This is a genomic window from Candidatus Pantoea gossypiicola, from assembly GCF_008632075.1.
GTDB classification, from domain to species: domain Bacteria; phylum Pseudomonadota; class Gammaproteobacteria; order Enterobacterales; family Enterobacteriaceae; genus Pantoea; species Pantoea gossypiicola.
This window is the reverse complement of sequence record NZ_VWVM01000023.1, coordinates 1-52177: the sequence shown is the minus strand read 5'-3', so window position 1 is coordinate 52177 and position 52177 is coordinate 1. Positions and strand designations below refer to the sequence as shown.

Genomic DNA, 52177 nt, shown 5'->3' with positions numbered 1-52177 from the left:
ACCGCATTCATCGCTGAATTATCAGACGCCGTCAGAGTTTGCAGCACGGTGGCGGAATGGAAAATGTGAGGGTAAACAAACCGACGTTACTAACTGAAGGTTGTATCTAATACTGGGGGCAGGTCAGCGGATTTTAATTTATTTTACTTAATCAGAAATTGCGTACGCAAACGATCTTGTTTTCATGATATGGAAAAATAAAGTTATGTGTATGCCAGTTCTAACGGGCCTTGCTCTTATCAAGTCAATCAAAAAAAATCCATTTACGATTTATTTTAACTTTCTTTTGATAATGATAATTGACATTCAGGGCAGCTACAACCTCAGTACTTCTTGCTAAAATCCCCCTGCATTACCAGTTAAATTATACAGACATAAAAGGATGTTAAAATGCGTGAATTGAATATGTCAGAAGTGATTACCGTAAGTGGTGCCGACATCGGTTACTCGAAACTTCTTAGCTTGTGGAATGATGCGGGTCTGAACTCGCAGGGCTATTTTAACTATGACCGTGCCGCTAAAAGTATCAATGCATTGGGTTTTGCCAGCGCAACAGAGAATAAAGACTGGAATAACTCATCCATTGGTGAGGCTGGCTGGATACTTAATAGCGCGGGCGAAAAAGTAACATGGTTCAACAACGGCGTCTTTATGGCTTTCCAGATTGGCTGATTTGAGGCGGCTGACACGGTTTACTTAGCCAGACGTAACTGTGATCGATAAAAGGTTTCTGAAACTATCCTGATTCAGAAACCTTTTTTATCTTTAATACTCACCTGTGAGGGACTATCAGACCAGCTGGTTGTCATGTAAAACATGTCTCAGTTTACAGACCGGCCTCAGAGTTAAGGTATTACAAAGCCGTCATAACGATATTGTGCACAATAGCCGTACCTGCCTGAGCGAAAACCGGATAGAAAGTATCTGCCTCTCATTTCTTTAAGACGCTACGGTCCCCCATCTTTAAATTCCGAAAAGAAGATAACAGCAGAAATTTAGTTACATCATTCATTTTTTACTGTAAAGAACAACCACGGCCCTTCGGGCCGTCCGGGGCGGCTTGTCAATGAGCACTCGAATTTTCAGGACGGCTCGGTTAGATTTAGCCAAAAGCATGCACATTTCATAGGAGGATCTCCTGTCCAGCTACACGCACTTTAGTGTGTTGTAACTAATCTATATCTGTTCCAGGATTGATTCAGCACCATCTTTTTAAGTTGTGAATGGGGTCTGACGCTCAGTGGAACGAAAACTCACGTTCAGCATTGTTTTCCTCCTTCGACGCTTCTTTTAATGGTCGCAGATGCCCTTTCGTCACCAGTTCCGCCAGCGTGAAGGAATAATGTCCGAGCATATTGATATGTCCGTGGCAAAGCGGTGAGAGTCGTGCAATATCTTCATCATTCAGGTTTTCCCCCTGTGCCCGGAGATGATCCAGTGCTGCCTGCATATAAATAGTGTTCCATAACACGACGGCGTTAGTGACCAGCCCCAGTGCACCCAGTTGATCTTCCTGACCATCGGTATATCGCTTTCTTATCTCACCTTTCTGACCGTGACAGATTGCTCTGGCAACGGCATGGCGGCTTTCTCCCCGGTTAAGTTGGGTTAGGATGCGCCTGCGGTAATCTTCATCAATATAATTAAGCAGATATAGCGTTTTGTTAATGCGCCCCACTTCATTGATTGCCTGAGTCAGTCCGGAGGGGCGTTCACTTTTCAGTAATGAACGGACCAGCACCGAAGCCTGCACTTTGCCCAGCTTCAGAGAATCTGCGGCCCGGATCATTTCATCCCACTGAAGGACTATTTTTCGGGGATCTGACTGCCCTCTGGCAATATCATTCAGCACGCCATAATCGGCGTCATTGTCCATATGCCAGAAAACAGAAGCACCGGCATCAGCAAGACGCGGAGAAAACAAGTATCCCAGCAGCCAGAAAAGGCCAAAGACAAGATCGCTGGCCCCGGCGGTATCGGTCATAATTTCTGTGGGATTTAGCCCGGTTTCCTGTTCCAGAAGTCCTTCCATTACAAAAAATGAGTCCCTGAGAGTTCCCGGTATAACAATGCCATGAAAGCCGGAATACTGATAGGACATAAAATAAGACAGCTCAGCCAGGCTGATGGCGGCATTAAATTTTGGTTAAGTGTCTCATCTGGTTACTATAGATACTTAACCCACAGGGAAAAGAGGGATTTGATATGGAACAGCAATATACCAACGAACTGACTCCGGAATTAGCCGCCTCACTGGCACGTCCGCCCTTCCCGGCGGAGAAAAAGGCCGGGATGTCTGACGGTGCCCGTCAGACTGTCGAAGAGCAGGAGGCTTTCATGCTTGAACATCCGGTGGTGGCGATCTACCGGATCGCGGTTGACGGGGCGCTGACCCAGCGCGGCGGTGTTGTTCGGGCTGTGTGGAATGGCGCTGAAATCGAGCCTGATGGCGGACAGAAGGTTAATATTGCGCTGGTCGGGGATGAGGAGGTTTACCCTGACGGAACCACTGCCCGTATTGTTACCGGCAGCGGGTCGAAATTTCAGAAAAGTGGACAGAGTATAGCGCTGGTTGGCAGCAGACTGAGCAACGGTGATGTAATTATCAACACCCCACAGGCGGGATGTCCGCTGAATGAGCTGAAAGGTTTGCCGATGGATGCTGATTTTTTACCGGCAGAGGGTTAAGTTATGTCGGTCAACAGAGGCTGTACCGTTCACGGTAAAAACGTCGGATTACATGGAGATAAAACCTCATCAGGGGCACAGTGCATTGCCGCCCGCCCCGGTATGTCGGTTATGGGGCTCCTGAAGCTCTATATCGGTGACAAAACTACCCCCTGCCCGAAGTGCGGGGAAGTGGGAGTCATTGTAGACGGCGATCACCGGTGCTCAAACAGTGCCGCTGTTGCGGTGGACGGTGCGGAGATCCGTTGCGGGTGCCCGCAGGGGACCAATTTTCTGATTGCCCCGGGTACGATCCCACAGCTTTCAGAGGCAAAAACCAGGATGGCCCCGGTAGTCTCTCCGGAGCCGGAACAACATGCGCAGACGGCGAAGAAAAGAAACGGGAAATAACGCTGACGATAGGGGTGTTCTTCGACGGTACCGGCAACAATGCCGTTAACACGCAGAATATGCTGAAGGCATATACCGCCGGTCATTACAACCTGAATGACCCGGAAACCGAGTCCATTCTGGCAAAATGCGCCCGTGACGATTTTGGTGTATCGGGCAGTGGTGCAATCAGCTATACCGGGTACTACACCAATATCCACTGGCTGAGTACGCTCTACAGCCGTCGCTTTAATGAAGACAACCCCAATGTACAGCGGGCTGTCTATATTGACGGTATTGGTACTGACGCGGAAAAACCTGACAGCAAGCTGGGGCAGGGATTTGGTATCTCTGATACCGGTGTCGTTGCCAAAACGGATAAAGCGGTTTCCATGCTGGCTGACAGTATCCAGGCTGCGCTGGACGCGGTCAGTAATAAACAGACTGACGGCACGTTCATCATCAGGTCACTGCAGTTCGATATTTTTGGCTTCAGTCGGGGCGCTGCTGCAGCCCGGCATTTTGCCAACCGGATCCAGTCAGAAGACCCGGCCATTATCAGCGCCATCCGGCAGGGCGTGACGGGTACTGCATTTAATGGTTCCCCTTCCGGTAAAACCCGTTTCATCGGTATTTTCGATACCGTTGCTGCCATAGGTACGCCGGTTAACGGTCTGAATCCGCACAGTGCGGATACCGGGGACGTGAAGCTCACCCTGCGCCCCGGCGTGGCGGAAAAGGTCTTTCACATCACCGCCGCGAACGAGTGTCGCTTTAACTTTGCGCTGAACAGCGTGAAACCGGCCTGGCCTGAACTGGCGCTACCCGGCGCACATTCCGATGTCGGCGGCGGATACCTGCCGGTCACTAAAGAACATCTTTTTCTGACACGGCCTGCAACGGAGACGGTCCCTTACAGTCAGCCAGGTGAAAAGACGCAGACGTACCGGCAGGCCGTGGCGCAGCTGCAGACGCTGGATAAATCGCCCTGCCTGGCCCCCCTGTTACGGACAAACGACATTTCGGCAGAAACCTGGCATGACGACAGGCTTTCTCCGGACCGGTACGGCCAGATGCAGAAACGCAGCTTTGCGGCACTGACCCTGCGGGAGCGGACCGTCAGAAATGACTGGTCCCGCGTGGTGCTGAGGGTAATGCTTGAGGCTGCACAGGAGGCCGGAGTGGTGTTTGACCCCATTCAGAGTAAAGATAAGGAACTCTCTATTCCGGATGAGTTGGCACCTCTCTGGGATAAAGCGCTGGCGATGGGTAAGGCAGTCCGAAGCGGTCAGACGCCACCGGCGTTCAGTCAGGATGAGCTGGACGTGATTGCGGAGAAGTATATTCACTGTTCGGCCAACTGGAATGCCATCGTGGTCAATAGGGACGGCTTCATTCACGGGGGCGCATCGCCCTCAGAGCTGATTGGCTTTATAAACCGGCCGGATGAGCAGTGCAAACGCTCTGTCTACAGTATGGACGGGAAAAAGGTATGAAGCTGAAAGCCCTTTTTCCCCTGCTGATGCTGGTCATGGTCAGCGGCTGCCGGGCAGGCGAAGCGCAGACGCCGGAAGACACCGGAGAAATGCCTTACGGGAAGGTTGGTTTTGCATTTTTTACCCCTCAGGCATTACCGGCGGTGGTGACGAAAGCGCTGATTATCGACAACGAAAAGGTGGTCTCCACCTTCCGAACGCTGGATAGTACGCAGAGTGATCCCGATGTAGTAGGTACCTGGAACAGCAGAACGGATGACGGGGGGATCCAGTTCAACAAGGTCCGGCATCCACCGGCACAGATGCTGTTCTGCTGGGATTCAGTTATTGATAAAAAGACCTACGAGACGCGCATCACCTTCTCACCGGCCCTTCGGGAAAAAATGTCAGTACCAACCGGCAGGGACAGAAGAGGTAACACTGCCTGGTATAAAACATTGCTGTTTGGTCTGGCTCCTGAAGGCAAAGTGCGCATCTGGCTTCAGAACAGCGCGGGAGGCGACAACCTGCCGGTAGAACCGGTAAAAATCATCACGCTGTCCGGGGATAAACTGGATGCCTGTAAGTTCGTACCTTCGCGGATTGATTTCAACTACAGCATTCCCGATGGGTATGACCAGGACATAAAAGATTTTATCAAAGGGAAAGCCTATCCCTATGGTAGCTGGTAGTAGCGCCTGAAAAGGATTCCTTGTGGATCCTTTTTAACAATTACCTCACCAAAAGCCCTTAACGTGAGTTTTCGTTCCATTGAGCATCAGACCCCTGAATGCACTGCCTCATTCGAGGTTAAGCCTGGAAGTTTTAGTCATCGCTATCTTGCCGGACATGCTCCGAATAGTTATTGCTTAACCTGGAATACTCAACCGGCAACGCGCATATAAAAAATGGCAGTGGCCCGGCTTCAGGTCACTGCCATATCAGTGGTAAATACAGGTTACTTCAGAACGCGGACAGTTTTCACGTCAATTTCAACGCTGTTCCAGTCTTTATCAATCTCTCCTTCAATACGGACTTTATCCGCAGGTGAAAGGGTTTGCCCCATCCAGCGTTTGTCGTCAATATCGACATAAATGCTACCGGTGGTATCTTTGAACTCGTAAAGTTCATGTCCAACCTGTCTGATAATATTGCCTTCCAGAACAACCCAGGCATCATCCCGTAGTGTTTTAGCCTGAGCGACTGAAACAGCACCGGGTGTCGGACCTTTAAATCCGCCCTGCGAATAGCCCTGCCCTTCTGCCGAAACAAAACCTTCCTGCGCTGAAACACCAAAAGTCATACCTGTAAACAACGCCGCTAAAATAATCTTTTTCATATTTTTATCTCCGTTAAACTGTCAGATTAATTTACAGCGTGGATCTTAACGAAATCTTAAGAAAGATTATTAGCTGCACGTGTTTTCAAAATTCAATCAGCAAAATGCGATTGAAAACCCAACTCATAATAAAAATCAAAGTTAATAAGATGTTATTGTAACAAAGTAAAATACACACCAATACATATTTCGACGTCAAATTTTTAACGTCGACTATAAAATGACAACTTCTGCAATCAAATCTTTTGCCTTTTCGCAAAAATTATATAGTTTTCTACGGTGCCAAAAGCTATCATTCCCCTGCATAGATATATCCCAGTATTAATTTATTCTGTATCGCAGCTTTGCTCATGAACAACCTTGTATTATTTATAACCACTCGAATGAGTGGTTTTTTTTATGCCTTGTTTCAGATTGTCACGTGAATCGTTAACGGTGAATATTCATTTTATCTGCAATATTTTAAGCAGCAATATCGTTCTGGTAGAGTACAGGAGTGGCGATGTTTTATGGTGCTATCTGCCAGTGTATAAGCAGACCAAGAAAGGTAATTGATGTTCTACAAGCCTGTGCTGTTTTCTTAATCAGAAGGCGAATAATCTGCCTTACCTAAACTGACCACAAAGAGCGGTGGATGGCGAAATTCGAAGGCTTATGCTGGTAAGCCCTCGAATAAATAATGTTAATTCAGTCTATGAGCATCATCCTGTGCTTCTTGCAAGTCTAATTTTGCAGATTCAAGCTTCAGTTTCTTTTCTTCTATCTTATTGATTTTATTTTTTATTCTGTCGGTGCGACCTTCTGCTTTTGCTTCAGCCAAATCCTGCTCAGCTTCCTGAAGCTCAAGCTCTGCTTTTTTAACCTTGATTTCTCGTTTTCTGACGTCATGAGAGGCACGCGTTGCCTGACGCTCATCAGTACAATAAGTTTCAATTTTGTCACGAGCAATATTGAGTCGGGCAATTTCTGCGCTATTTCCATGAATTTTAGCCATTTCTCTTTTAGCTGAAATATCGGCCAGTTGATCTTTGCAGGAATCAGTTGCAGCGAACACGGTTAAAGGTGAAGCAACAAAAATCAAAGCGATAATTGTTTTTTTCATAGCTATATTAACTCCTTGTTAAATCACACTAATCATAATGATATTGCCGGCTCACTATAGCGAAAAGAAAAAGAGCCACAACGTAAAATTTGAAACATCAAATTATCCTGTCATTAAGGAGCTATTGTTAAATTCCTGCCTTGCACTTAACAACACCTTTCATGCATATCACTTCTGAAAAAAGAAAAGTGCAATGAGGTTATTTAAATACCTTAGCTTTCAAACAATGCGTAATTCTTAACCCTCTTCTGAACAACCTGTGAAATGATCCAGATCATTTTTTTATGCATTCGTAGCCGTACTCCCAGATTGTTATCATGTCGTTTAACAAACACAGCTAATAATGCCGCATCTTCTTAAAGAACAACGAGTGGAAAGTAAAATGACATCTTTCAATCATGGCAGAAAATTCGCCTTCGCTTTCGTGATGATGGTTTCAGTTATGTCCATTTCCGCCTGCTCAGGCAATTATGTCATCTCCACCAATGACGGCCACATGATAACCACGCAGGGTAAACCCGTCAGAGATAAAGAAACGGGCATGCTCTCCTATAAAGATGCGGACGGAAACATGCATCAGTTGCAACAGCATGATGTTAAAGAAATGATCCAAAAGTAGATCGTTTTAAACCACGATATTGATTAATTCCCTGAAAACTCCTGATGTGGAAGAAATGAGCAATGAAAATCTCCTTAATTAGCCTTGGCTTACTGCTGTGTGTCTCTTCATCTGCAATGGCCATTGGCCTGAATGCTGAACAAGGTAAAAACACCTCTGCGCTGGATGCTGAAATTGGCCGTTCTTCCGGCGGACTCTATCTGGACAGCCAGTGGATCAAAAATACGGCAGATGGTGTGCAGATTGGTCAGGCAGGTACCGGCTATAACCTCGAAATTGGTCCGGTGATGCTGACGGCTGGCGCTAAAGCTACGTATATCGGTGGCAAAAAAGGGGATAACGGCGTCGCATTTCCTGTCGGCGGCGGTGTGAAAATCAATCTGCCTGCCGATTTTGCGATTTATGGTGAGGGGTATTCCGCGCCGGAACAGCTGACTAACAGCGTTAAGAATTTTGTGGAAGCAAACGCCGGCGTCAGCTGGTCACCTCTAGGCCCACTGGTCTTAAAAGTGGGCTATCGCTATGCAGGTGTCGATGGCAAAGATGGGCGTCCAGGTCATACGCTGATAGACGGACCCTACATTGGTGGCGGTCTGACATTTTAATGTTGGCTGAAAGTTTATTTTTGCAGGAGAGGAAGCCCATTCAGTTGACCAGACTGGCTTCCTTACTGAATAACTCGCCTCAAGGCTGGCGGGGGTCGCTGAGGAACAGATGATGAAACCGATAATGCTGATGTTGTTCACTCTTTGTCTGACCGGATGCGTGCAATATAAATGGGTCAAACCCGATGCATCTGAGCAGCAGGAAACCATAGCAGAAACAGCCTGTCAGGCTCAGGCGCTGCGGGATTTACCTCCTGATAATATCGTCAGTGGTAAATACACCTCGAAAGACAGTAAATATAAAACGACTGATACCGACTACTCCACCAGTGACGCCAATGAAAGTCAGCGCGAGATACTGGTAAAAGATTGCATGTTTAAAAAAGGCTGGCAACAGATTGAGGTTCAGCAATAGCAATCTGTGAGGCCAGGTCAATACCTGGCCTGTTCCTGTAAGTTTCACTGGTTCCGCTCAGCGTTCTGCGCATCATCTTTATGCTGCGCAGAACGCTGACGCCGGCAACGCTCTGAGCAATACAAAACCTCATTCCAGCACTTCTCCCATTTTTTACGCCATGACATTGGTTTGTTACAGGTTTTACAGTAACGAACCGGTAATGATTTTTTATTGCCTTTAAACACTTCAGACCTCTGCAGAAGTAATCATCGCGCTGACGTTAACGCATCAGTTGTTCAGTGTAGCTTAGCCTGAGGTTATTCCTCCCCATGCTTGCATTAGCGACGTGTACATTGTGTTCAGGTGACGCTGATGCATGATTATGCTCACCCAATCCTGCACTGATTTATAGTGCGCATCTATCCCTCGCAACTATTCAAACTTGTTCCTCTCTTCTGTAACCTGAGAAAGAACACGGCATAAGTGAGAAACCACAGAGTTAATTGCACCATGAAACAGTCCAGCGCCGTTCACAACTGGACTCACCAGGCCGGTAACTCATTACTCTACTGCTGAACGTTATGCCGTGGACTGAAGGCCAGAAGAAGTTGTGAAATCACTTATCAAACCTGGTCGAAGTTATGCAACTAAGTGCTGGGTTTAATGCGCCTTAAGCAATAATCCTGGATAAAAATGGCACCAGGCTTGTAGCCACACCATGTCATGGGCTTATTAGTTGGAAGCTCTGATTGAACTAAGGGTAATTATTACCGTAAATAATCAGTTTAATGGCAGCAGCCAGGCGATGATTTTGCTTAACCCCTATCCAGTTGTCTGAGTACACTGCACAATGTACCCATATTTAAACCAACCGGCAGACAATTTTGCAGCGCTGTTATGCGCTATGTTATGTTCATGAAAATAGAAGATTTTGTGGATAAATTAAATTGTTTTCATGAACTTATGACTAAGATGCTGCTTCAACCTTACTCAGAATAAATTAGCTAAATAATTCATATCGGGATCTTTACTGAGAAATTACACTCAATATCATTGCACTGTGCGCTAACTGCATGTGAGCTTTGCAGTTAACGTAATCCTCTTTCTCAGGAGGAGCATGCGAATAGCGAAGCGACTCCGCTAACAATGCAGAAAAATCAGCACGATTAATCCATAGCCCACTAAATTATCGTGCTTCTCAGGTGATACAGGTTTTAGCCACTTTGATTGAAGTGAGTAAGAAAATAGCATAAATTTACTTTTGTTTAACGAGCATGCGTTAAATAGAGTTTCAACTCTCTCAGAAACAGATTAATATGTTAAGGTTGAACTATTGGTTCTGTATTATGATTCTTCGAAGGCAAGCATTTTAAAAAAGCAGGTCTGACGAAAAGCATCAGCGTGAACCCGCTCTGTATTTTTATTATCTGAACATGACTATGGTGACTTTGATGAGTGACACTCTCAACAGCTTGAATAATATCCGTACCCTCCGCGCAAATGCTCGCGAGCTTGACCTTGCTGCCCTGGAAGAAATGCTGGAAAAACTGTCTGTTGTGGTTAGTGAGCGACGTGAAGAAGCTCAGGCTTCTGAAGCGGCTAATCGTGAAAAAGCTGAAAAACTGGCAAAATATCGCGAATTACTGTTGCAGGAAGGTATCGATCCTAACGAACTGTTAAATGGTATGCCAACTGCGCCCGCTGAGAAGAAAAAACGTGCGCCTCGTCCGGCTAAATATCAGTATACCGACGAGAATGGTGACGTTAAGCAGTGGACAGGTCAGGGCCGTACCCCATCGGCTATTAAATCAGCCATCGATGCAGGTAAATCGCTGGACGATTTTCTGATCTAATTCAGAATGCCTGGATGATAACCGCCTGGCGTTGCTCAGGCGGTTTTTTATCAGCAACAGACAGAAACATATCAATCACCGACTCATACTTCTCCTGCCTGTTTACGCGCTGCTTACCCTGCTTCATGCTCAATCATGCACAGACGCTATCCTGGGTGAAATAACCGAAATGCTCTGCGCAATCGCGTTGCAGATAAAAGCTTTCATTTACTTAGCTGAGCCGTTTTATCTATTCAAAACAGACCCGGACTTACGGGACGTGATGATTTCCAACCCGACCTGCTGGCCAAATGAAAGTTCAGGCGTATTACCATCAGAGTCGGCCAAAAATGCCCAGTAGCCTACTGGTGCACCAGATTGCTGCGCATCGCGTCGCAATACACCTTCACGCCATGCAATCGCCACTTTTGCCTCTCTCCGCGACTGCCGCAGGCTACGCCAATATGACCAAAAGGCCCCAGTGGCGTATCGTTACTGTTATCAAATTGCACCAGCACCAGAGCAACAGGTCGGGTCAGGTCTGACAGCCATGCAACTTTCTGCGCTTTTGCAATGGCCGGTTCTCGCTGATCTATTACCTGCATACCGGCATAACGACGATAAAACTACGCTTTTTCTAAATCACGTACCTGTAAAGCAGGATGAGTGAAACCGGTATCGTTTGACATGCTCGCTCCCTGGTGAGGTTGAGCGATCACCGTGCTACGGGTGCAGTTCAGAATTTGCTCACGCGTGCTTAGCCGGACGCTCTTCACACATTACCTGGTTGCGCCCTGCCCGTTTCGCACGATACAAGGCCTCATCCGCGCGCGCTATCAGCGCCTGTTTTCCCTGCTGTGAATCAGTAGCAAGATACATGGCACAGCCTGCACTCAGGGTTACGTGCCCTTGCGGCAGCTCCGTAGTCATATGCGGAATAGCGAGCCGATTAACGGCTGCGATGATGGACTCCGCCAGTTCCAGCGCAGCGGACAGCGGTTGTTCAGACAGAATGATGGCAAATTCTTCACCGCCATAGCGCGCGGTGAGTTCGTTTTTTCGCCGGGCGGCGTGCTTCAGAACGGCGGCCACTTTTTTCAGACAGTCATCACCGGCTACATGGCCGTAAGTGTCGTTGTAACGTTTAAAATAGTCGATATCAAACAGAATCAGTGACACGGGCAGACCACTGAGCTCCGCATTCAGCAGGCTTTCTGTCAGCATGTGGTCGAAATGGCGACGGTTAGCAACCCCTGTCAGCCCGTCACTCTGTGCCTGATTTTCCAGAGAGCGATTCGCTGCAGTCAGCTCATCGCGTAGTCGTGTCAGTTCACGCTGATAACGCAGCGTATCGCGCGCCTGACGCAGCACAAACGCACCCAGTAAAAGAATAACCAGTAGCAGAGCCAGACTCAGAATCAGATCCTGTACCCGGCTCTTAAGCCAGTGGTTAAATAGGGCATGCTTGTCGTAGCCCGCGGCTACCACCAGCGGATATCGCTGTGAGCGGACAAAGCCGAAGATGCGTCTTTTACCATCAAGTGCAGCCGTCCACTGACCGCTGCCTCTATCCGAATTGGCCAGGATCTTCAGGAACAGCGGACTCACTGAAAGATTTTTGCCGATGTAGCTATCGGGCATCGGTCGGGCGTAAAGCACCGTACTGTCTGCCAGCATCAGCACCAGCACATCGCCATCACTGAGTTCGTAGTAGCTGTAGAAACGGCGAAAGTAGTCCACTTTAATGGTGGCGAGCAATACACCCTTAAAACCCTTGTAAGCATCGTTGACGCGCAGGGTAACCGGAATCACCAGTTCGTGCGTGGTGCGGCTGCGAATGACCGGGCCGATATGCAGGTTATTGCGCGGACTGGCGCGATGATAATCAAAATACTCACGATCGGAATTATCAACGTCCGACGGTATCCGGCTCATCGAGGTCGCTATCCACCGGCCCCGCTCATCATAGTAGAACAGACCGTGAAGTTGCGGCAGACGGCTCTGCAACAGATGCATCGTCTGACTCAGCGCCTTACCCTCTGCGCCGGTAGTGGCGAGCTGCCTTTCAAGCTCACGTTGTACTTCGCGCAATGAAAGTTCGGTTTGCAGAAACGTATCGTCAGCCTGCCGCGCCTGCGACAGTGAGAGATTCACAGCCGTATCTTCAGCTTTAAGGACGGTTTCATTCCAGTCTTCCCGCAGCGTCCACACATTTAATCCAATGACCGCCACGGTGAGCAGTGCGCCTGAGAGCATAATGCTTCTCAGCAACGGCGAAATTGCTGGCGCAGGATCATCATTTTTACGGCGAAACTTCATGCCTGTCCTTAATAAACCCGGTTGACTGATTTAAGCACAGTTAATCAAAAGCAAAAATGTAAATCCCGCAATCCTGCTTCGATAATGACACTCAGCATTAAACCAGCACAATTCGCTTAAATCCTCTCCTTGACTGGCTCAATCAGTGTTCATAGCGGAGCACTACTAGCGAATAACACCACATTTAAGCTTCATTTCTCAGGCACGTAAATGTTACCCTTGCCGGCTGAATAATTTGCACTTTATTGATTAACTTGAATATTTGAGGAATTTTATGACTAAGAACCTGAGCAGCCTGAATAATATCCGCACACTTCGTGCAGAGGCGCGCAATATGGCTCTGGATATGCTCGAAGAGTTGCGCCAGAAATTAGAGACCGTGGTAAATGAGCGTCGTGATGAGGAAAACGCGCGGGCAGCAGAAGCCCGTGAAAAAGCGGAGAAACTGGCGTTTTACAAAGAGCTGTTGCTGGAAGAAGGCATTAACCCAGCGGAGCTGGTAAACAGCACATCTCCTTCCGCAACCGGTACAAAGAAACGCGCGAAACGTCCGGCCAAATACCGTTACACCGATGAAAATGGCCAGGTCCGTTACTGGACCGGTCAGGGGCGAACGCCCTCTGTCATTAAATCGGCGATTGAAAATGGCCAGTCGCTGGATGATTTCCTGCTTTAATCGCAACGTTCCTGTCGGAATAGTGATCGCTACTGTGTGGCACTGTTCCGGCATTGCAATTCCGGAATGCCGATAGCCATCCCGACTTGATCATACGTTATCTTTTGCCACTTTCTCTTCGTTCACCATCTTCTGTGGACCACGAAATGTCCGGCGCCACTCGCTGGGAGAGACGCCAAACCGGGATTTGAAACGCTGCCGGAACGAGACAGGTGAATCAAAGCCTGCCTTTGCTGCTACACATTCAATGCTGATGCCGGTGGTTTCCAGTAACTGCTGGCTACGTTGCAGACGCTCGGCCGTAAGCCACTCGCCCAGTGACATCCCCGTCGCCTTATGAAAATGCCGCGTCAGCGTTCGCCGGCTCATGCTGAGTGTGCGCGCAAGTGAGTCCAGATCCTGCGGCTGATGCAGATTCTCTCGCAGGGATGACAGCAGTGCATTGATCTTACCGTCTCGCGTGGATTCCGGAACCGGCCGCTCAATAAACTGCGCCTGTCCGCCCTCTCGGTAAGGCGGCACCACCATACGTCTGGCCACCCGATTCGCCACGGCGCTGCCATAGTGCCGACGGATGATGTCCAGACAGCAGTCGATACCCGCTGCGGTGCCGGCAGAGGTGATAAGACGATCGTCCCCGGTATAAAGGGCGTTGCTGTCGAGCAGAACCTGCGGAAAGCGTTCGCTGAAGTCACGCTCAAATTCCCAGTGGGTAGCAGCACGATGCTGATCAAGCAGGCCTGCATAAGCCAGTACGTAAGTCCCCAGACAAAGTCCGACGATCTCCGCGCCACGCTACCAGGCCGCCACCAGCTTATCAAGCAGCGCCTGTGACGGTTTTTCTTCCGGATTGTGCCAGTATGGCACGATAACGATATCTGCCCGATCAAGCAGGGTCAGCCCATGCGTCACCATGATTGACAGTCCCATCTCTGAGATCACCGGGCCTGATTTTTCTGCGCAGATATCAATATGAAACAGATCCTGCTGCGGCAGAGCAGAGCCGAACAGAATGCAGGGAACTGAAAAATGAAATGGACTAAAACCGGCCGTTGCCAGCACAGCAACGCTCAGAGCAGCCATCTTTCCCCCCTTATTGTATGAAAATGTATGATTAAGAATGAAACGCGCAATTGGCCGGTTTAATGCCACGACGCTCAGAACGTCATCGTTTCACCCTCTTCCGGGATCACCACCTGGTCAGCAATATCCTGTTCCTGGGTGTAAGCACGCAGTTCAGCGCGTGTCAGAAGACAATGGTTGATCGCCTCCATGTGCGAAGTCACCAGCGTCGCTTCAGGCAGAATATTGAGCGTACGCAGCGTATCCTCTTTTCCCATGATAATCGGGCCATAGAGATCGTTTGTCGCATTACCGGCATTGATTACCACGACCTGCGGCTGAAAACGTTGCAGTGTTCTGACATAAGGCTTAACCCAGACGGTATCCCCGGCAATGTAGAGCGTTTTTTCTGACGGATGGGTAAATACCAGACCACAGGCATCACCCAGAATATCGCCCATTGTTTTGTCGGCATACAACGCATTGCTGCCATGCTGGCCCTCTGTTTTGTGAATTGTCAGGCCGTCGACAAACGAATTTTCATCCCGCAGCACCCTAACGTGTGCAAAACCCTGCGAACGAATCAGCGCTGCATCACGTTCATTCTGGCTATAGATCACCATCGTCTTCGGTATCAGCTGCTGCGCGGCCTCGTCCCAATGGTCCATATGTGTATGGGTGACAATCACTGCATCTACCGCCAGCAGCGCCTCAACCGGGAGAGGCAGTTCAACCATAGGATTTCGCAGATGGGGACGGGCATTACCGGCAAAGCCTGGCCACGCTTCTTTATCAGCCAGCATCGGATCGATCAGGAATTTATTGCCTGCATACTCCAGCAGCAGTGTGGCATTACGAATCTGGGTCAGCTTCATTTTGTGCTCCGCAAACGATCTTTTTTGATATCAGCCAGGCTTACAGGCTGCGATAAGTTCACTTTACCGCACGCTCTGACCTGCACGTGACAGGCTCACAGGACAGTCTTCGATGGATTCGGGCCAGTTTTTGAAGGTAGCGCTGACTGGGGACGGAGCCTGATGGAAGAAAGGGCATGACCTGAGTGTGAAACGAATTATCAGGATCAGAGCTGACAACATGAGGACAAAAAAATGCCGCAGCAGGCTGCGGCATATTCATTTCAGATTCGCATCAGAAATCGGCTTTCAGAACCACACGGTAATTGGCTTTACCGGCGCGGACGTGATCCAGCGCTTTATTGATGTCTGACATCGGGAAGAACTCAACCTGTGGCGCAATATCCGCACGCGAAGCGAGTCGCAGCAGTGATCGCAGCTGGCCTGGTGAGCCGGTTGATGAACCGGTTACCGCTTTGTCGCCCAAGATCAGATCAAAAGCACTGACTTCAATCGGCTTCATCACGGCACCCACGGTGTGGAATTTACCCTGAGGTGCCAGCGCAGCGAAATAAGGTTTCCAGTCCAGGTCGACTGCTACGGTGCTCAGGATCAGATCAAAACGACCCGCCTGCTTTTTCAGGGCTTCAGGATCACGGCTGTTAACCACTTCATCCGCACCCATATCCAGAATCGACTGCTTCTTATCCGGCGTTGAGCTGAATGCCACGACTTCGGCACCCATCGCGTGCAGGAGTTTGATAGCAATATGGCCCAGACCGCCGATACCGATCACGCCAACACGGCTGGTGGCAGTGATGTTGCTCATCAGCAGGGGTTTAAATACGGTAATACCGCCGCACAGCAGCGGACCGGCGCTGGCCGCATCCAGTTTTTCCGGCAGCGGGATAACCCATTGCCAGTCGGCGCGCAGCTTCTCGGCAAACCCTCCCTTATTCATGATGGTCGGGATGCTGCCCTGTTGACAGTTAACCTGCTCGCCGTTGATACAGGCATCGCAGTGCTGACAGCTTTTGGCTGTCCAGCCAATTCCTACACGCTGGCCGATTGAGAGACCTTTGCTTTTAGCCGCTTCGCCCAGGGCTGAAACCCGGCCAATCACTTCATGTCCTGCAATCACCGGGAACTGAGAGATGCCCCACTCGTTATCGATCATCGACAGATCTGAGTGGCAGACGCCACAATATTCGACCTGGACTTCGACTTCTTCGGCTGCCAGTTCGGCGGCATCGTACTCATAGAGTTCAAGGGCCTGGCCAGCCTGCATGGCTGCATAACTTTTGATTTTCATTAGTACCTCTGCGTGGTTAATCACCGACAAGTGTAACAACTGAGAGCCTGCCTTGCCTGGCCGTTACGCTTACACCGCACTTTTTTGTCTTTTATGCTGATAAATCAGCCTTTAACCTGTGCCCCGGAAAGCGTTTGTAACACTTTGAGCTGCGCGACGGCTTCCTGCATCGCGTCCATTCCCTGCGTCAGTTCACGCAGGCTGCCGAGATGCTTCGCAATGTCGGCGCGCTCATGTCGGGTCTGCTGATTCATGGCCGCCAGCGTATCGGCCGCGCTGATGCTGCGCTCCGCCATCTGTGCAGCCGTCTGCGCCGAGTCACTGGCTACCAGCCGGATCCGTGAGATGGTGGTAACCGCCTCGCCGATGTTATTCGCCGTGGCTTCAGCCTGCTCTTTCGACGAATGGGCCAGACGACGAACTTCGCCTGCTACCACGGCAAAGCCGCGGCCAGCCTCGCCTGCACGAGCTGCTTCTACGGCAGCATTCAGCGCCAGGATATTGGTCTGGAAGGCTATGTTGCTGATACCATGCGTAATCTCATTGATGCCATTCGAGATTTTTTCCAGATCGTCCAGCCCTTCATCCAGCCGCCCCTGCGCCTGCTGACTCTCAGTGGCGATGTTGCTGATATTACGGATACTGCTTTCTGCCAGACTCAGCGTTTCACCCTGGCTCTGAGTCGCCGTTTCCAGCACCGGCAGCGCCTCCATCAGCGGCGTCAGCGCCTGCTGATAGTTGATCACCCGATCCAGCACCCGTGTCTGAATGCTGTTCAGCGCTTCCCAGCGGCGCAAGGCGCGCTGCGCGTAATGTGCGGCGTAACCAGCATATTCCACCGGAAACTGGCTCATCGCTTTGACGTCATGATTGAAAAACACCAGCGCCGAAAGCGTCTGATTGATTGGCACGCCCAGAATTTCGCCAAAGCTTGAGAAACCAGCGGCAGCAATGCCTTTGAAGAAGTGGGCATTGTGCAGTTTATCGGCATTACCGACACGACGTAGAATACAGTCGTTCATGAGTATTGCGGCCGGTTTGCCATGCCGGGCAGTAAAAGCCTGCCACTCCTGCTGTGTCGCCTGTTTAAAGTCTTTTTCTTCCATCAGGAACAGTCGATCGCCAAACTCAAGGTCACAGAAAAAGTGCACGCCACCCGATTCAATTTTGGCGATTGAGCGAATAAAGTATTCGCCGCCGACTTTGACACCGAAGGTCAGCCCCTTTAGCCGCTCGTTCAACTGCGCTTCGGTGCAGCTCAGATGTTCACACAGCGACGCGACAAACGGCTGTTGCTGACCCTGACGGTTAAATACAGAAGTGACGGTGCGCGCAATCGGATCGGCTTCAGCAATCAGCCAGCTCTGCTCGCGTGGCGTGAAGTTCTGGCTTTTAAAAGGCGCAAAGGATTTCCCAGCAGCCATCTGGCAGAACACAATGACGGCTTTGCCCTGCAATACCCTGCCACCCGCACCAATCCAGGTGCCATCAAAGGTAATTTTGCCACCCGCTGAACCGCCAATCGCCAGGCAGGGAAAACGCCCGCTGTTATACCAGGCCTGCATCAGAAAGCCTTCTGACGCAGACAAGCCGTCACAGTAAATCATCGCAAAAGTCCGATCGGCCGAGAGGGGCATCCGTACCTGCAACCGCATCAGCTCCTGCTGAATGGCGGTAATACGCTGACTGGCGGTCTGCGTATCGGCAACATGCAGATCGACAATGTGCGTTTCATGGCTGGCGATCAGCGTGTCGGGCAGCCAGAGATAACTTCCTTCCGGGCCGTTGCCATCACAGTAGGTACTTTGCGATCGGCTGCTGCTCAGCGCACCGTTGGAAGAGAGCGTCAGCACCGTCAGATCGGGGGTGTTAAAGCGCTGCCAGGCCTGACTGACCCGCTGAAAATCGGCTTCAGGCGGAACAAACGTCATCAGAATCCCGCCCGCGCGCGAGCTTAAACCAATGGAAGAGAGTGAATCTGGCAACGCACGACAATCCCAGGTGCCATTCGCTGGCTGGCTGCTACGCCTGAGACGGGCAACAGGCAGGCGTCTTTTGATCGTCTTAATGATCGACATATTATTATTTTCGCTTTTATTTGAATAAATTGCGCTTAATTCGCATTGTCTGGTGTGTATTAAAAGGAGGGCTAAATGCAGGTCCGTTCGCGTTCAGAACTCGTCGCTGAGTGCCGGGTTCATCATTGACTGGCGCGCTCAACGCCATTGGGTTATCGCCACCAGCGGGAAAACCTTTAGCAATTGCTGCAGTTGGTTTAATGGATGAGTTTGTTACAAAATCGTAGCATAAAATAACCCAGGACGGGAGTCTGGCGGGCGGATGTAAAGCTGTGCTGGTGACTGATGTCTACTGTTTGCGATGCAGACTCACCCGTTTTTAATGAGCTGGGTCTTTTTTATTGTGGCGGTCGGTAAAAGAGAGCGCTCAGAGGGTTATTCTGCCGCCTCCAGGCGTCTCTCTTAATCGGGCGACTTCACCGCTAAAATGAGCAGCGCTTTACTCATTATGCACTCTGCTCCTGCCAGTGCCGTTCGCAACGCTCCCGAGCTTCGGCAGGCAGATCGCGTAAATCGGGCAGCGTATCGCCGGAACCGTAGCCCATTGATCCCATCGCTTCCTGCTGTTCATCCTGCGCGGCAAAGGTGATTTTCTCCTCCAGTTTCTGCCAGCTATCACCCTGTTGCCGGGAGATAACAGCAAAAGTGGGCGTTTGTGCATCGTCGCCATAGATTTCATATTTCTGCTTATGCTCGTCAGAACCAAACTCAAGCGTGTCGATTAATGTCGCGTCGCTCATAATATTCTCCTTTTCGTCAGACCTTTAAGCGTAGTTCATCGGTCATTTCCCTGCTGTGGCAAACCGGTAGAAGAAATTTAATCTCCGCCTTATCAAAACCTTGACGCTGTGCATTTGCATAAACGAAGCGGGCGGCTATGCTTCCTGGTGTGACTAGCTAGTCCTTTTTATCTCACGGAACATTGATATGAGGTCTTCCTATGACACAACAGAAATACAGAGGTGGTGCCGGTAATTTTGCCAACGATCCGGAACGTGCGAGTGAAGCTGGCAGTGCAGGAGGCAAGGTCAGTGGGGGCAATTTCAAAAACGATCATGAAAAAGCCAGGGAAGCCGGTCGGAAAGGAGGCAAGATTAGTCGCCGTCCTTCTAAGTAATTCTGAATAAAGCGCTTTAGGACGTTTTACGCCATGGAGTGGCATCTCTCGTGAGTGAAACCACGACAATGTCCGTCCCTCATCTGGCTCTGCCATAAAATACTTTTACGCTATTCCACCGCTCTGGTATTCGCAACCCGGATAGCAGGTCTGACGGCACGCTTTATTTTCAGTCGCATGAGCCGTGATTTCAGCCCGCCTGTCCTGTCGGACAGACGAGCTGACTGCGTTATTTAACGTCACGATGCCGGGTCAGATAGTGCTTCACCAGCACAAAGAACAGCGGAACGAAGAATAATGCCAGCACGGTACCTGCCAGCGTGCCGCCAATGATACCGGTGCCGATGGCGATGCGGCTGTTAGCACCGGCACCGGTCGCCACCGCCAGCGGGATCACCCCGGCGATAAAGGCCAGTGAGGTCATCATAATCGGTCGCAGGCGGGTTCGTGCCGCCAGTAACGCCGCAGCACTCAGCGAACTGCCCCGACGCACCGCATCCTCGGCAAATTCGATAATCAGTATCGCGTTCTTGGAAGTCAGCCCGACCGTGGTCAGTAACGCCACCTGGAAGTAGATATCGTTGCTTAATCCGCGCAACGCCACGGCCAGCACCGTACCCAGTACACCGAGTGGCACCGCTAACAGCACGGAGAAGGGCACTGACCAGCTCTCATACAGCGCAGCCAGACAGAGGAAAACCACCAGAATCGAGATCGCATAGAGCGTGGTCGATTGCCCACCCGCCTGCTTCTCCTGCAGCGAGAGTCCGCTCCACGCGCCCGTCGTGCCTGCCGGTAGTTCATTGGCCAGCCGCTCAAGGGTGTTCATGGCATCACCGGAGCTGAACCCTTCGGCGTTCTGACCCTGAATTTCATAGGAGGCAGAACCATTGTAGCGGTTAAGACTTTCCGGTCCCATAGTCCAGCGGGTCGAGGCAAACGCCGAGAACGGTGTCATGGTGCCTTCACTGTTACGGATGTACCACTTATCCAGATCCGACGGTGCGGAGCGATACTGACCATCGCCCTGCAGATAAACGCGCTTCACCCGGCCACGATCAATAAAGTCATTGATGTAGGCTCCGCCCCAGGCGCTGGTCAGCGTGTCGGTCACATCGTCCAGCTGGAGGCCCAGCACCACCGCTTTGCTGGTATCAATATCAATCTGCAGCTGCGGAGTCTGTGGCAGGATATTCGCCCGCACGCCGCTCAGATCCGGGCTTTGCGCGGCGCTCTGTAACAGCTGATCGCGAAGGTTACTGAGTTGCTCACGCGTGGTGCCACCGCTGGCCAGCAGCTCATAGGTGAAGCCATTATTCTGTCCCAGCCCCGGCACCGACGGCGGCGTCAGCGCAAAGATCTGCGCATCCCGAATCGACGCAAGCGCATAAGTGGCGCGTCCGGCAATCGCTTCGGCAGAGTTCTCACTACCGGGTCGCTGGTCCCAGTTTTTAAGCTTGATAAACGCCATACCGGCATTCTGCGCCGCACCGCTGAAGTTAAAGCCATTGATGGTGAAAACCACATCAATATTCTGTTTCTCCTCCGTCAGAAACCAGTCAACAATCTGCTTATTGACCGCCTCGGTACGGCTGGCCGTGGCGCCTGCCGGCAATGTCGCCTGAAGCATAATGCTGCCCTGATCTTCAGTCGGCAGGAAACTACCCGGCAATCGGGTGAACATCACAAACAGTACTACGCCCATTGCGGCGTAAAGTGAAACCATGATTAGCGGACGACGCAACGTGCTCACGACTTTGTGACGATACTGACGCTCGGTGGCAGCATAGAAGCGGTTAAACCCGCCAAAGAAACCTTTGCGATGAGGTGTTGTTGGCCGCAGCAGCATGCCACACAGCGCAGGCGTCAGGGTCAGTGCCACCACCACAGAGAAGGTCATGGCGGCTATGATAGTGACGGAGAACTGCCGGTAGATCACGCCGGTTGAGCCGGCGAAAAAGGCCATAGGCAGAAAGACAGCGGAAAGTACCAGCGCGATAGCCACCAGTGCACCGGAGATCTCCTTCATCGACTTTTCCGTTGCCTCACGCGCCGGCAAACCTTCGTCATGCATAATGCGCTCGACGTTCTCAACCACCACGATTGCATCATCCACCAGCAGGCCGATGGCTAGCACCATCGCAAACAGCGTCAGGGTATTGATGGTATAGCCGCACAGCGCCAGCACGCCAAAGGTGCCGAGCAGCACGACCGGCACCGCCAGCGCCGGGATCAGCGTGGCGCGGATGTTTTGCAGGAACAGGTACATCACCACCACCACCAGCGCAATCGCTTCGATCAGGGTGATCACCACATCCTCAACGGAGATTTTGATGAAATCGGTACTGTCGAGGGCATAGGCCACTTCGTAACCTTCCGGCATAGAATGGCGATATTCTTCAACTTTGTTTTTGACCAGCGTCGCCGTGGCCAGCGCATTCGCACCCGGTGCCAGCATTACACCGACCCCCGCCGCAGGATGCCCGTTGAGTCGGGTGGTCATGTCATAAGATTCGCCGCCCAGCTCTACCCGCGCCACATCCCCTACCCGCACGATGGCACCACTTTTATCACTTTTAACAATGATGTTGCGGAATTGCTCCGGCGTCTGCAGCCGTGACTGCGCTCTGACCGTGGCCGTAAGTTGCTGATTGTCAGGCGATGGAAGGCCGCCGATTTTACCGGCTGAAACCTGAATATTCTGCGAGCGTATTGCTGCCGACACGTCAGAAGGCTGCAACGCATAAGAGCTTAGCTTGAAGGGATCGAGCCAGATGCGCATCGCGTACTGGCCGCCGAACACCTGGATGTCACCGACGCCTTCAGTCCTGGCCAGCGGCTCCTGCATATTGCTGACCAGCCAGTCGCCGATATCGGTGCTGTTGCTTTTACCTGTCGTGTCATACAGCCCCATCACCAGCAGGAAGTTCGACTGTGATTTGGTCACGGTGACGCCAAGCTGCTGCACCTCGCTGGGCAGACGCGAGAGCGCCTGCTGCACCTTGTTCTGCACCTGCACCTGCGCGGTATCCGGATCGGTGCCCTGACTAAAGGTGACGGTGACTGACACATTACCCTGCGAGCTGCTGCTGGAGGTAAAATAGAGCAGATTATCCAGCCCGGTCAGCTGCTGCTCAATCACCTGAGTAACGCTGTTCTCCAGCGTCTCCGCAGAGGCACCGGTGTAAGTCGCACTGATATTTACCGAGGGCGGTGCAACATCAGGATATTGTTCAACCGGCAACAGGGTGATGGAAAGCGCACCAAGCAGCATAATTAAAATGGCAACTACCCATGCGAACACGGGACGATAAATAAAAAAGCGAGAAAACATCAGCGGGATCTCATCCATTGGGGCGGGGGCAAAATCTGCATTCCTGCAGATCAACAAACTGCGTTGATTATAGGTTGTCACATCCGGTTAAACATCCTGACATTATCTTTTCCTGAACCGGGCTGATCGCGACGCTGTGCCGCCAGTTTGCTTTATAGCAACCAGATGGGTTTATAGCCGGTGTAATTGCTAAAAACATCGGTATGGAACGAATCTGATGATGCACTGAGCAAAATAGTCATCCCTGACTATCCTGAAATAAAGGATATCAACCAGGAGAGAACAATGAAATTTTTCTACTTCGTTTCGCTTATCGCCTCTGCACTCTATTTACTGATCTTTCTGCCCAAACTTCGTACCCGCCGGGAACCCATTGCCTACTGGGGATGCTGGATTTATCTGGGGGTCAACGCAATTTTCTGGGCGGTTTATGGCATCCGGCATTACATTTAGCGCGGAATTTTAAGCAAAGCGGTAAATCTTCATGTTTCTGGCGCTATCGTGCTGATAGGCAAGGCTAGCGCTGACAATAGGTTAAGTTTTTAGTAGCGGGTAGTTGCCGGTTATCACTTTGAGCTTGTCAGCCCTCCTTCCCGCGTAAAAGGATGATTTTTCCTCTGGTTCCGTTGTGGGATATAGTGGCTGCACTAACGTGAACACCTCTGCAAAACAGGTAATAACTGCCATGACTCTGATCCCTAAAAACTATTCGCGGCTGGAAAGCGGCTACCGTGAGAAAGCACTTAAAATCTATCCGTGGGTGTGTGGGCGCTGCTCACGCGAATTTGTTTATTCAAATCTGCGCGAGCTGACGGTTCACCATATCGATCACGACCACACCAACAATCCGGAAGATGGCAGTAACTGGGAGTTGTTGTGTCTCTATTGTCACGATCACGAGCACTCGAAGTACACCGAAGCTGATCAGTATGGCACCCGCGTGGTCGCAGGCGAGGATGCACAAAAAGATGTTGGTGAGGCGACCTACAATCCCTTTGCCGATCTGAAGTCGATGCTGAATAAGAAGAAGTAACCGCTGAATTTTTGAGCCTGTCAGGACAACAACGTGCTGACAGGCTCAGCCCCGTTCCGAACCTGCCGCATAAAAATCGCCCTGTAACTGCCAGGTCCACTTCGCGCTATCCAGATCCAGACAGAGCTCGACATCCTCCTGAAATCCGCGCTGTTGAAGTTCCAGCGCTGAAGCGCATTCGCGAAGAGATAACAGATTCAGCTGCTGCCAGGCGGCAACCGCACCCGCTGCTTCCGGGGAGAAGCAGTCACGCCCGATGGCTGCAATAATGCCACCGGCTGCAGCATAGTCCTCTATGGCCGGCCGAAGCGAGCCATCGGGCCAGCGCTCCCCACAGGGGATAACCAGAATGCGTTTAAAGTCCCGGCAGGCCATTGCAGTCTGCGAGAGGTTCCTGAAGCAACCGCTAAATAGGGTGACGTCCGTAACCCGATCACGGGCCAGGAAAGAAATCGCAGAACCATTGGGTGATGGCAGAACCAGCTTTTCACCCTTTTCAATTTTTCGAATCGAGGCAGGAGAAAGGCTAAAACCGCCAGCATCTGATAATCTGTCGTAGCTGGCGAGCCGTGCGCCGATGTTGTTTGCAAAACCGATGGCAGATGCATCCTTCCAGGGGTAAGGATAAACCTGTGCGCCATTGTCGACCGCCAGACTGACACAGGTGGAGAAAGACATCACATCGACGATCACGATGCACTCCACATCTTTTGCCGCGTAACGGACTGCGGCAGTCCCCCACTCAAGGCGAACGTCAAATCTGTCCTGATTACACCATTGCATATCTCATCCTCCGTTACAGCCTGTCAGGGGTGCACCGCTCAATCCATGACACGCCAGGGTCGATTAAAGTATCAGCACTGTCAAAAATCCATTGAGGTGATTAACGACACTAAAAATTGAGCGTCAACAACCTGGCCTTGTATAGTTAGCCAGGGCTTAAATCCTTACAACAACAACCAGGACGCAGGATGATGATTTCAAATGAGAATGCAGAACATTATAGCTGGGGGGACGGGTGCGATGGCTGGTATCTGATAAACCGCAAAGATATGTTAATCATTCATGAAAAAATGCCGCCCGCCACCCGTGAGAAAAGACACTATCATGCTTCATCCCGGCAGTTTTTCTTTGTTCTTCAGGGCGTGCTCTCGATGGAACTGGAGGGCGAAGTGCATGATATCTGTGCGCAACAGGGAATCGAAATTCCGCCGCACGCTAAACACCAGGCCAGAAATAACAGTGATGCGCCAGTAGAATTTATTGTCATTTCTCATCCGACAACACGCGGGGATCGTACTGACCTCTGATCTGCCAGCAGCGCCAGGTAATAGCGCTGTCTCATGAAGTAAACAGATATCTCATGAACAATATTTTAAATACCCGATCGGGTTGTTAATTTGTGGGGTAATAACGACACGTTATGTTTGTCCGACTCCCGTTACGCTAATAATGCCGTTGTGAATATTTTTTGCTTCAGCGTCCGGGTAGAAATATTAACCATAATGACCTTACCCGTAAGAAATCAAATCCCCCAAATATTACAGGCTCACTACTGCATTATTATTCCATTATAACAACACCTTACTCACAATCACTTTATTGCCAGTTATAACGGCCTTTCTATGCCTGATAAATAGTTCAGGGCATAACGCAGAGCCGTCTCGTTTATTATTGTATAATTCTCACGCTTATTTCATAGCAGGAAAACAGAGCACACGGCTCACCGAAACATTTTGAGAAAAAATTTTGCTGAATAATAGTCAGAATCCACGTTGTTGTTCCTTTTTATGTACCAGGCTTAGCCGATAACAATAGAGACAATGTGGAGCATTATGAAAGAGCAAAATCGCACAAATGGCATCGCCCCTTATGGGGGTGCTGCCGGTGGCTGGGGCGCACTAAAGGCGGTTGCCGATGCTATCCGTGGCCAGATGTCAGTAAAGCAGGATGTGATTGCCCTGTTTAAAGTTAATCAGCCGCAGGGCTTTGACTGTCCGGGCTGTGCCTGGCCTGACCCACAACACGCCTCATCCTTTGAGTTCTGCGAAAACGGGGCGAAAGCTGTCTCGTGGGAAGCCACCAGCAAGCGCACCACACCGGAATTTTTTGCCGCTCATACCGTGACTGAACTGTGGGAACGCAGCGCACTGCATCTGGAGGGCGAAGGACGGCTGACCCATCCCATGAAGTACGATGCCGCGACCGACACCTATCAGCCCATCGAATGGGAAACGGCGTTCCGGGAGATCGGTGAGCATCTGCGCAGCTACAACGATCCTGACAGCGTGGAGTTTTATACGTCTGGCCGCGCCTCCAATGAAGCGGCGTTCCTGTGGCAACTCTTCGCCCGTGAATATGGCACCAATAACTTCCCCGACTGCTCAAACATGTGTCACGAACCGACCAGCGTTGGCCTGCCGGAATCGATTGGCGTTGGCAAAGGTACGGTAGAGCTGGAGGATTTTGATCACTGTGATCTGGTGCTCTGCATCGGCCATAACCCTGGCACCAACCATCCACGCATGCTCGGCACGCTGCGTGAAGTCTCTAAACGCGGTGCCACTATCGTGGCGATTAACCCGCTGCGTGAACGCGGGCTGGAACGCTTTACTTCACCGCAAAGCCCGATTGAGATGCTGTCAATGAGCTCTACTGAGCTGGCTTCGACCTACTACAAAGTGCGGGTGGGCGGCGATGCAGCAATGCTCAAAGGCGTAATGAAGATCCTGCTCACCATGCACGAGGAGGCATTGAGCCAGGGCAAACCCGGCGTCATCGATGAAGTGTTTATCAGGGAGCACACCGAAGGTTTTGACGATCTCAAGGCCGACCTGGAGAGCACCGACTGGGCGCACATCCTTAAAGTCTCCGGCATGGCGCGTGAGGAGATCCAGCATATCGCCCGGCTCTACGCCAGCGCTGAACGAACCATCATCTGTTATGGCATGGGAATTACTCAGCACCAGTATGGTACCCAGAACGTGCAACAAATCGCCAACCTGCTGCTTATGCGCGGCAACATCGGTAAGCCGGGCGCGGGTATCTGTCCGTTACGTGGTCACTCTAATGTGCAGGGCGACCGCACTGTAGGCATCACTGAGATCCCGCCGCAATCGTTATTGGATGGTATTGAGAAAGTGTTTGGTTTCAGGCCGCCGCAGAAGCATGGTCACGGCGCTGTGGAGGCAATTAAGGCGATGCGCGATGGTAAAGCTAAAGCGCTGCTCTGTCTGGGGGGTAATCTGGCAGAGGCAATTTCAGATCCCCAGGTGACGTTCCCGGCCATGCGTAATTTAGATCTGGTAGTGCATATGGCCACCAAGCTCAACCGCTCACACCTGTTACTCGGCAAGCACAACTATCTGCTGCCGGTGCTGGGCCGGACTGAAACCGATGTTCAGGCGACCGGCGCACAGAGCGTGACCGTTGAAGATTCGATGTCGATGGTGCATGCCTCGCGTGGTTCGCTGAACCCGGCCTCACCCCATCTGAAATCTGAACCGGCGCTGGTCGCTTCACTCGCTAAGGCCACCCTGCCAGACAGCATGGTTGACTGGTCAGCCATGGTCGCCGATTACAGCCGCATCCGTGATGCCATTGAAGCCGTGTTCCCGGCGTTCGAAAACTTCAACGAGCGCATTAAGCATCCGGGAGGTTTCCGGCTCCATAATGCCGCATCAGAACGCGTCTGGCTCACGCCTTCCGGTCGTGCGCAGTTTAAAGTGATGCAGGGCATCAACGAAGATCCCCGCTCGCTGAAATGCCATGATCTGGTACTCACCACCCTGCGCAGTCACGACCAGTACAACACCACGCTGTACGGACTAAATGACCGCTATCGTGGCGTGACGGGCCGCCGCGATGTGCTGTTTATCAATGCGGAAGAGGCGGAAAAACGAGAGCTGCGTGTGGGTGACCGTGTCGATCTGATTGCGCTGGATCCGGAGGGTAATCCCACTTCGCGTCAGATGAAAAACCTGACCATCGTAATTATTGATATGGCACCAGGTTCAGTCGGCGCTTACTACCCGGAGGCCAATGTGATGGTTCCACTCGACAGCCACGATACTAAAAGCGGTATTCCCGCCTATAAAAGTATTCCAATCGCTATGACGCGCGTAACCGACGAGACGCACACTACCTCAGGTATTCTTCGTTAGTCTGACCTGCCAGACAGTGAAGAGTGAAGGTTGTCAGCGTGGCCGGTGTTCCGGCCACGCTGTTTTTACTTTTTGGGTCTGCTGGCATCATTTTTTCTGCCCTCGGCTTCTTTTATCGCCAGTAAAGCACCTCGCGCGAAGTAACCTGAGCGGCAGCGTCGTATACACTGTTGTGCTGAAAACAGTTCTATAAACGATCGTCTCTTATTTGCCTGCGCGGATGTTCAGCGCCCTATCGGAAAACTGCCATGTTTCACCTGATTTTCAGCTTACCCAGCTGGTATGTCATTGCGCGCGTCATCATTCCCTTATCACTGCCACTGGCCATCAAGATCCTGCTCTCAGCACTGGTGCTGCTGGCCTCACAATATCTGCTGGTAAGCCGCTTTACGTCTGGCGGCATTTTCTCCGCCGAAATGCCCCGCATTATCATCATCCTGTTTAACTGGGCGTACAGTACCGTGCTGCTGCTGGCGCTGCTGCAGATGCTGATGGATGCAGTCATGCTGATCGCGCTGCTGTTGCGATATCCGCTGGAGCTGGTGCCTGGTATTCGCTATCTGGCTGTGGTGCTGGCGATGATGCTGGCTGCTGTTGGCGTACAGCAGGCGATACGGGTTCCGCCGGTCAAAGAAGTGACGCTGGTGCTGCCCAATCTTCCGGCTGAGTTTGAGGGTTATCAGCTGCTGCAGCTGACCGACCTGCACATCACCCGGTTGTTTAATCGTGTGTGGACCGCCGCGATGGTTGAGCGGGCGATGTCTCTTAACGCCGATCTGATTGTGGTAACGGGCGATGTGATCGATGGCAGCCTTGAACACAGGCGTCATGACGTTGAACCACTGCGCGCGCTGACCGCCTCTGACGGCGTATGGGCAATTACCGGTAACCACGAATATTTCTTCCATCAGGCAGTCTGGACGGCCCATCTGGCCTCACTGGGGCTGCAGCCGCTGCTCAACAGCCACACCGTTATTCAGCGCGGCGCGGCAAAACTGGTGATTGCCGGCCTGCCGGACGCCTCCGCAGCTGGCAGAAATGCGATCGGCCCCGATCTGGCCCGCGCGCTGGCACAGGCACCTGAAAACGCACCGGTGATCCTGCTGGATCATCAGCCGCGCAATGCCCGCCAGAACGCGGCGCAGGGCGTAGATGTGCAGCTTTCAGGACATACGCATGGCGGTCTGATTATCGGACTGGACCGGCTGTTTGCTAAACCCAACGCCGGATTTGTGTCCGGGCTTTATCAGGTTGACGAAATGCAGCTCTATGTGAATAACGGCACGGCACTCTGGCCAGGCATGGCGGTCAGGCTGGGCCGTCCCTCGGAACTGACGCGGATTACTTTACGCCGCCAGCGGTGATCGTATGGCGAAACTGCGTCAGGAAAGTGCGGTTTTTGCAGGTGTGCTTAAGCTTGAGTGAGACAAAGGAGATCACCATGACGATGTTATGTACCGCCTGCGGCACCGCTTATCCGGCTCAGTCTTCTCATCAGCATTGCAAAATCTGCGAGGATGAACGTCAGTACGTTCCTGCCACGGGTCAGAGCTGGATCGCGTTTGACGCGCTGCGCGACAGCCACGCGAATAAGTGGACGGCCCACAGCGATGCGCTGTTAAGCCTTAAAACCGTGCCTGAGTTTGCTATTAATCAGCGAGCCTTTCTGCTGCATACGCCGAACGGCAACGTGCTCTGGGACTGTATTGCTAACCTTGATGACGCCACGTACACGCTGATCGCAGCGCTGGGCGGCATTGATGCTATCGCGATTTCACATCCGCACTACTACACCACCATGCAGGAGTGGGCTGAGGCGTTTAACGCGCCCCTTCATCTGCACGCCCGCGATAGGCAATGGATTGTCCGAAAGAGCCCGTACATCCGGTTCTGGGAGGGTGAATCTCACGCGCTGATGCCATCGGTTACGCTGTTACGGCTGGGCGGCCATTTTCCCGGAGGCAGCGTGCTGCACTGGGACGAGGGCGAAGGAGTGATGCTGGTGGGGGATATCATGCAGGTCACGCCGGGCGCGCATGGCGTGTCGTTTATGTGGAGCTACCCAAATATGCTGCCACTGTCAGCCGCCACGGTAGGCGACATCCTGCATCGGCTTGCTAACGTGACATTCGGGCAGCTTTATGGCGCGTTTGAAGGTCAGGATATTCGTGAGCAGGCGAAAGAAAAAGTGATGCGGTCGGGAGAAACCTATCTGGCCTGTCTGCGGGATCATCAGGCGTAGCGAGCGTTGAGAGAAAAACAGCCGCCCACAGGTGGCGGCTGTTTTAACACCATTACGCCGTCTGGAACACCGCAACCATGGTACGCAACTGCCCTGCGCGTGCGGCAAGCTCATCAGCAGAGGAGGCCGACTCTTCCACCAGCACGGCGTTCTGCTGCGTCACCTGATCCATCTGGTTCACTGCAATATTGACCTGTGAAATACCACTGCTCTGCTCCTCAGAAGAAGAAGAGATATCACGCATCAGCTGAGAGGTCTGTTCAATAGCACTGACGCTCTGCTTCACTTTGTCGCCCGCGTTCTGCGCCATCGCAATCCCTTCCTGTGCGTGACCAACTGACTGCTCAATCAGGCTCTTAATCTCTTTTGCTGCACTGGCGGAACGTTGTGCCAGCGCACGCACTTCGGATGCGACAACCGCAAAACCTTTGCCCTGCTCACCGGCGCGTGCCGCTTCAACCGCTGCATTCAATGCCAGAATATTGGTCTGGAAGGCGATACTGTCGATCACGGAGGTGATCTCTTCAATCTGACCTGAGCTGCCACGGATTTTGTGCATGGTCTGCATCACAGAATCCATTGCCGCGCCGCTTAACAGTGCCGCCTGTGTTGCTGATTCTGCGCGATCAGAGGCAAAGCGGGTGTTATCCGCATTCTGCTGAATAATTGATGCCAGCTGTTCCATGCTGGCCGCTGTTTCAGCCAGTGAAGCCGCCTGCTGTTCGGTGCGTGACGAAAGGTCGCCATTGCCACGGGCAATCTCTTCCGAAGAGTGGGCAATGGTGGCGGCGTTACCTTTGATATCCGAAACCAGCTGGGCAAGACGCTGCTGCATCCGCATCAGCGCATTCAGCAGTTCAGCCATTTCATTACTGCCTGAAATCGTCAGCTGTGCTGTCAGATCGCCTGCCGCAACGCGGCTGGCTACTTCAACCGCTTCTTTGACCGGGCGGGTCACAGAGCGGGTGATCATCACCGCCACCAAAACGGCCAGCAGAGCGACGGCCAGCAGACCTGCCAGCAGCAGATACTGTGCATGACGTTTTTTATCGATCTGCACATCCATCATCTGTTCCAGTCGGGAACTGGTTTGATCGCCCAGCTCCGCATAGCGGTTGATCGCCTGAGTAAACACCCGTACATATTCAACGGGTACCACGCTGGCGTGTCCGCTCACAAATATACTATCAGCCAGTTGCAGTGCGCCTTGTGCCTGCTGATTCGCATCCTCAGCTAGCCCTGAGAACGTCGTTTTCAGAGCCGGCTCAATGAAAAACGCCTTATCCAGATTTTTGCTGAACTGTGCCAGAGCCGTCCTGCCATTATCAATCTGGAACGCCAGACGACTGCGATCGGACTCAGAAATATTGCCACTGGCAATCAGCGACGTACCATTGGCTCGGATCTGACCCAACGTTTCAGTCAGCAGCGGCAGGCGGCTATAGATGCTGACGATCAGCTGGTAGGTATTTAAATCCGCATCCAGTGACAGTTGATAAAAATCCAGCACATCCTGATTGGTGTCCAGTAACGCCTGAATAAGATGGGCATGACGTGTCAGGCTGGTTGCCAGCGTGAGTTTGCCTGCGTTGATATCATCCTGCAGCTGACCCCACTCCTGATTAACCCGCTGCAGCGATTTCAGCGGTTGTGCCTGCTCGTCATCGTTGCGCAGATCGTCAGCAATTGTTCCGGATAACGTATTGATTTGCGAGACCAGTGCCAGACGTGGTGCGTTATCAGGCTTGTTAAGGGAGATGGCGATAGCGCTTTCCGCCCGATGGCGCTGCAGCAGGTTCAGTAACTGCAGGACTTTTTTCTCAACCGGAATACCGGTGAGTTCGACTTTTTTAGTATCAATAAGCTGGTTGCCTGTCTGAATAAACAGAAAGGTAGGTAAAATAAACAACACCAGTGCAAAGGATCCCAGTAACAGGAATTTTGCTGGCAAATTAATCCGGTCGAGTATTTTTTTCATTCTTTTCCGCTCTGATGTATGAGGCGTGCAGGTGAGTAGTGCACAAAATTGCTCGTGTAATATTATTTTTACCCTTTCTTTTGTATAGCCAGAGGCGCCTTATGCAGCGCAATAACGCTATGAAGAAAGGGGTTGGGTATAAAATCTCAGAAATGTATATCGCAACAGAAAGGAGTATAGATTGCGTTGCGTTATTTTACAGTGAATAAAATGACGATATTTACTGCAATATTCACCTAAGTCAAACTTACAAATAGTGATACATATCATATAGATAAAACAATAATATACACAAAAGCGTTTTTAGTCGTAAGCCTGACTTCAGCATCGCCGTTATGAAAATTAAGAAATTAAAGTTAATGTCATTGCCGCCGATAACAGACATCCGCACTGTATCGACTCAATTTCCATTCCGCTATTAACCCTGGAAAACGCTTTCCTTATAAATATCGACACAGTCTCAACTTACTCTAAAGAGTTAATTCCGGCAACATATGTTAATAATGAAATCGATTTCATTTCACTTTTATTTAAATAAAAATTATTCCTATTTCGCTTATAAAAGATAAAAAAAGCCCCCACAGTGTGGAGGCCAGAACTTTACTGCTCAGCGATCAGAAACTTTCCCAGTTCGCCTGAGTCATGTCGACGGTGTGGCGTTCAGGCTGCTTCGCCTGCAACAACGGACGACGTACACCAGCGGGCTGTTGCGACTGCGCGACACGCTGGTTACTGTTACCTTCCAGCGTAAAGGTCGCCACCAACCCTGACAGCGTCTCTGCCTGCTCCTGCAGCGATTTAGAGGCGGATGAAGCCTCTTCTACCAGCGAGGCGTTCTGTTGCGTCACCTCATCCATCTGGCCGATGGCCTGATGAACCTGCTCAATGCCCTTGCTCTGCTCAGACGTCGCCGCGGCAATCTCATTGACCAGATCGGCTACCTGCTGAATCGCCTGACGGACATTTTCACTGTTTGATCCTACACCGCTGGCCTGCTCTAAACCCTGCTCCACCTGTGAAACCGACGTTGAGATGAGGTCTTTGATTTCCCGTGCGGCAGAAGAAGAGCGTTGCGCCAGATTACGCACTTCAGACGCGACCACAGCAAAGCCGCGACCATGTTCACCGGCTCGTGCTGCTTCGACTGCTGCGTTCAGTGCCAGAATATTGGTCTGGAAGGCGATGCCTTCAATCAGCCCGGTGATTTCAGAGATTTTAGCTGAGCTGCTGCGGATCTCATCCATGGTACTCAGCATCTGCTCCACCGCCGCGCCATTCTGGATGGACATGTGATTGGCGTTATTCGCCAGGCTGCTGGCCTGATGCGCGCCTTCTGAGTTCTGTCGCACCGTTTCGCTCAGCGTCGCCATGCTGGCAGACGTCTGCTCCAGTGATGCCGCCTGCTCTTCCGTACGCGCGGAAAGATCTTCATTACCTGCAGCAATCTGCGTGGATCCGGCACTGACCGATTGCGCGGCGTGACTGACTGAAAGCAGCGTGCCGGAAACACGTGACAGCAACTGGTTAAACGCCATCGCCGTTTTGCCAATCTCATCCTTACTGCTGACTTCAGCGGTATGGGTCAGGTCAAGCGTATGACTCACCTGCGTCATCGTGTTGACGATGCCTGAGAGGCTCCTTTTAATGCCGAGGATAACCTTAGCGGAGAAACCTGCCAGCAGCAGAACAAGCAGCAGCGAGCCACCAGACATCGCCCACAGCGTCTGCGAATAAATGCGCTTGTTCTCAGCCCTGAGCTGTTCGCCAATATCAATATTCAGCTGAATCTGACGGGTATAATCCGCTTCCATTTTACGGGCAGCAGCACCCACACCATTATCACTCTGGAGTAATGGAAGCGTGACAGCATCATTATGGGCGCGTGACGCGGCAAGAAATTCCGGTAATGCGCTGCGTACCGCATCCAGATTTTTATTAGCCTGCTCAGTCATCGCTTTGTCTTCATCACTGGAGATGTCATTCGCCATATAATAATCATTCAGTGACTTAACCTGCTGAAGCAGATTTTCAATGCGCTCTTCGGCAGCAGGGAGTTTTGTCGCATCGCTGGTGCTCTGGTGGCGATAAAGCGCAATCCCTAACTGATTGGTGACACTGATCGATTTGTTGAGATCACGAATGCTGGGTATCGCATTCATCTGTACGTATTCAAAACGAGATTGAAAGCCCGAAATCACTGATAAAGAAATAATCACCAGCGCAATCAGTGACATTGCCAGCAGTGAGAAAATCAATACCAGACGCTGTGTAATAGTCATAAACGTCCCCTGGAGAGAAATAATTGTGAACCTGGTTTTAACTGGATTATTTTTATCGGCTTTCATCTGCAGGGCTTTAATCAATCGTAGAGGATATATTTTTATTTTTTTCCTTGAGTCTGTAACAGAGTGAACTACCTCACGATGTTCTCAGTTAGTGATCCCCTTTAACAACGCATCCCGACGAAAAATCTGCCAGCCTGCTTACACGATGTTTACACAACCCGATGGCCAGGATCGGGCTTCCGCTGCTGTTGGTATGGATCTGATGATTAGCCTGCTAATTCAACAGGATTGTTGACGATAATTGTTATTAAGAAGCACGTTATCACCATGAGAGAGGGCAACAGATCCTGCAACGTCAGTGCTGCGAATAGCAGGCGCTACCGGGAATGAACATTTGAAATGCGGGCATATCATCAGATTTACTGATACGTGTAAACGAAGCCGGATGAATACTGGCGATACATCTCTGAGATTTTAACGATTTGTGTCAGGGCCAGATTAAATCAGGGAATTCACTGGCGGAATGCTGATTCTGGTCTATGCTCACTGGCCCGACCAGGCTTAAGTCTGTCGCGCAGCAATAACGCTTACAATAAAAAGGTAGTTCTCATGGATTTAGCCACATTTGAAACCAGAACCGGTCTTTGGCCACACATGCATTTTACGGATGTTGAATATGAAGAGTGCAGTGCTGGCTTTGAGATCTATGCCATTGATGTCAGCCGCCAGACGAAGAGCAAGCTGTTCATTTGTCGCGTCACAACCGAACAGCAGGCAGCGTCGCTGACGGCGCAGTTCAAAGAGTGGCTGCCAAAGTTAAAGCTTAAAAAGCGCAAAGTTGCACTCAACCTGGCACGCATGGCCTGCGAGAAGAGCTATCCCGCTAATCCTAACTATCACGATCGTTCGGATATGGGGCGTCATTCGTCCAGGCTCTGAAGCCATTCAGTCAGCATCTGCCAGAGCAGAGTGGCTGAAATGCCTGCACTGAAGTGTTTTTTTCGGTTCTGCGGTGCGTATTAATCGTGCGCCGCAGGCATCTGAAACAGGCGACACTCTCCAGGCTCAACTGAGATATCACTGAAGGTCGTAATATGCATCTCTATCCAGGTATTTGCGGCTCGCAGTGTATGAGGTGCGTTGCGCTGTTGCAGCTCCGCCACAAAATCCCGGGTACTGACAGTAAACTGACCGGTATCATCCTGTCTTATCGCCTCTCTGAACGCATGCCAGATCTCATCATCCTGTGACATCGCATTGACTCCACAACGGCTTTTGTTTGAAAATAATGCTGTATGCATGAACAGTATAATTAATCTGTCAGGTGGTCAAGTCTGCATTCACCTGCTGTACGCTGCCTGAATTATGGCCATTAATAGCCGTAGCCGCAGGCAGATCAGGACTTTAATCCTAATCTTAGTAATCGTTTTCATATCCAATTAACTGACTGATCCTGCTCATTATTTTATATTGCAGGCATTTTAATTGTTTGATATCTAACTAAAAAAAAAGTTAACCGCAGCGGAAATAACAGCGGTTTTGCCCTATCTTTAAATGGCTCTGCAACGAAATCCACTTCTGTTTCAGAGTGATCTGACTCCTACCCTTGCCCCCTACAAAAAGGGGGCACTTTTTCAGATATCGCAGATGTCGACCGGAGTTAACTCTGCAGAACGATAATGTCTACGCGTACCGGTTAAACCTGCTGAAGACGTTAAGAATGTGACTGGAAAAAGGGGAATTTGTAACCTGATAATTCAATGATTGCGCTGATGTTATCAAAAGACTAAACCAGTTGATTGAATATCAGGACAATTTTCTGAAATAGCAGAGAAACTGATTTTATCCGCTTAATAATTCCGCCAGTTCAACATGGTAAGGAGAACAAAAAGCGCGCAATAATCAGGCACAAACCGAATGATCGACGCCTCACCAGGGATGTCGTTACGTTATAATAATAGGCTATATCCTCTCTTCGCCCCCGCTTTTGCGGGGGCTTTTCTTTTATCTCTGTTTATTCGCCGGTTTATTATTGAAATGCCATTGGACATGCGTGCGCTTAATTCCTGATGTGTTGCCCTGCCCTATGTCCGGTTTGATGCCGCAAGCAGAACGTTATATTGGCCGCAGTTATGCCCTTAACCATCAATATTTCTGTGGTATGGTTAATCAGTAACTTCCTGCCATGTGAGTCTGCTTATGCTCTCTACCCTGATTTACCGTAGCCAGCTTGCGGGTTCGGTCTCGCCAGAGAAGCTCAAAGCGCTGGTGGAGCGCGCCAGTATCAAAAACGCTAAAGCTGAAGTCACCGGGATACTGCTCTATGACGGGCAGCACTTTTTTCAGGTGCTTGAAGGGAGCGTCGAGAACGTTCACACGGTTTTCCAGCGTATCAGTCAGGATGATCGGCATTTTAATCTGATTGAACTGATGCGAGATTACGCCCCTGCACGTCGCTTTGGTCAGGCCGGTATGGCCTTATTTGATTTACGTGACTATCAGAAACATACCGTCGTGGAAGCCCTGCTTAAACGGGTCACCCTGACTGATGAACGAATCAGACATGACCGGGTAGTGAAGTTCCTGCGTTCTTTTGTCGAAGGCAGGGACAAAGAGACGTTTATCGGAATTGCCCCTGCCAGCGAGTGGACACTGACTACGCCCCTTACCGTCAGTGCCGTGCCACCCCTGCAGCCTGCAGCGGATCAGCGCTGTGAATTTGCGCTTCAGCCTATCGTAGACGCAGCGAATCGCCGGATTGTCTCCTGCGAAGCCCTGATACGCGGTCTTCAGGGCGCACCACCCGCCGACTACTTTTCACAGCTGCCGGAAGGCGAGCGTTATCAGGCGGATCTCCATTCCAAAATCTATGCGTTTCAGCTGGCCAGACATCTCGGCCTGCGGGAGCAGACCCTTTCCGTCAACCTGCTGCCCATGTCACTGGTAATGATCGACGATGCGGTTGAACATCTCATTCAGCAAATCAGGCAACAGGGATTGCGCCCTGAGCAGGTGGTAGTTGAGGTGACTGAAGATGAGGTCATCTCCCGCTTCGATGCCTTTCAGTTTGCTGTGCGGCAGCTGAAAGCAGCCGGAATCAGCCTGGCCCTTGATGATTTCGGTGCCGGTTTCGCAGGCCTGTCGCTGCTGGCCGATTTCCAGCCCGACAAAGTTAAGATCGATCGCAAGCTGATCATCGATATTCACCGCAGTGGCCCACGTCAGGCGATTGTGCTGGCCATCCTTAAGTGCTGCCAGGTGCTGGAAATCACGGTCATTGCGGAAGGCGTCGAGAAAATTGAAGAGTGGCTCTGGCTGGAAGGGGCCGGGGTCCGCTATTACCAGGGCTTTCTGTTTGCCCGCCCTGCCCTTAATGCCCTGCCTGCCGTGAGCTGGCCTGCACGTCGCCCATGATTCTCCCGACAATATACTCCCCCTGCCTGCGCTTTTGCTCATAGTTTGAAGCGGCTCACACCGCTTCGCTGCAAAAGGCAAAAGCTGTGCCATGCTTGATCCATCTGACAGCCTTCTGGCAAGACAGATATACATCAGGTCCCTGGATAACAACCGGAATTGGGAGAATCACCATGAACGAAGATCGCATTGGCGGCAACTGGAAGCAGTTCAAAGGTAAGGTCAAGGAAAAATGGGGTGATCTTACGGATGATGATATGACCGTTGTAGAAGGGAAGCGCGATCAGCTGGTCGGAAAAATTCAGGAACGCTACGGCTACGAGAAAGACCGTGCTGAAAAAGAAGTGAAAGAGTGGGAAGATTCTAACAAGTACCACTGGTAAAGCGTTCATAATCGCCGGGCGTCTCTGCGCCCGGCACCGGCCTGTCGGCTCTCATCTCCGTCTGTTCATTTACTCTCTGACATCTCTGCACCTGTCACAGGGAGAGATTATGGAAATGATTGTTTCTTTATTTATTCCTGGCGCGCATACTGCCACCATCTTCGCCATCATGAAATTGCTAATCTTTCCGGATATCAACTATGCCTCAGCACTCTACCGATACCGTATGTGCTCTCGTCGGTGTTCTTCCTGAAACCCTGCGTCGCTGGCGTCGTGCCGGGCTGATCACACCGCCTGGCCCTGCTGGCTACTCAGATCAGCAGCTCACGCGCGCGCTCTGCGTTCGTGAAATGACATCGGGAGGCCATACGCTGTTTGATATCCATGCTGCCCTTAACTGGCCCAACATCACGCTGCCCGGCGGCTGGGCCTGCCGGGAAGAGGATATGTTGCAACTGCTGGCGAATAATCCGGACGCAGATATTGAACGTGAACTGCAGATGATGAATACCGACTACTGTGGCGATGATTATGTTAATCGCTATCTGCGGCCGCTCAACCTCTGGCTGCGTTCTGACCGCAGTGAAGGAGCAGCAGAGCGTCAGCAGCGTTTTCATAATGCCGTGCTCGACCAGTGGGATCGCCTGTCGCTGGCCGCACAGCGACGCAGCACCGTACCGCTATTTCTTGAAGCGGTCAGCGTGACGGATGAAACCGAGATCTGGATGGAAGCGATACGGCTCAACGGACAGGGCTTTCGGGTTGAAGTCGCCGCGACCACATGCGGTGTCCCTGCCGTGGCGCATCGCCACTTTGAGCATCATCTGATGTGGTGTGGCGATGGCATCAGTGCTGCGATGAAGGCGGCATTTCTCTCCAGCCTTGAGGCGGGTAACCCCGTTATGCTGACCGGAACAAATACCGGCTTGCAAACGCCCGTCTGCGCTATGTCTGCCAGCGCCTGATGCTGTTGGTTTTTTTCCTGCCAGCGATTAAAAAAGGCGGAAACAGCCTGAGCCGCTTCCGCCCTGTTCACATTACTGATGTTCCAGCGTTCGTGGTCCGCCGATTGCAATCGGGATACGGCGCGGTTTCTCGCTCTCAGGTATTTCCTGGATCAAATCAATGCTAAGTAAACCGTCCGCCAGACTGGCACCGGTCACCTTCATGTGCTCCGGAATAGAGAAGCTCATCTGAAAATCATGCCGGGAAATGCCGCGATGGATCCAGCTGCTGTTCTCCTGCCGGATCTCGCCAGACGATTCCTCTGATGCATCATCCCGGTGACCTGCTACGGAAAGTCGTCCGCCACGTAGTTCTATTTCCAGCTCATGCTCTTTCCAGCCGGGTACGCTGACGGTCAGCGCATAGCGGTTATCCTCAACCCGCTGCAAATCGTAAGCGGGAACTGACGTCACCGGATTGTCGCCAGTCAGCTGGCTGAACAATTTATCGATACGGCTAAAACGGTCTGAAAAGACAGAATCCGCCAGCGAAGGGAAAACAGAAAACTGTTGTACTGACATGGTGATAATCTCCTGAACAGGTTCATCCAAAAGTTCATCTGACCGGTATCATATTCCCGATCACCGTTAAAATAGGGATTGGTTATCAGCTTTCAAGTGGCTGAATAGATTTTTTTAACGTGACTGTCCGGTCTGTTATCACAGGAATAGATTTCAGGATATTAACAGCGCCGTTACTTTTTGTTCTGAGGCGCAAGAACGAAATGGGGATGACAACCAGCCAGTAATAACAGCAGTTCATATTCACCCTGGCTGAGTAGCGTCGGATTACCTGCTGCTTCTTTGGTTTGCCAGACTCTCAGGCTAAGGTCAAAACGCTCAGCGGCGCTCTGCTGTGAGAGACCAGCGGCAAGTCGAAGTTCACGCACATTACTCTGGACAATCACAGGCGGCTTGGGGGGACGATTAACCAAACAAAGACTCCTTCAACATGATTAAAAACGCAAAAGCACAGCGATTCGCCAGCAATTAAAGCGAAGCGACCCGAAAGCGCTCAGTGCGAAAGACCAGAGAATAATTGACTATTTTGCTTAAATGTCAAATTTCAGACTTAACAATTAAGCGAAATTTTCCTGTAAGCGAAGCGGCATATTTCGTCCTGACAGCGCTTTTCCTATTTCCTTAGAATACTTTATTTCTTCCGCCAGGAATTATCCTGTTATTTGACTTAAGGAGCATTCAGGGATTAATCCGCTACCTCAATGCCCCTTTCTTCATCAGGATAGATGTTTAGCCTGAGGTTCCTGTTCAGGCTGCATCATTGAAACCAGCGGAGGATAATAAATGAAAAATCCCATCCAGCGTCGCTCACCCGACGATCTGTCGCATGTGGAAATTCGTGAACAGTGGCAAATCACCTACTGGACTCAGGAGCTGAGGACAACCCAGGAAAGACTGACACGCGCGATCCGTGAAAGCGGCGCACGAACCGAACAGGTGCGTGACTGGCTGGAACAGAACCCGCCCCCACGTCGCCCGGCTCAATCTCTGAATGGCATCAAACGTTAAGCTGATTGCTGACAGAAATGCTGTGTCAACGTCGGCATTGTGGTGGACTGGCCTGCATCAGCCGGGCGCACGCTGACAGGTCATCTCTGCCGGTGCGGGTTCCTTCCCGGCTTTTACTTTGTGTTTTAAGAGGTTATTCCGCAGAGCAGCCTGCGCATAACGATCCTGCCTCCGGCATCGGGGCGGTTTCCTCTGAAAACCGACTTAGAAATAATAGTAACCATCCTGAATGCTTATTGATTTTCTGCCCGGAAATAAACCTCAACAGCGCTGAAGCGTCGGGCTAGAAATATAAAAACTAAATAATCAGGCACCGCTTCGATTAAATTTTCGAATCGTAAATATTGCCTTTATGCGTTAAAGAAAATATTAAGAGACACTCGCCGCATACTGCCTTATCATCAGGCTGAAAATAAAAAATACGCTATATTTCCTGCCGCCCGAATCAGATTTCGCTCCGGACAGTTTTCTTTTTTCGCTCCGTAATCAACCGGTGCGGAGGTTACACATATGCTCAAGAATTTAGACGGCGACAATGAACGCCGAAGTCGTGCTTTGCAGGCACTGCGCAACCCTGACGAAAGTCGCGATGACGTTCTGCGAAAATTTGTCCGGTTAGCCAGTCAGGCCCTGGGTATCCCGGGAAGCTTTATCTCGGTGCTGGATGACGAATTCCAGACCGTGCGGGCATCACATAACTTTGATCTGCAACGCTCAACGCGTGGGGATTCACTCTGCCGTCATGTGGTAGACAGCGACAGCGCAGTGATCGTGCCGGATACCTATCACGATGCGCGCTTTGTCACGCATCCGCTGATCACTGGCTCACCTTTTATTCGCTTTTATGCCGGTGTGCCTCTGAAAACCCGCGACGGCATTATTCTGGGCACGCTCTGTGTTACTGACACCGAGCCGCATGCGTTTACCGTTGAGCAGGTGACGACATTAACGCTGCTTTCCACGCTGGTCATGTCTTTTCTTGAAGCCTGGCACTCCGCGGGTTTTTGCGATCCGGTGACCGGATTGCCTAACCGCCAGCGCCTGATACGTGATTTGCAATATCTGGCCGTAGCCGGCGATACCACGCCACGCCGTCTGGTGCTGATTGATTGCATCGACATGTCACGAGCTTATGAACTGGCCCGCACTATGGGAATGAATCCGGTTGAAAGCCTGCTGAAGGATATGGCTACCCTGCTGCCGCTGCGGCTGCGTCCGGCGGTGGGTGAGATGATCTACACTGTGGCCACAGGCCGGTTTGCCATTCTGACCCGTGCTGATAGCCGGCTGAGCGCAGCCTGGGTCGCCGGTCGCCTGGAGGGTATCAGTGCAGACATGGATGAGGGGCTGTCAGTTGCACTGACGCCTCATACCGGTGAGGCAGGCTTTGTTGCTGGCAGTATGCCAGCGTCGGAAGTGTTGCGCCGCGCGGTCAGCGCGCTGAATGAAGCGGTCGGACGCGGGCTGCCCTCTCAGCGTTATGATATTGAGGCGGAAACACAGCGCTCAGAAGATTTCCTGCTGATGACCGATCTGAAAACAGCTCTGCGCGATAACATCGGACTCTATATGGTCTATCAGCCCAAGATTTGCCTGCAGAGTGGCAAACCGGTGGGCCTGGAAGCACTCATCCGCTGGCGACATCCCAGCAGAGGCGAACTTTCACCTGCTGCCTTCATTCCGCTGGCCGAGCAGACCGATCTGCTCTCGGTGCTGACCGCCTGGATTATCGATCAGGCAGTTGAACGTCTCAGACGACTGCGTAATAACTGTATTCAGTTGCCGTTAACCATAAACGTCAGCGTACGCGATTTTGCATGCGAGGGATTTGCTTCCGCTCTGGAAAGCAAAATGCTGAAGTCCAAGCTTCCGACCTCGCTGCTGGGCATCGAATGCCTGGAGACAGAACGTATTCTTGAAAGCCCCACCGCCCTACGCGGTCTGGAGATGCTCAGAGACCGGGGATTCACGATTTCACTTGATGATTTTGGTGCAGGCTACAGTAATATCAGCTATCTGCGCCGTATGCCGCTGGATGTTATCAAGCTGGATCGTTCTCTGATTAGTGAGCTCTCTTCAGATACGGCTTCACGCATTATTGCCCGCAGCATCATCGCCATGCTTAAAGAGCTGGACTATACGGTGGTGGCCGAAGGCGTTGAGTGTCCTGACGCTGTGACATCCCTGACAGAATATGGCTGCGATCAGGCTCAGGGCTATTTCTACTCCAGGCCATTAAAGGAAGAAGCGCTGGATCACTGGCTTTACTGGAAACTGCGTGGTGAGTGTCAATAAACCTGCACGCAAAGAAATCACTGGTGCACGCGTTGAACTTTGCGTTTTTGCCCTGCTGATTACGCTTCCGCTAAAGCCACAAGGCCGCCATGATGGCGGTCTTATTTGTGATGTACTGACATGAGTTTATCTGCGGATATCCAGCAGCGTTAAGATCGTTACGGTAACCTGCTTCAGGTCTGCCGACTTGCCGCTTCGCTTAGTGCCACCTGCTCTGGTGCAGTCTGTGCGACAGTCACCAAGTAAAGATGAAACATTTTTTGAACAGTGTTAGCGTGTCCGCAACAATCACATAAAACGGAGCTGCACATGCTAACTACCATAATCTATCGCAGCCATATTTCAGATGATTTTCCGGTCAGAACCCTTCCGGAAATGGTCGATAACGCCAGTAAAATCAATAGCACCCACGATGTAACCGGTATCCTGTTATTTAACGGCACCCATTTCTTCCAGTTACTCGAAGGCCCGGAAGTGGGCATTCAGGAAGTTTATCAGCGAATCTGTGCCGATCGCCGTCATCATAATGTGGTGGAGCTGATGCGTGACTATGCGCCTTCCCGACGTTTTGGTAATGCGGGTATGTCGCTGTTTGACCTGCGCGAACACGATCGCTCATCACTGCTACAGGCGGTGCTGGACAAAGGTACGTCTAAATATCGCCTGACCTATGATGATCGGGCACTGCAATTCCTGCGTACTTTTGTAGAGTCACGTGAGAAAGAAAACTACTACGAGGTTCTTCCGCCAGGTTACTGGGAGTTTATTTCAGAGCACACTCATGTGCCGGACTCCCGCCCGGAGACAGAAGGCGTAAGCTTCCGTCCGGTGGTTGATCCGCTGGCGCGTCAGGTGACCGCCATTGAAGCTGTTACCCTTCGTCCGATGACTGACGGTGAAATTTCCGGCGACAGGCTTTATGTTGACGATCTGGAAACCGTGAAAAAAACCTTTTCCCAGGCTGGTCTGGTTTGTCCCGATGGTATGACGCTCTACGTGAGTCTGCTGCCAATGACGCTGGTTGTCTTACCCGACGCCGTCGAGCATATTGTGGCAGCTATTCAGCAGGCAGGTCTGGTGCCGGAGCAGGTCGTGATTGGTGTGAGTGAAACCGGCGTGATTTCACAACTGGACGCATTCTCTGAAGCCGTACGCGCGCTGAAAGCATTCGGTATCAGTCTGTCTATCGACAATTTTGGAGACGGCTCCGCAGGATTAGCATTGCTGACTCATATCCAGCCCGATCGTATCCGTATTGATGCCAGTATTACCCGCGACGTTCATCGCAGTGGGCCAAAGCAGGCGGTGGTGCAGGCGATCATCAAGTGCTGCTCAGCGCTGGAGATCACCGTCATCGCGGCAGGGATCGTACAGGCGGAAGAGTGGATGTGGCTGGAAGCAGCAGGTGTAATCAATTTCCAAGGTACGCTGTTCGCCGCCGCGGGCCGCTATGAGGCCCAATCGGTCGCCTGGCCGGAATATCGCGAGGCGATGTAACGCACACAGTCCAATCGTCCAAAGCGGTGCGCCAGCGAGCGGCCGCTTTCTTAATCTATGGCCCTGTCAGCTCTCAGGAACAGGTGTCATTGACAGGTATCCTCTTATTTATCCGCGCATTCCACGCTTCTTTCACAAACATCCTGAACGTGATACTGCACTTTTAATTGAGTTTCTGACGCGTATACGGCATACATTTCCTGATAACCACTATAGCGAGTAACTTTGACAGGTTAACCACTATAGGAAGTAAATCGGAGACTGAACTGCACTCTCAGCCCTGTGGAATGTGACAGATATCCACTATAGCGAGTAAAGGTGCACCAGAAGCGTTTCTGTCAACCACTGTAGCCAGTATGTTGCGCAATAATCATCCGGATCATTACGATAAATCACTCAGGCAGACAATAAGCGCTCAGATAACCACTGTAGTGAGTACCTGCTCAGTCTTTCCTCTGATGATAACCACTCTATCGGGTAAGCAATCCAGAAAGAGGAGCCTGAGATCATCTGTGCTCAAAAGGGCACCACTCATGATTCCCATGTGGGGTAACCACTGTAGCGAGTAAAAAGGTCGTGTGAAAATGTGTATGTAGCACGAACGGAATGATAGCCCTGCCCTGCTCTAAGCTGTTATTCAGTAATAATAACTTTGTTCTGTTAGCGAAACCATTCTGCTCATCCTGTAACGCAACCACTGTAGCGAGTGCCTGTCTGACCTTAGCTGGCCTGCTGATTTTTTATGCTCATAATACTGTGTGAGGTACATATTGATAGTAAGCATTCACTTTATTGGCTGAGTAAGATTAACAGGCAGAGTAAAGCGATACTGCTAACCACTATAGCGAGTGACGCCCTCCCTTCAATCCAATAAAAATAACCACTGTAGCGAGAATGTTGTAACAGCCAGGTCTGTCACCTGATCATTATCTGAACACATGAGTCAATAAATCACCAGAAAACCACTATAGCGAGTAAATTCTGTAGGCAGAATGAGGCAAACAAAGATGAGATGGCCATTTTAGAATGGCGATAACCACTGTAGCGAGTAAGACCATAGAGCTGAATTTCGCCTGCGGCATCCCACACATGGCGTCAGGAGGAGAATCCGCATGCTGTTAACCAGACCAGACTAACCACTATAGCGAGTGATAAACACCGTAATGCCTGATTGCAGCGTTTGCAGAGATGCCGCGGTACGTACTGGTTAACCATTGCAGGAAGTAGATTTTTTGTGAAGCTCAATGCACCCTGCTGGCCGTAGAGGCGGAATGGAAGACCAGAGCTAATTGCAGGATGCTTTTCAGGCAGGCGATTCAGGCTCTTGATGCTCTGTCGGGAAAAGACTATCCACTATAGCGAGCAGCTTTACTCGCTATAGTGGTCAGGGCTGTCAGATGCCATCAAACAGCCCTTTTTCTCGCTATAGTGGTTAGCAGGCAGCAGGATTGCTCATTGGTGAACGGTGAGATGAACAGGTATCTAACGCTTTTTCTGTTCCCTGATTTTGTTAAGTAACTCTTTTTCCTCACGCGACACCATGACAAGCTCACTGCTTTCATCCGCACTCACCGGTTCGGGCAGATTGACATCAATACCAGTGGGATCACTGTCCAGATCGTCAAACTCGTCCATTTCATCATCGATCAAGCCTGCCTTGCTGAGCGGCAGTTCGGCCGGGCGCAGTTTGGGGTGACGATAATGAACCCAGAAGTAAACGGAAGAGCCGCGTCGGGTCTCGGTATAGTCAAGATAACCAATCTCTTTTAGCTGCTCCATCGCCTTTCTGACCGTCGCATTCTGGGTGATCACGCGCGACGTAAGGTTAAGCCGTGCACGCAGACGCGCCATAGATATTGGCGCAGGTTTAGGCGGAAGGCTTTCAATGAAGGTATAAAGCGCCTGAGCGGACTCTTTGCGTGCCAGCTCATTAATAGCCTTAAGCTGCAGCAGCACCTTTCTGTCGAACTGATACAGCTCAAAGATTTTAGGATCAGCCTGTAAGGTTACTGTGTCCTTCTTGACGCTGTATTTGGCGGACTGCACCAGATGCGTTGTGTAGTTCTCTCCGCCCTTGCTGGTAAAAGTCAGGGTATTAGATGCAATTCGCGTCAGCGAAGCGTCCAGACGGCTCCTGAGCTTCGATGAGAGGCGCGCAGAAGGAATGCCACAGAGTTTTGCAAATTCTACGAATGAGAGCGTTACCGTGTCTCCCAGACACTCATGTGTAGCGAATGCGCGAATGATCCCGACCCAGGTCTTAAAATCATTATCCATATCCAGTCGGGCACCCAGGATCTTGATATTGTCATACCCTTCCGATCTGACCAGGGATAACTGTTTCAGATCCTGAGTCACATCCATCGCATTCATCTGGTTTTTCTGACTGCGCGCGGTGGATTTCAGCGTTGGAACAAACAAGCCGAGTCGCATTAACGCGACCGGCTGCACGGTGTTGTTACTGTTGGGCGTCAGAGTAACAACTTCGCCTGTACGCTTGTCTGTTTCGCTAAACGCATCAGCTATGTTCAGGATATCTGGTTCTTTTCTTGGCATTAGGAAGATCCGTGATGTGAACAGGCGAGAGCCGCTGTTACTCAATACAGTGGATACTAGCACTCACTATAGCGGTTAATCTACTTGCCATAGTGGTTATTTATCTCGATATAGTGGTTGTTTTACTCGCTATAGTGGTTAGCTAACCTTCTTTATCGCAGTGATACCACGGGCTGAGGCGGCACAGGGATCTTTAAGGAACTTAAAAAGGATCTTATGTGGATCTGTTATTGGATCTGCTCGGTGGATAACCCGTTAAAAAAGCCTGTCCGCGGTTAATCAGAATCTCCGTTTTTACCCTGTTTCCTTGCCAAAGACTCTAAAACTACAGCGGATGTGCTCAATCGGGGGTTATGCACATGAAAAAGTGTTATCTACTCGCTACAGTGGTTGTTAAGTACTCGCCAGCGCGGTTGCTTTACTCGCTATAGTGGTTGTTGTGCTCTCTTCAGTGGTTATTCTTCTCGCTACAGTGGTTACCAACACCCTTTCAGACCTTGTGCTGCGTGGCTTCAGAGCCTGTTGGGATCTGTTAAGGATCTCAATTTGATCTATTGAGGATCGACCAATTGGATCTCGCCTGTGAATAACGGGGATAAAACAGACATGATTCAGCAATAACCAAAGCTGAGGTCAAACGGGTTTTCAACTGCAGATACGAGATGAAGAATGCTATAAGCAGGTTCTGAGCGAGTTATTAGGTGTGGGAGCAATCTGTTGCTGACAAGGCAAAGCATTTAATCGGGTGTGGCCAAAAACCATAAAGATATAAAGGTTTTAAGCTCTGAGCGAAGATCTCCCAGCTCTTTAGGTAAACTTTCAGGAGTGAAGAACAGGTTTTCACCATGAAATTAATGATGTATATTTTTGATAAATAAGTTATTTTTACATATTTTCATAGTGAAAACACCCTGCTTATGATCCCGGAAATAACGTTTCTTATGGCTGAAGATCGACTCATTAAGTCCGACTGGCTCATGAATGAATTCAGACAGCGATAAGTTAGCGTAGCGATTGATACTTTTCCCCAACCTGACGAACCCAGTTCATAAAGAAATCTGTTATGCATAGTCACATCATCAGGTAACTGCAGGCAATCGTTTATAACGAGGGCAAAAAGAAAGTTGGTTGTCATGCCAGTACACTAACCGAACAGACAATGTTTAAATTATGCGGATTTCCTTTTCCTGCTTAAGCGGTGTCTTATTAGTTAATGCTATCTGGCCTGTTACTCTCAATCCCCTGCCCCATTCATAGATCTCAATGTTTCATCGTAGTACTCATAAAACCGCTAAAACGAACAGTCGAAATACAACATCTTCATGGGGCTCAAAGTTAGTCAGAGATATGAATAGAATCACTATCAGATGTAATGACAAATGCTGCAGGACTCTGTGAGAAAGCATCACACAAACTCTATACAAATCGTTATCGAAAGTTATAAGAGGGTATGAATTTCTGGCAAGCTTACGATGAGTACCATTTCTTAGAGGAACAAACAGATTCTGCCCTGCCTTTACAGAAGCTGTAATTCCGATACGCATATGGCTATTTTTCATGTAGAAGCTCACAGCCCGATAGTTGATGTGTCAGGTTTACAGCATGGCTCATAGCTATGCTTACAATGCTGACAGATGATGCTTAGTGCCATAAAAGAAATTCTTCGATTTTGATTGTTATGATCTTAAAAGTCAGAATAGGTTAGTTTGGTAATGTATAAAGGCTGATATCTGTTCTTCTGAGGAAGCAAAGTTTGATTATCAATAAGAGTGTCAATAACTAAAAAGGGAGTATTGTCTGAGTGACCGCTTATGCATCTCATCAACGTTTAACCCACGATTTATAGTTAAAAGAATACTTGATGAAAACCCATTTTCTCTGCAGATTTTCACCAGGCAAATATTCTCGTAAGATACTGATATAAATGGATATATATAGAATTTTCATGATGAAAATACCATGATCAGCAACTGAAATAAGGGCCACGATTGCCGACTGGGCATTTCTGCCATTACAGAATTAAAACGAATATCGGGCACTAACATCCGCCATCCATTATCACACTCATCTCTGATGCCTGTTCAACATACTCAAACTGAATGGACTACGGCCACAGAGCTCAAGAGATCCTCTTTTACAGCTGACAATAAATTTCCGAAAACCATTCCACCACCTGAGACAAAAAATCCAGGTTTTTGGCATTTTCCTAAAAAATTGGCAGGTTTGCGCTTTTTGTGTAGTATGCAGAAAACATTAACGCAGAGGGGCTTATGAAGCGCGATTATGGTGGAGTGCTGGAGATGGCAACGCGTGCCAACTCCATGTTACATGGACTCAGTGATCACATTGAGCAACAGCGTCAGGAATTTAACCAGACAGGGTTTTACCAGACTTTCTCCCGCAATGCTGTTGCTAATATGCCCCTGCTGAGTAAGCACGCTGTCGTCGCTGCGATTAGTGATATGGAAGCAGCAGGATATCAGTTTGGTAAAAAGCAAACCGGCAGTACATCGCAATATGCCCTGACCATTCAGAACGTCGTCGATATTTATCAGCATCGTAAAGTACCAAAATATCGCGATCGGCATGATGGCCCCTTTGTCGTATTTGTTGTCAGCCTCAAAGGCGGCGTCTCTAAAACCGTCAGTACCGTGACGCTGGCTCACGGTATGCGCGCCCATCCATCTATGCTGCACAATGACCTGCGTATACTGGTTATCGACCTGGATCCACAGGCGTCAAGCACAATGTTCCTGAGCCACACCAACAGTGTCGGCTCAGTACTGGAAACAGCAGCGCAGGCTATGCTCAACGATCTGGATGCAGACCAGCTTCGTGAGCAGTTTATTAAGCCTACCGTCATGCCCGGCGTTGACGTTATCCCGGCCTCAATCGATGATGGCTTCGTTGCCAGCGACTGGGAAGAGCTGGTTGCTGAACATCTGCCCGGCGTTGCTCCCTCAGAAGTCCTTCGGCGTAATGTGATCGATCGTCTGGCAGGTGACTACGATTTTATCTTCCTTGATACCGGCCCTCATCTGGATTCCTTTATGCTGAATGCGATCGCGGCCAGCGATGTGCTACTGACACCGACGCCACCGGCACAGGTGGATTTCCACTCCACCATGAAGTATCTGACGCGTCTGCCAGAAATGCTGGAGCGTATCGAGTCCGAAGGTATCGAACCTCGACTCAAAGCTAATATTGGCTTTATGTCTAAAATGACCTCGAAGCATGATCACCTGACGTCGCAAAGTTACGCCCGTGAGGTGTTTACTAAGTCGATGCTGGACTGTGGCTTACCTCGTCTTGATGGATTTGAGCGTTGTGGCGAATCCTTTGACACAGTAATCAGTGCTAATCCCGCTTCCTACCCTGGCAGTGCAGATGCGCTGCGAAAAGCCAAATATGAAGCCGAGCAGTTCTCAAGGGCCGTGTTTGATCGCATCGAATATATCAGGAGTACCCTGTGAGCAAACCTATACAGCGCATTGGCCGCAAGTTCGGCGATTCTGCTATTGCGAACATGATCGACAGCAGCAGCCAGTCGCGCACCTTTACGCTGAAGTCAGGTGCAAAGGCGACCTTTGTACGCCAGCTGATCCTGCATGACGATATTGAAACCCGAACCAGCGTTGACCCGAAAATCAACGGACGTGACCAGAGCACGCTGACGCCGGAATCGCTGCAGGAAATCACCCGTACGATTACACTGCAGCAGTTTTTCCCGGCCATAGGTCGCGTTAACGGTGACCGGATTGAGATTATGGATGGCTCGCGCCGTCGTGCTGCCTGCATTCTTTCCGGGGCCAGTCTGGAAGTGCTGGTCACCGCGGATGAACTAAGCCTGAGCGATGCGCGTCAGCTGGCTGCTGATATCCAGACGGCTAAAGAGCATAACCTGCGTGAATTGGGTCTGCGCTTTATGCTGATGAACGAAAGTGGCATGAGCAAATCAGACATTGCTAAAGCGGAAGGTATCTCAAACGCTAAGGTCTCCCGTGCATTTCAGGCCGCATCCGTGCCCGCTGAGTTTATTGAACTCTTCCCGGTCGTTTCTGAACTGACCCTTCAGGATTATCAGCTGCTGCTTGATGTCTGGGAGGAGGCGAAAGCGGAAGCGATTGATGTCGCCGGACTGGTCAGCGAAATCCAGCAAAAGCTGGAGGCAGATCATTCACTGCCAAACGCAAACGCAGATGAGAAGAAGAGCGCTATCCTGAATGGCTTTAAAAGTGCCCGTCGTCAGTTAAAAAAACCTGTACCCGTCAGTAAAACGGTGACGGAAAAGCTGGCAACGTTTACGACGGCCAATACCTATGCGCGTCGTAAAACCAATGACGAGAAGCGCACCGTGCAGTATGAATTCAGTCGTCTGCCAAAAGAGATTGCTGAACAGATTGACGCGTCGATCAGACAAATACTCTCTACGCTTAAATAATCCTGCTCACACATTACTGACAATGAAACCGGCCGCTGCGCCGGTTTTTTTATTGCCAACTTAAAACCACGTCCTATGGACGTGGTTATCGCCTCGGTTCTGGCTCTGCCTGTAAAGACCTGCCCATGTCAAACTCCTCATCTGTTGTCCCCACAACTGATAAGGAAATTCAACATGA

Annotated in this window: 42 protein-coding genes and 3 pseudogenes; 26 read left to right on the top strand and 19 right to left on the bottom strand. The window is 50.7% G+C overall.

The features are described from left to right. Positions 1-390: 390 nt before the first annotated feature. Positions 391-672: a hypothetical protein gene (locus F3I20_RS21030; RefSeq protein ID WP_150015197.1), complete on the top strand. Its 282-nt coding sequence runs from the start codon at positions 391-393 to the stop codon at positions 670-672. A gap of 565 nt (positions 673-1237) precedes the next feature. On the opposite strand, the pseudogene F3I20_RS21025 reads toward F3I20_RS21030, so the two are convergent. Next, positions 1238-2104 (bottom strand): annotated as a pseudogene (locus tag F3I20_RS21025) (Tn3 family transposase); the annotation flags it as partial. 101 nt (positions 2105-2205) lie between these two features. Between F3I20_RS21025 and F3I20_RS21020 the strand changes: the two are divergent. From F3I20_RS21020 to F3I20_RS21005, 4 genes are read left to right on the top strand one after another with little or no spacing between them, the layout of a single operon-like run. Next, positions 2206-2688 carry a PAAR domain-containing protein gene (locus tag F3I20_RS21020; RefSeq protein WP_150038572.1) on the top strand — a complete coding sequence of 161 codons (483 nt, stop codon included), beginning with the start codon at positions 2206-2208 and terminating at the stop codon, positions 2686-2688. A 3-nt stretch (positions 2689-2691) separates the two neighbouring features. Beyond that, positions 2692-3078, top strand: coding sequence for a PAAR domain-containing protein (locus F3I20_RS21015; protein WP_150038574.1), 387 nt, complete (start codon positions 2692-2694; stop codon positions 3076-3078). A gap of 14 nt (positions 3079-3092) precedes the next feature. Continuing rightward, a complete protein-coding gene (locus F3I20_RS21010) occupies positions 3093-4553 on the top strand; it encodes a T6SS phospholipase effector Tle1-like catalytic domain-containing protein (protein ID WP_223813126.1) in 1461 nt (486 codons plus the stop codon). Further along, a complete protein-coding gene (locus F3I20_RS21005) occupies positions 4550-5224 on the top strand; it encodes a DUF2931 family protein (protein ID WP_150038576.1) in 675 nt (224 codons plus the stop codon). Before F3I20_RS21010 ends, F3I20_RS21005 begins: the two co-directional genes overlap by 4 nt. 266 nt (positions 5225-5490) lie before the next feature. Here the strand turns inward: F3I20_RS21005 and F3I20_RS21000 are convergent, their stop codons facing one another. Together F3I20_RS21000 and F3I20_RS20995 are read right to left on the bottom strand one after the other, a co-directional pair. Then, positions 5491-5871 (bottom strand): YgiW/YdeI family stress tolerance OB fold protein, encoded by a 381-nt coding sequence (locus tag F3I20_RS21000; protein ID WP_150038578.1) that lies wholly within the window; start codon positions 5869-5871, stop codon positions 5491-5493. Between the two features lie 682 nt (positions 5872-6553). After that, the gene (locus tag F3I20_RS20995) at positions 6554-6973 is read right to left on the bottom strand and encodes a DUF1090 family protein (protein ID WP_150038580.1); all 420 of its coding nucleotides are present in this window, start codon (positions 6971-6973) and stop codon (positions 6554-6556) included. A 382-nt stretch (positions 6974-7355) separates the two neighbouring features. Here F3I20_RS20995 and F3I20_RS20990 point away from each other — a divergent pair, with 382 nt between their 5' ends. From F3I20_RS20990 to F3I20_RS20980, 3 genes are all read left to right on the top strand, one after another. After that, on the top strand, positions 7356-7592 hold the full coding sequence (locus tag F3I20_RS20990; RefSeq protein ID WP_150015200.1) for a YgdI/YgdR family lipoprotein: 237 nt from the start codon (positions 7356-7358) through the stop codon (positions 7590-7592). A 62-nt stretch (positions 7593-7654) separates the two neighbouring features. Further along, the gene (locus F3I20_RS20985; protein ID WP_150015201.1) at positions 7655-8197 is read left to right on the top strand and encodes a YfaZ family outer membrane protein; all 543 of its coding nucleotides are present in this window, start codon (positions 7655-7657) and stop codon (positions 8195-8197) included. Between the two features lie 109 nt (positions 8198-8306). Continuing rightward, positions 8307-8612 carry a hypothetical protein gene (locus tag F3I20_RS20980; RefSeq protein ID WP_370452858.1) on the top strand — a complete coding sequence of 102 codons (306 nt, stop codon included), beginning with the start codon at positions 8307-8309 and terminating at the stop codon, positions 8610-8612. 44 nt (positions 8613-8656) lie between these two features. Here the strand turns inward: F3I20_RS20980 and F3I20_RS20975 are convergent, their stop codons facing one another. Then, positions 8657-8839 carry a DUF2256 domain-containing protein gene (locus F3I20_RS20975; RefSeq protein ID WP_150015202.1) on the bottom strand — a complete coding sequence of 61 codons (183 nt, stop codon included), beginning with the start codon at positions 8837-8839 and terminating at the stop codon, positions 8657-8659. Positions 8840-10045: 1206 nt separating this feature from the next. Between F3I20_RS20975 and F3I20_RS20970 the strand changes: the two genes are divergently transcribed. After that, entirely contained in the window at positions 10046-10447 is a 402-nt protein-coding gene (locus F3I20_RS20970; protein WP_098049800.1) for an H-NS family histone-like protein, read from the top strand. Positions 10448-10672: 225 nt separating this feature from the next. Here the strand turns inward: F3I20_RS20970 and F3I20_RS20965 are convergent. Further along, a pseudogene (locus F3I20_RS20965) lies at positions 10673-11115 on the bottom strand (VOC family protein). Between the two features lie 58 nt (positions 11116-11173). Next, positions 11174-12745 carry a sensor domain-containing diguanylate cyclase gene (locus F3I20_RS20960; RefSeq protein WP_150015203.1) on the bottom strand — a complete coding sequence of 524 codons (1572 nt, stop codon included), beginning with the start codon at positions 12743-12745 and terminating at the stop codon, positions 11174-11176. 274 nt (positions 12746-13019) lie between these two features. On the opposite strand from F3I20_RS20960, the gene F3I20_RS20955 reads away from it, so the two are divergent. Continuing rightward, positions 13020-13421, top strand: a complete 402-nt coding sequence (locus F3I20_RS20955) for an H-NS family histone-like protein (protein ID WP_150015204.1) — start codon at positions 13020-13022, stop codon at positions 13419-13421. A gap of 90 nt (positions 13422-13511) precedes the next feature. Here the strand turns inward: F3I20_RS20955 and F3I20_RS20950 are convergent. From F3I20_RS20950 to F3I20_RS20930, 5 genes and pseudogenes are all read right to left on the bottom strand, one after another. Next, positions 13512-14504, bottom strand: a pseudogene (locus F3I20_RS20950) (GlxA family transcriptional regulator). Between the two features lie 74 nt (positions 14505-14578). Then, positions 14579-15358 (bottom strand): MBL fold metallo-hydrolase, encoded by a 780-nt coding sequence (locus F3I20_RS20945; protein WP_150015205.1) that lies wholly within the window; start codon positions 15356-15358, stop codon positions 14579-14581. A gap of 274 nt (positions 15359-15632) precedes the next feature. Then, a complete protein-coding gene (ahr, locus tag F3I20_RS20940; protein WP_107320469.1) occupies positions 15633-16649 on the bottom strand; it encodes an NADPH-dependent aldehyde reductase Ahr in 1017 nt (338 codons plus the stop codon). A 104-nt stretch (positions 16650-16753) separates the two neighbouring features. Beyond that, a complete protein-coding gene (locus tag F3I20_RS20935) occupies positions 16754-18727 on the bottom strand; it encodes a methyl-accepting chemotaxis protein (RefSeq protein WP_150015206.1) in 1974 nt (657 codons plus the stop codon). 446 nt (positions 18728-19173) lie between these two features. After that, a complete protein-coding gene (locus tag F3I20_RS20930; protein ID WP_150015207.1) occupies positions 19174-19467 on the bottom strand; it encodes a hypothetical protein in 294 nt (97 codons plus the stop codon). A 200-nt stretch (positions 19468-19667) separates the two neighbouring features. Here F3I20_RS20930 and F3I20_RS20925 point away from each other — a divergent pair, with 200 nt between their 5' ends. Further along, positions 19668-19844: a con-10 family general stress protein gene (locus tag F3I20_RS20925; protein ID WP_009093122.1), complete on the top strand. Its 177-nt coding sequence runs from the start codon at positions 19668-19670 to the stop codon at positions 19842-19844. A 229-nt stretch (positions 19845-20073) separates the two neighbouring features. Here F3I20_RS20925 and F3I20_RS20920 read toward each other — a convergent pair whose 3' ends face one another. After that, a complete protein-coding gene (locus F3I20_RS20920) occupies positions 20074-23178 on the bottom strand; it encodes an efflux RND transporter permease subunit (protein ID WP_150019503.1) in 3105 nt (1034 codons plus the stop codon). A gap of 285 nt (positions 23179-23463) precedes the next feature. On the opposite strand from F3I20_RS20920, the gene F3I20_RS24005 reads away from it, so the two are divergent. Both F3I20_RS24005 and yajD read left to right on the top strand, forming a co-directional pair. Further along, entirely contained in the window at positions 23464-23631 is a 168-nt protein-coding gene (locus F3I20_RS24005; RefSeq protein ID WP_190286175.1) for a hypothetical protein, read from the top strand. Positions 23632-23863: 232 nt separating this feature from the next. Beyond that, positions 23864-24211, top strand: coding sequence for an HNH nuclease YajD (yajD, locus tag F3I20_RS20915; RefSeq protein WP_150015209.1), 348 nt, complete (start codon positions 23864-23866; stop codon positions 24209-24211). A gap of 45 nt (positions 24212-24256) precedes the next feature. On the opposite strand, the gene F3I20_RS20910 is transcribed toward yajD, so the two are convergent. After that, positions 24257-24994: a 2-phosphosulfolactate phosphatase gene (locus F3I20_RS20910; RefSeq protein WP_150015210.1), complete on the bottom strand. Its 738-nt coding sequence runs from the start codon at positions 24992-24994 to the stop codon at positions 24257-24259. A 191-nt stretch (positions 24995-25185) separates the two neighbouring features. Between F3I20_RS20910 and F3I20_RS20905 the strand changes: the two genes are divergently transcribed. The 4 genes from F3I20_RS20905 to F3I20_RS20890 all read left to right on the top strand — a co-directional run bounded on the left by F3I20_RS20905 (position 25186) and on the right by F3I20_RS20890 (position 30616). After that, a complete protein-coding gene (locus F3I20_RS20905) occupies positions 25186-25521 on the top strand; it encodes a cupin domain-containing protein (protein ID WP_150015228.1) in 336 nt (111 codons plus the stop codon). Positions 25522-26046: 525 nt separating this feature from the next. Then, positions 26047-28374, top strand: a complete 2328-nt coding sequence (locus tag F3I20_RS20900; protein ID WP_150038582.1) for an FdhF/YdeP family oxidoreductase — start codon at positions 26047-26049, stop codon at positions 28372-28374. A gap of 248 nt (positions 28375-28622) precedes the next feature. Further along, positions 28623-29738 (top strand): metallophosphoesterase, encoded by a 1116-nt coding sequence (locus F3I20_RS20895; protein ID WP_150015212.1) that lies wholly within the window; start codon positions 28623-28625, stop codon positions 29736-29738. A gap of 77 nt (positions 29739-29815) precedes the next feature. Beyond that, the gene (locus F3I20_RS20890; RefSeq protein WP_150038584.1) at positions 29816-30616 is read left to right on the top strand and encodes an MBL fold metallo-hydrolase; all 801 of its coding nucleotides are present in this window, start codon (positions 29816-29818) and stop codon (positions 30614-30616) included. A gap of 52 nt (positions 30617-30668) precedes the next feature. Here F3I20_RS20890 and F3I20_RS20885 read toward each other — a convergent pair whose 3' ends face one another. Together F3I20_RS20885 and F3I20_RS20880 are read right to left on the bottom strand one after the other, a co-directional pair. Beyond that, complete coding sequence (locus F3I20_RS20885) at positions 30669-32594, bottom strand: methyl-accepting chemotaxis protein (protein WP_150015214.1); 1926 nt, start codon at positions 32592-32594, stop codon at positions 30669-30671. Positions 32595-33208: 614 nt separating this feature from the next. Beyond that, on the bottom strand, positions 33209-34873 hold the full coding sequence (locus F3I20_RS20880) for a methyl-accepting chemotaxis protein (RefSeq protein ID WP_150015215.1): 1665 nt from the start codon (positions 34871-34873) through the stop codon (positions 33209-33211). 615 nt (positions 34874-35488) lie between these two features. Between F3I20_RS20880 and F3I20_RS20875 the strand changes: the two genes are divergently transcribed. Next, complete coding sequence (locus F3I20_RS20875) at positions 35489-35818, top strand: hypothetical protein (RefSeq protein WP_150038586.1); 330 nt, start codon at positions 35489-35491, stop codon at positions 35816-35818. Positions 35819-35898: 80 nt separating this feature from the next. Here the strand turns inward: F3I20_RS20875 and F3I20_RS20870 are convergent, their stop codons facing one another. Next, complete coding sequence (locus tag F3I20_RS20870) at positions 35899-36132, bottom strand: DNA polymerase V subunit (RefSeq protein WP_150015217.1); 234 nt, start codon at positions 36130-36132, stop codon at positions 35899-35901. 946 nt (positions 36133-37078) lie between these two features. Between F3I20_RS20870 and F3I20_RS20865 the strand changes: the two genes are divergently transcribed. The 3 genes from F3I20_RS20865 (at position 37079) to F3I20_RS20855 (ending at position 39641) form a co-directional block, all read left to right on the top strand. Next, a complete protein-coding gene (locus F3I20_RS20865) occupies positions 37079-38293 on the top strand; it encodes a diguanylate phosphodiesterase (RefSeq protein WP_150059930.1) in 1215 nt (404 codons plus the stop codon). A 173-nt stretch (positions 38294-38466) separates the two neighbouring features. Then, positions 38467-38676 carry a CsbD family protein gene (locus tag F3I20_RS20860; protein ID WP_010256969.1) on the top strand — a complete coding sequence of 70 codons (210 nt, stop codon included), beginning with the start codon at positions 38467-38469 and terminating at the stop codon, positions 38674-38676. Between the two features lie 200 nt (positions 38677-38876). Beyond that, a complete protein-coding gene (locus F3I20_RS20855) occupies positions 38877-39641 on the top strand; it encodes a MerR family transcriptional regulator (protein ID WP_150038588.1) in 765 nt (254 codons plus the stop codon). Positions 39642-39713: 72 nt separating this feature from the next. Here the strand turns inward: F3I20_RS20855 and F3I20_RS20850 are convergent, their stop codons facing one another. Together F3I20_RS20850 and F3I20_RS20845 are read right to left on the bottom strand one after the other, a co-directional pair. After that, positions 39714-40202: an Hsp20 family protein gene (locus F3I20_RS20850; RefSeq protein ID WP_150015219.1), complete on the bottom strand. Its 489-nt coding sequence runs from the start codon at positions 40200-40202 to the stop codon at positions 39714-39716. A gap of 173 nt (positions 40203-40375) precedes the next feature. After that, positions 40376-40615: a transcriptional regulator gene (locus tag F3I20_RS20845; RefSeq protein WP_150038590.1), complete on the bottom strand. Its 240-nt coding sequence runs from the start codon at positions 40613-40615 to the stop codon at positions 40376-40378. Positions 40616-40985: 370 nt separating this feature from the next. Here F3I20_RS20845 and F3I20_RS20840 point away from each other — a divergent pair, with 370 nt between their 5' ends. The 3 genes from F3I20_RS20840 (at position 40986) to F3I20_RS20830 (ending at position 45002) form a co-directional block, all read left to right on the top strand. Beyond that, positions 40986-41210 (top strand): DUF3606 domain-containing protein, encoded by a 225-nt coding sequence (locus F3I20_RS20840; protein ID WP_013356498.1) that lies wholly within the window; start codon positions 40986-40988, stop codon positions 41208-41210. 510 nt (positions 41211-41720) lie between these two features. Then, the gene (locus tag F3I20_RS20835; RefSeq protein WP_150038592.1) at positions 41721-43505 is read left to right on the top strand and encodes an EAL domain-containing protein; all 1785 of its coding nucleotides are present in this window, start codon (positions 41721-41723) and stop codon (positions 43503-43505) included. Between the two features lie 309 nt (positions 43506-43814). Then, a complete protein-coding gene (locus F3I20_RS20830; RefSeq protein WP_150015223.1) occupies positions 43815-45002 on the top strand; it encodes a diguanylate phosphodiesterase in 1188 nt (395 codons plus the stop codon). Between the two features lie 1482 nt (positions 45003-46484). On the opposite strand, the gene F3I20_RS20825 is transcribed toward F3I20_RS20830, so the two are convergent. Further along, on the bottom strand, positions 46485-47558 hold the full coding sequence (locus tag F3I20_RS20825; protein ID WP_150015230.1) for a RepB family plasmid replication initiator protein: 1074 nt from the start codon (positions 47556-47558) through the stop codon (positions 46485-46487). Positions 47559-49828: 2270 nt separating this feature from the next. Here F3I20_RS20825 and F3I20_RS20820 point away from each other — a divergent pair. Further along, positions 49829-51031, top strand: coding sequence for an AAA family ATPase (locus F3I20_RS20820; RefSeq protein ID WP_150015224.1), 1203 nt, complete (start codon positions 49829-49831; stop codon positions 51029-51031). Next, a complete protein-coding gene (locus F3I20_RS20815) occupies positions 51028-51999 on the top strand; it encodes a ParB family protein (protein ID WP_150038594.1) in 972 nt (323 codons plus the stop codon). The genes F3I20_RS20820 and F3I20_RS20815 overlap by 4 nt, the downstream gene beginning before the upstream one ends. The last annotated feature ends 178 nt before the right edge of the window (positions 52000-52177 follow it).

Excerpts from the sequence above, each read along its gene's own strand:
- F3I20_RS20855 (WP_150038588.1), top strand. The coding sequence starts at position 38,877 with ATGCCTCAGCACTCTACCGATACCGTATGTGCTCTCGTCGGTGTTCTT.
- F3I20_RS21030 (WP_150015197.1), top strand. The coding sequence starts at position 391 with ATGCGTGAATTGAATATGTCAGAAGTGATTACCGTAAGTGGTGCCGAC.
- F3I20_RS21015 (WP_150038574.1), top strand. The coding sequence starts at position 2,692 with ATGTCGGTCAACAGAGGCTGTACCGTTCACGGTAAAAACGTCGGATTA.
- F3I20_RS20830 (WP_150015223.1), top strand. The coding sequence starts at position 43,815 with ATGCTAACTACCATAATCTATCGCAGCCATATTTCAGATGATTTTCCG.
- F3I20_RS21005 (WP_150038576.1), top strand. The coding sequence starts at position 4,550 with ATGAAGCTGAAAGCCCTTTTTCCCCTGCTGATGCTGGTCATGGTCAGC.
- F3I20_RS20820 (WP_150015224.1), top strand. The coding sequence starts at position 49,829 with ATGAAGCGCGATTATGGTGGAGTGCTGGAGATGGCAACGCGTGCCAAC.
- F3I20_RS20900 (WP_150038582.1), top strand. The coding sequence starts at position 26,047 with ATGAAAGAGCAAAATCGCACAAATGGCATCGCCCCTTATGGGGGTGCT.
- F3I20_RS20885 (WP_150015214.1), bottom strand. The coding sequence starts at position 32,594 with ATGAAAAAAATACTCGACCGGATTAATTTGCCAGCAAAATTCCTGTTA.
- yajD (WP_150015209.1), top strand. The coding sequence starts at position 23,864 with ATGACTCTGATCCCTAAAAACTATTCGCGGCTGGAAAGCGGCTACCGT.
- F3I20_RS20935 (WP_150015206.1), bottom strand. The coding sequence starts at position 18,727 with ATGTCGATCATTAAGACGATCAAAAGACGCCTGCCTGTTGCCCGTCTC.
- F3I20_RS20945 (WP_150015205.1), bottom strand. The coding sequence starts at position 15,358 with ATGAAGCTGACCCAGATTCGTAATGCCACACTGCTGCTGGAGTATGCA.
- F3I20_RS20990 (WP_150015200.1), top strand. The coding sequence starts at position 7,356 with ATGACATCTTTCAATCATGGCAGAAAATTCGCCTTCGCTTTCGTGATG.
- F3I20_RS20955 (WP_150015204.1), top strand. The coding sequence starts at position 13,020 with ATGACTAAGAACCTGAGCAGCCTGAATAATATCCGCACACTTCGTGCA.
- F3I20_RS20920 (WP_150019503.1), bottom strand. The coding sequence starts at position 23,178 with ATGTTTTCTCGCTTTTTTATTTATCGTCCCGTGTTCGCATGGGTAGTT.
- F3I20_RS20995 (WP_150038580.1), bottom strand. The coding sequence starts at position 6,973 with ATGAAAAAAACAATTATCGCTTTGATTTTTGTTGCTTCACCTTTAACC.
- ahr (WP_107320469.1), bottom strand. The coding sequence starts at position 16,649 with ATGAAAATCAAAAGTTATGCAGCCATGCAGGCTGGCCAGGCCCTTGAA.
- F3I20_RS20860 (WP_010256969.1), top strand. The coding sequence starts at position 38,467 with ATGAACGAAGATCGCATTGGCGGCAACTGGAAGCAGTTCAAAGGTAAG.
- F3I20_RS20905 (WP_150015228.1), top strand. The coding sequence starts at position 25,186 with ATGATTTCAAATGAGAATGCAGAACATTATAGCTGGGGGGACGGGTGC.
- F3I20_RS20870 (WP_150015217.1), bottom strand. The coding sequence starts at position 36,132 with ATGTCACAGGATGATGAGATCTGGCATGCGTTCAGAGAGGCGATAAGA.
- F3I20_RS21000 (WP_150038578.1), bottom strand. The coding sequence starts at position 5,871 with ATGAAAAAGATTATTTTAGCGGCGTTGTTTACAGGTATGACTTTTGGT.
- F3I20_RS20835 (WP_150038592.1), top strand. The coding sequence starts at position 41,721 with ATGCTCAAGAATTTAGACGGCGACAATGAACGCCGAAGTCGTGCTTTG.
- F3I20_RS21020 (WP_150038572.1), top strand. The coding sequence starts at position 2,206 with ATGGAACAGCAATATACCAACGAACTGACTCCGGAATTAGCCGCCTCA.
- F3I20_RS20970 (WP_098049800.1), top strand. The coding sequence starts at position 10,046 with ATGAGTGACACTCTCAACAGCTTGAATAATATCCGTACCCTCCGCGCA.
- F3I20_RS20840 (WP_013356498.1), top strand. The coding sequence starts at position 40,986 with ATGAAAAATCCCATCCAGCGTCGCTCACCCGACGATCTGTCGCATGTG.
- F3I20_RS20865 (WP_150059930.1), top strand. The coding sequence starts at position 37,079 with ATGCTCTCTACCCTGATTTACCGTAGCCAGCTTGCGGGTTCGGTCTCG.
- F3I20_RS20850 (WP_150015219.1), bottom strand. The coding sequence starts at position 40,202 with ATGTCAGTACAACAGTTTTCTGTTTTCCCTTCGCTGGCGGATTCTGTC.
- F3I20_RS20985 (WP_150015201.1), top strand. The coding sequence starts at position 7,655 with ATGAAAATCTCCTTAATTAGCCTTGGCTTACTGCTGTGTGTCTCTTCA.
- F3I20_RS20925 (WP_009093122.1), top strand. The coding sequence starts at position 19,668 with ATGACACAACAGAAATACAGAGGTGGTGCCGGTAATTTTGCCAACGAT.
- F3I20_RS20910 (WP_150015210.1), bottom strand. The coding sequence starts at position 24,994 with ATGCAATGGTGTAATCAGGACAGATTTGACGTTCGCCTTGAGTGGGGG.
- F3I20_RS20890 (WP_150038584.1), top strand. The coding sequence starts at position 29,816 with ATGACGATGTTATGTACCGCCTGCGGCACCGCTTATCCGGCTCAGTCT.
- F3I20_RS20825 (WP_150015230.1), bottom strand. The coding sequence starts at position 47,558 with ATGCCAAGAAAAGAACCAGATATCCTGAACATAGCTGATGCGTTTAGC.
- F3I20_RS20930 (WP_150015207.1), bottom strand. The coding sequence starts at position 19,467 with ATGAGCGACGCGACATTAATCGACACGCTTGAGTTTGGTTCTGACGAG.
- F3I20_RS20875 (WP_150038586.1), top strand. The coding sequence starts at position 35,489 with ATGGATTTAGCCACATTTGAAACCAGAACCGGTCTTTGGCCACACATG.
- F3I20_RS20980 (WP_370452858.1), top strand. The coding sequence starts at position 8,307 with ATGATGAAACCGATAATGCTGATGTTGTTCACTCTTTGTCTGACCGGA.
- F3I20_RS24005 (WP_190286175.1), top strand. The coding sequence starts at position 23,464 with ATGAAATTTTTCTACTTCGTTTCGCTTATCGCCTCTGCACTCTATTTA.
- F3I20_RS20895 (WP_150015212.1), top strand. The coding sequence starts at position 28,623 with ATGTTTCACCTGATTTTCAGCTTACCCAGCTGGTATGTCATTGCGCGC.
- F3I20_RS20880 (WP_150015215.1), bottom strand. The coding sequence starts at position 34,873 with ATGACTATTACACAGCGTCTGGTATTGATTTTCTCACTGCTGGCAATG.
- F3I20_RS20960 (WP_150015203.1), bottom strand. The coding sequence starts at position 12,745 with ATGAAGTTTCGCCGTAAAAATGATGATCCTGCGCCAGCAATTTCGCCG.